The following is a 43,320-nucleotide window of genomic DNA, read 5'->3' on the forward strand; positions in this document are numbered from 1 at the left end:
TCATTTTGAAAATCGTCAGCGGACTCAATGACCTCCGTTGACTAATTAAGAACTACATCAAAATCAATTTTATATGTTTGCGATATTTTGTCTTTTAAACTCTGCTGACCAAAAGACAATTCTTGTTTCTTAAGCTGACGGTTATGCGCATCACTACGAATTTCTTCGAGCTTTCCTTCTACCTCTTTAATTTGAGGACGCATCAAAGAAATCCGATTGTAAACATCTTCTTTTTGACTATCGTATGCCGTCAAGGCTTCCTTCAAGCTTTGCTTTTTCGATTCAAGCTCTTGTATTTTAAAACGAATCTGCTCGCTTGACTGAATATGTTCTTTTTTCTTTGCCTGTCGCTCAGACGCTTCTGACTCAAGACGATGCAATTCTTCAACACCCCCATTGAGTGTCTCTTCAAAAATTCTTAAGTTTTCTTCTTGTCCGGCTTCTTGCTCGCGAGAAGAATCAAGCTCGGTTTGAAGTTGCGCAATCTCAACAATCACAGCTTCTCTCTGCTCTGATTTTCCAGCAATCTCATCTTGACGCTGACTGATGCGTGCTTTGAGATGACCGATCTCATCAGCGATCAAATTAAGCTGCTCAATCAAATGATCTTCTCGAGACTTTAAATCATTTAAAGATTCTTTTGTCTCGATCAGTTCCTGACTAATAATATTAAGTTCCTCTAAAAGCTTGCTTGACTCATCTAGAATATTATTTTTGTCTGCTTCAAGTCGAGAAAGCTCTCGCTCATGCTGGTGAACATCCATATTAATATGATTAATTTCTTCTTGCTGCTCAGCAATTTGCCCTGCCATATGATTCTTTTCTTCAATATGACATGCAATCTGAGATGCAAGCTCTTCAATTTTGATGGTAATCTGCTCTGGCTCAAGCTCAATAAACTTTGTTTCGCAAGAAATCTCATACAATCCGTTTCCTTGAGCCGATTGAAAATGCTCAGCCAACGCCCTTTGCTTTGACTCATCACACCTTTGAACACCTTTGATTCTTCCGATAATTCCTTTGACTTCCTCAAGCGGTGGTTGTGATGTTAAAAGCGTTCCTTGGGCGACAGGATCCGACGTGTTTTCATACTGAGTGCGCATATCTTCGATAAATTCTCGTTTTGACAACAAAGATAATTTCGAATTCTCTAAATCATTAATTGTTTTTTCAAGAACAAAAAAACTTTGCTTGATTTGATCAAGCGCATTTTTCTTTGACTCTTGATTTCCTTTAAGGTCGTCAATCCTCTCAGAACAACGGTCAATGTCTTCCGAAACACTTCGAAGTTTATTATCAATCGCTTCCTTCTCTAAATGAACTTTATTGTTTTCAAGATCCAAACGACGCTTGCGCGCCAAAGACCCTTGAAAATTCTTCATGATCTCTGTTGATTCATTTTTCAAATGAACTTGATCTGTTGATTTCTCAAGAATAGCTTCTTCTTCCTGCTTGATTCCATTTTTATTTTCACGAATACTCTCCTCTAATTGAGCAAGATCATCTTTTCTCGTCGTGACTGTCTCTAAATTTCGGATAATTGTTTCTTTGAGATTCTTAAAAGATGCTTTGAGAGAATTGATCTTTTCTTCTTGGGTTCGACATCTTTCTTTGAGCTGATTCTTTTGTTCTTCAATCTTTTGCTCATTTAAATCAATCGCAACAATGCGCTCTTCATTAAAACCGATTTGCCTATTTTCCATTTCAATCTGATTTTCAACTTTAATACTTTCTCGATGAAGTTCATTAGCTTTTTCATCTAATTCAGAAATCAAATTGTTTTCTTGAGACAACAAACCATTTAAAGATTCTAACTGATCGTGAAGCGCTTGTTCTTCGACTTGAAAATCATTTAAGGAATTCTGAAGCTCATCTTGTCTTTGTCCGAAAGTAGACAACTGATGTTCCGCAAAAATAAACTCCAGCGCTTTAAGCCTTTCGAATGATTCTTTATAGCGCTGCGCCTTTTTTGCCTGACGCTCGATCGATGCAATTTGGCGTTTAACCTCAATCGTAATATCGTTGCTACGCAACAAATTGCCTTCGGTATCTTTTAATTTATTTAAAGCTTCACGTTTTTTGGATTTATATTTTGTAATGCCTGCGGCTTCATCAAAAATAAGACGTCGATCTTCTGGTCGAGCGCTAACAATCAAATCTACTTTTCCCTGCTGCACCAAAGAATAAGCCTCTGCTCCCACGCCAGTTCCCATAAAAAGCTCCAAAACATCCTTTAAGCGAACAGGTGTTTTGTTCAAAAGATATTCGCTCTCGCCAGAGCGAAACAATCTTCTTGAAACAGTAACTTCATCATATTCTATAGGGAAAACTTTGGTCTCGTTGGAAAAAGTAAGACTGACTTCGGCAAAATTTAAAGGCGCTCTTTTATTGGTTCCATTGAAAATAACATCTTCTCTAGAAGAGCCTCTTAATTCTTTTATGCTCTGCTCACCTAAAACCCATCGAATAGCGTCAAACACATTGCTTTTTCCGCAACCATTAGGACCAACAACGGCAGTAATGCCCGGCTCGAAATTTAAGATAGTCCTATCTGCAAAAGATTTAAATCCAAAAATTTCAATTCGCTTCAAATACATATTGATACCCTTTCCTTAAAGTAAGGTCTACAAAGAAGAATACAAAAACTATTACGCAGATGTCTTTCCTGTCATAATATCGTCAACAATCCCTGCTGTTGCATTTAGCGTTGTAAATTTTGGTAATGTGTCCTCTGGGATTACAATTTTATATTTCTTTTCAATCCCTGCCAGAATTTCTAACGCCATCATAGAGTCCATCCCAAGGTCCTTAACAAAATTCGCGTCCCCGTCAATTTCCGATGGATCTGACTCTAAAATTTCGGCAACAAGCGCACGTAGATCTTCAATAAGATCAGTTTTGCTTATATTTGCCATACTCCCCCTCCTTGATTCTGAGTTTCCAACCACTGATCAATTTTCTCTTTTTTAAATCTCCATTGCCCGACTGTTTTAATTGCAGGGATCTTCCCTTTTTTTAACCAATCATAAACAGTGCGCTTTTTAACGCGCAAATAATCAGCAACTTCCTCTATAGTCATTAATGAATTAATGGCCACTTCGTTTTCTTCCTATTTATTGCTTATTGAATCGTATTAAGCTTATTGATAACATTAACTATCTTTGAGAACTACTTTATTACATTAAAGTTTGTATGTCAAGTTATTTTACATATTTTTTTCTATATAATCTGTTGTTTATCATAAAAATCAACAAACTACGATTAGAGTCCTATATTAGCCATCAGATTACATATAATTACATCAACTTACATATCTTACATTTACCCAGAAAATACAAGAAATCAAGAGTTTTTTATAACATCGTCTGCATTCCTCAAAAAAATGAAAAGATTGTTGAAGACAAAGCAAATATTTCATTGCTTTGTGAATATTAGCAAACATTACTATCTCTAAATAATCAAAAAATAACCAAATGTATATATATTTTTATCATAAAATACAATTTGATTTAACAAAAAGAAAAATCAAAAAAAATATTGCCTAGCACGGCAACTGTGTGGTAGTATGGAAAAGTTTCATAGAGACTAAATTAGATATTATTTTATTCAATCAATCGGAGGAGTTATAATGGATTATTTATTGACTGAAGAACAAGTGATGCTTCGGGATCTTTGCCGCGAAATCACTGTTGAAAAAATTATCCCAGTCGCTGGAGAGCTTGATAAAACAGAAAAATTTCCTTGGGACATTGTCAAAGTCATGGCCGATTCTGATATTTTTGGCGTATACATCGACGAAAAATACGGCGGCATGGGTGGCGGACTCATGGAGCTATGCATCGCCATTGAAGAATTTTCAAGAGGATGTGCTGGTATCGCCCTTGCCTTTTCAGCCACAGCGCTTGGAACAGACCCTATCCTTTTATTTGGAAGCGAAGAACAAAAAGAAAAATATCTTCCAGACATCGCCTCAGGTAAAAAATTAGCTGCTTTTGGTATCACAGAACCAGCTGCTGGTTCTGATGCCAGTGCCATGCAAACAACCGCTAAAAAAGTCGGCGATCATTATGTCCTAAACGGAACCAAGCATTTTATTACCAATGGTGGTGATGCAGAAATTTACACTATTGTTGCGATGACCAACAAATCAAAAGGTGCCCGCGGCGCTAGTGTTTTTATCGTCGAGAAAGATACTCCTGGATTTACCTTTGGAAAAAAAGAAGACAAAATGGGTATTCGCGCATCTTCTACACGAGAACTTATTTTTACAGATTGTAAAATTCCTAAAGAAAACTTAATTGGCAAAGAAGGCCAAGGATTTATTATTGCCATGCGCACTTTTGATATGTCTCGACCAGGCATTGGCGCTCAAGCTTTAGGAATCGCCCAAGGATCTTTGGATGTTGCCGTCAAATACGCCAAAGAAAGAAAGCAATTTGGAAAACCGATTTCAAGTTTTCAAGGCATTCAATTCATGCTTGCGGATATGGCAACGCAAGTTGAAGCAGCGCGCGCTTTAGTCTATGCCTCTGCACGACAAATTGATGCTGGAGTGAAAAATTTAGCAAAAGATTCGGCCATGGCAAAAATGTTTGCCTCTGATACAGCCATGAGAGTGTCAACAGATGCAGTCCAGATTCTTGGAGGCTACGGATACATGCATGAATATCCTGCAGAAAAATTTATGCGCGATGCCAAAATCACTCAAATCTACGAAGGCACCAATCAAATCCAAAGAAATATTATTGCACTCAACTTAATTAAGGAAACTTCAAAATAACATGAATATTATTGTTTCCATTAAACAAGTCCCCGATACAACGCAAGTTCGTATCGACCCAGAAACAAATACGCTCATTCGTGAAGGCGTTGAATCTATTATCAACCCTTTTGATACCTATGCTATTGAAGAAGGTGTGCGCCTCAAGGAAAAATATGGCGGAAAAACCATTGTCATTACCATGGGACCACCTCAAGCCGAAGCTGTTTTGAGAGAAGCTATCTCAATGGGTTGCGACGAAGGCTATCTGATTAGCGATCGCGCATTCGCAGGATCGGATACACTTGCAACAGGATACACGCTTGCTATGGCAATTAAGAAAATTAAAGATTTTGATATTATTCTCTGCGGAAAGCAGGCCTCGGACGGAGATACAGCGCAAGTCGGTCCTGGCATTGCAACACAGTTGGACATCCCTCAAGTCACGTATGTTAAAAAGATTGAAGAAATTAAGGATAACGTTGCTCGTGTTGAACGCATGACCGAAGAAGGTTTTGATATTGTTAGAACAACGCTTCCTTGTCTTTTGACCGTTGTCAAAGAAATCAATGAACCTCGAATCCCTTCCCTAAAAGGGCGAATGAAAGCAAAAAAAGCAATCATCTCAACATGGAAAGCCATCGACCTAGACCTTGATGAAGTGCGCCTTGGGCTAATGGGTTCTCCAACATGGGTTTCAAAAATATTTACTCCACCTCCTCGTCCTAGAGGAGAAATCTTTGAGGGTGAACCAGAAGACACAACAACAAAACTCACTGATTTGCTAAAGGATAGGTTAGTTTAAAATGAGTATACAAGTGATTACAGATAAATGTACCGGATGCACCCTTTGCGTCAAGGTTTGTGCGTTTGGAGCGATCACAATGGTCAACAAGAAAGCTGTTATAGATCTAGACAAATGCACACTCTGCGGCGCCTGTGTTGATTCTTGCAAATTTGACGCGATTGAACTTAAACGCGATTCTAGCAAAACACCAAACTTGGAAGACTATAAAGGAATTTGGGTTTTTGGTGAACAAAAAAAAGGTGTCATCCAATCTGTTGTTTACGAACTTTTGGGGAAAGCTCAAGATCTTGCTAAAAAATTAGATACAGAAGTTTGTTGTGTTGTCCTTGGACACAATATCAAAGACAATCTTCAGCAGCTGATTCATCGCGGCGCAGACAAAGTTTATTTTGTCGATGCCCCTGAACTAGAAAATTTCTTAGATGAACCATACACAAAAGTTTTGGTTAATTTGATTCGTAAACACAGGCCAGAAATATTTTTGTGTGGCGCAACATTTATTGGCCGATCCTTAATCTCGCGTGTTGCCGTAAAACTGCACACCGGCCTCACCGCGGATTGTACAGGACTTGATATCGATGAAAAAGAAAAATTCTTGATGCAAACACGACCCGCATTTGGCGGAAATATCATGGCCACTATTTTAAGCAAAAACCATCGCCCTCAAATGGCAACTGTTCGGCATAAAGTTTTTAAAGAAGCGGATATCGATACTTCTCGAAAAGGAGAAATCATTGAAGAAACCGTTTCCAAGACACTCCTAAGCTCTCGAACAAAACTCTTAGACATTGTTGAAGAAGTGACATCCACGATCAATATTGCAGAAGCAGATATTATTGTTTCTGGTGGGCGAGGGATGAAAGGGCCAGAGAATTTTGAAATCTTAGAAAACCTTGCCAAGGTCTTAGGCGGGGCTGTCGGTGCCTCTCGGGCGGCTGTTGACAGCGATTGGATTCCATATTCCCATCAAGTCGGCCAAACAGGAAAAACAGTCTGCCCAAAAATCTATATCGCCTGTGGCATCTCTGGACAGATTCAACATCTGGTTGGAATGCAATCCTCTCGCATCATCATTGCGATCAACCAAGACCCTAGCGCACCCATCTTTACCGTTGCAAATTATGGTATTGTGGGTGATGTATTTAAAGTTATTCCTCTTTTAACCAAGAAATTTAAGGCTGTGCTGAACCAATAACTAACGAAATCTCAGAAATGCCAGAAGGTCGCAAGACATTATTTTGTGACCTTTTTTTCATTTTTTTTAAACCTCCTTTCATCCCAATTTCTCACTGCCCTAAAACCATTTCTCGACGCTGATGAAGTTTTTTTACGCATATTTTTTCCTTCTTCAAGAAAGCGTTTGCTCACCTTCCTCCTAAACGACCTTGTTTTTCAATGTTCTCATGCTATCTTTTTAAAAGAAATAAAAACTGTTCTTTTAAAATTTGAAATGAAAACTTTTCGAACGTCCTATTAGAAAAAACATATAAAAATATTGTCTAGTGGGATAAAGACAAGCCCTGAGGGATCAGGCGACGCAAAGCCAGAAGAATAGATTTATGGGCCCTATTCTCACCTTTTCGAGAATAGGGCCCAACGTGTTTATAAAGATATTAAAAACCTTAAGGAGGGGCACAATGAACAAGAAATTATTAATTATTTCGATTTTAGTCACAGCTTTTGTATCCATGGATTTTAGCACGGCACTTAGTAAGCCTTTTGATACATTCAAGGCAGAAAAAAATGTTACACCCTTTAGCCGTAATATCCGCACCCAGCAAGAGCTTCCTGATGATACTAAAGACATTTCGCTAAAGAAAATACCGAATGAGTTTTTTGAAGATAGCTTAGTTCAAAAAGACTCAAGAAGCATTCCTTTTGAAGCGATCAATCCAAATATTAACGGCTCTGCCGCCACCACAACCGCATGGGCCGATCTTGACAATGATGGTGATTTTGATCTCGTTTGTGGAAGCAGCCAATACGCTCTTTTCTCGATTTACGAAAATATGAACAATAATATTTTTATTCGCAAAGAAAATCCTTTAACACCTAATACGCCTTTTGCGGTAAAGGCGTTTAATATTTTAGACATTAACAATGATAATTTACTCGATTTAGTTTTAGTATCATTAAACAACGACCCTGTTAAGCTTTATATCAATAACGGTAACCTTTCTTTTTCTAATATCAATATTGTTGGTGAACCTTTTACGTCCAACACTCGTTTTACCAATGGAGATATCGATGGCGATGGTGATTTGGACATAGTAATCGCTGGGGAGGTGGGAACAGGATCCAGTCAAGAAACAGGCGGCATTATTTTAAGAAATGATGGAATCATTGATGGTCAACTTATAATACACGTGCTTCGACCACTCGTGTATGAAAAAAATGGTAGCGTCTCTCATGTGTTTGTCAAGAGATTTGTGCCTGAATCGGCGCCTAAGCTGGTTGATCTGAACAATAATGGCATGCTCGATATTTTCTACACAATACCTGGCCGAAAACCATGCTTATATCGCAATGATGGTAATGGTATTTTTACGGATGTTTCTCCTGACAATTTCTTATCAAGATCTCATAGCTTTGTATTTGATATCAACAACAACGGTCAACAAGATGTGATTTTATATACCTTCGGAGAAAGTAATACAAGAATCTTTGGAAACAATGGCAATTTTACCTTTACTGACATAGGTGATGGTGGAGCTATTACCAAAATTCCTGGCTCAAGTGCTTGGGGAGATTTCAATAATGATGGGTATATTGACATTGTCAGTGGCCCGTCTCCCAATGTTTATTATGGCGATCAAAACTGCGGATTTACTTTGGCGGGAAACATTAATGGAGTAGAAGCTACAGGATTTAACGCTGGCGACTATAATGGCGACCATAGTCTTGATGTAGTATCCAGAAGCCAATCTGCTAATAAAATGCGTATTCTCAAAAATATCACTACCCTGCCCAACCAGGCACCGGAGCCTCCTCAGAATGTTCAAACGATCTTGAATCCCAACGGAACAATTATTGAACTTATCTGGGATCAAGGAACAGATGACCACACCCCTGCGAATGGACTAACTTACAATCTATTTGTGGGCAGCGCTCCAAATGAGGTGGATATTATTTCACCCATGGCAGATCTTAACACAGGATATCGAAGAATCTCTCGACCAGGTTCTCAGGGTCAGAGTCTTTCGTTTGTTTTAGAAGACCTTCAGCCAGGAGAGTATTTCTGGGGAGTGCAATCTATTGATACCGCTTTTATCGGGTCGCCATTTCAAACAGGCACTTTTGTTATTGAAGATCCAAGCCAGTATGTTGTTGAAGGCAAAGTCAGCTCTGATAATGTTGGACTAGCGGGTATTGCGATCAAAGATGTGGACAATCCATCCATTACCTACGCGATCAGCCAATCCAATGGAACCTATAGCTTTCTAGCTGATAAAGATACTTCTTTTAAAACACAAGCAGTGGATCCACAAGGGTTGTTCCTTGACTTTACGACGGTCACAGGTGAAGTTTTTTATCAATATGAGGAAATTAATCAGAATTATTACAATCAAGACTTTAATAGCCAAACCTCGGTTTACACCATTAGTGGAAAAGTAACCTTAAATGGCGAAGGATTAGCGGATGTCAATATTAAGGAAGGCGCGTATGTGTTGTTCACAACAACCAGCGATGGCAATTATTCGATTACCAAGCCTCAGAGTTGGAGCGGCACGTTGTATCCAGAAAAAGAAGAATATGTCTTTGCTCCTTTAAGCCGACCATATTATAATTTGCAAGAACACCATATCAATCAAGACTATATGGCATCAGAAGTCATTGGCGAGACCTGTACCGTATCGGGCAAAGCATTCTTCGCGCCACCGGCTAAAAACGATAACACATTCAGACCTTTTATAGGTGCTGAACTTGTTAATGTGGACCCTGATTCTTATGAAATTATCGAACATCTAGGAGTATTTACTGATGAACAAGGACATTTCGAATTTTATAAACCCAGAGGCTGGAGCGGTAACATAGCTTTGTATCGGCCGGCGAACGGAGAAATTCTGGTTTCATTCTTTGCCCTGATCGGAGAAGAAGGTCCATTTAAAATAGAAAACCTCCAACAAGACACTCTGGTGTATAATTGGACCCTGCCTCAAATGGGAGGGCCTTTACCTGTAGGAGATGTCTGGTGGATCGGATATCCGACTATGGTGCCTTATATTAAAGGAAAAGTTTTAGATAGTAACGGCACTCCGGTTGAAGGCGCACGTGTTTACAATACAACAGCTCCGATGTACGAAAGCTATACTAATAACCAAGGTGAATACACCATCATCTATCCTTTTTTTGGCTTATTAGACATTACCCATACTGTGTCCTTGTCTAGAGTAGCGTTTGAACCAGAAACCATATATTATTCGATTCTGGATCGGGATTTTCTTGATCAAGATTTCATCATGCAATCAAAAAAGAAAGGCAGTTCTCAGAATGAGAAAAAATAGATAAGGAATAAAAAGCATAAAGAGCCCCCGCCTTTTGGCGGGGGCTCTTTTTTTTATCTTTTTTTAAGCCTCCCTTCATCCCAATTTTTTCCAACCTAAGACAATTACTCGACGCTGATGAAGATTCTTACGCGCCTTCTTTCTTTCTTCAAGAAAGCGCTTGCCTAAGACCTTGAAAATAACCTTTTTTGATTAAATCGCATGCTATACTTTCATTAGATAAGTAAATCGCTCTTTTATAGTCAGAAAAATTAAGATTCTCGAAAAGGCAAACTCGGGGCAACCCGGGTACGCAAAGCCACAGCTCCGCAGACATAACGCGGAGAGCTGAGCTATCGAAAGAATAAAAGCTTTTTATCGGGCCCTATTCTCACCTTTTCGAGAATAGGGCCCAACTTGTTTAACACGCAACAAAACAGGAGAAAAAAATGAGAAATAAATTTTTAGCCAGGCTGTTAACGCTAGTCATCTTTCTAAACTTTTCAATTCCAGGCCAAGTCCTTTCGGCTGCGATCGATGGCTCAAAAGCATTTACTCGTAATATCAAGACCGAATCAGCGACTGCTAATACTAAGAAACCAACAACCCCTAACCGCATCCCGGAGTCTTTCTTTAAGGAAGAAGACCCGGAACCAAAGGATGATTCTGGAAAATCAGGCGGCGACTGGGTGCAAAAACAAAAGATTTTAGCAAGCGATGGACTGACCTATGATCGCTTTTACCACCTTGCATCATCAGAAGACACTTTGATTATTGGGGCCTCATACGCTAACGTTAACGGAACAAGTAAAGCCGGAGCTACGTATGTTTTTACAAGAAACTTAAATGGCGAGTGGGTTGAGAATCAAAAATTAGTGGCAAGCGATGCTAACGCCAATAATAATTTTGGCCAATATGTTTCAATCGATAACGAAACTGCCTTAATTTCAAGTCCTTTTGCGAGTTTAAACGGAATAAATCAAGCTGGCGCTGCGTATGTCTTTACAAGAAACTTAAATGGCGAGTGGGCTGAGAATCAAAAATTAGTGGCAAGCGATGCTTCGAACGAAAGTCTTTTTGGTTTTTCGTCTTATATATCAGAAGAACTAGTTATTGTAGGATCACCTTACGCTAATATCAATGGTATCGAAAAGGCTGGGGCCGCATATGTTTTTATGAAAAATTCTGATGGTTTGTGGGAAGAGACTCAAAAAATCATTCCAAGCGACCCTATATATTCAAATAATTTTGGTTGGAAAATATCTGCCGACCAAAACATCTTAGCAATATCAACATCTTCAATGTATGGGGATGCGCCAGGATCTGTTTATATTTTTGTTAAAGATGATGATGGTGTTTGGCAAGAATGGCAGAAATTAACTGCCAGCGATGCTACTAACGGAGATCAATTTAATCGCATCAGCTTATCAGGCAACACCTTGCTCGTTGGTGCTCCTTACGCAGATTTAAGCAACTTCGTAGATGCTGGGGCTGTTTATGTATTTAATAAAAACGCAGAGAATTTTTGGCAAGAGGAACAAAAAATAACAGCAAGCGATATGGCAAACGACTTGGTCTTTGGGTTTGATACAGCTATTTCGGGAAGCAAAGCAATCATTGGGTCGCCCGCGCACTCTGGATGGACTGGTGCTGTCTATTTTTTAGAGAAAAACTCAGATGGGTCATGGATTGAGGCTGAGCAAATTATCGCAAGTGATGGACAACCAAATGATAAGCTTGGGATGTCCGTTTCAATATCTCAAGATTTTGCTTTTGCTGGAGCTTTAAATGGAGATGGCGTTCAAATTAACACAGGCGCAGTGTATGTCTTCGAAAAAGAAGGCGGCGCGGTCGAACCCGTCAACGTTCTTGCCAGTTTTGCCGCGGATAATTATTTCGCGGTCTATCACCAGGATCCTGAGACTGGAGAGTTGGTGTATGACTTTAGAGACGACGACGGTATTCAATGGGAAAAAGTCTACTCTCGTGCTTTTACGGTAGCTCCAGATTCGTATATCTATATTGTTGGTTTTAGTGATAAAGCTTCTGGTCAGGCATTGATCGGTCAAATCAAATTTCTAGATACCAATCAAACAATTTATACAAATCCAGACTGGGAAGTTTATGGGGCAGATATTTCTCCATGGAATACCGGGAATCATTCGACAAAACCTAGCGCAAGTCTGTTACAGAGCGTATTAGATACTAACCCAGAATTTTCTCCCGTTAGCGATTGGATTAATTATGGAGTTTTTCCTTGGGGAACACGTCTAAATTGGGTTGCATATACCTATACTTTCGAGGGACAAACGTATCATATAGAGAACGGACCTCTCGATCCAAATACGCCATCGCAGTGGATATGGCAAGATGGAATGTCAGCAACTCCTCAGTATAAAGCAGAGAATAAAGAATTTTATATCTTTCGATACAAAATTCGCCCTCATTACACTATATCGGGTATTGCAACCGATGTTAACGGTGAAGGCGTGGAGAATGTTCAAATTTTAGGTGAAAATAATGAAGAGCTAGCTATGACAGTTGAAAATGGATACTATGAATTCCATAAAGAACATGGATGGACAGACCTTGGCGTTCATGCAGAAAAATCAGGACATGTTTTTTATCCAGAACATCGTGAATACATGGATCTTAATCAAGATTGGATTAATCAGGACTACTCAGAAAATCCTAATGTCGAAACCTATACCATTTCAGGGACGGTGCTTTCTGGTTGCGGTGCAAATCCTACAAAAGGAATGATTATCCAGACGGTAAACAGTCATATTTTTCTGGCTGAAACAGACCTACATGGCGTCTATTCTTTCGAAATTGCAAGTAACCAACATTTATTAGTAGAAGCCATCGACCCTGATCCAGAAACATATTGGGACCTTCGCACAGATCCAACAGAGGAACCATTTTATGAATATTTCAATGTTACTGAAAACATTGTAGATCAAGATTTCAAAGGTCATAAGGTGCAAACTATCATTATGGGAGTAATAAGAATTAATGGTGCGCACGTCGTAGAATCTGGATATCAGCTACGCGAATATGACACCTATGAACTCTTAGGAGTTGCTGACGAAGAGGGGGTCTATGTCCTTAGTCTGCCAAATCGCTTTAGAGACTTTAAAGTAAAAGCTTGTGATGTTCAAGGAAATGATATTGGTTTTCTTACATACCAAAGTGGAGAGCCATTTTATCATTACATTAATCCTGGCGGAGATTTGTTCCCGTTAATGCAACAAGATTTTAATTTAGATACAAATACTCAATACACACTAAGTTACAATGCTCAAAATGGGGGCATAATTCAAGGTCAAAACCCTCAATTCGTAACTCAGGGTCAATACGGAACAGAGGTTATTGCCCAACCCAATACCAGTTATCATTTTATGCAATGGTCGGACGGGATAATGACGCCGAACAGAACTGATGGACCGATCTATGCCAACTTTGATGTGACAGCAGAGTTTGCCATTAATCAGTACACCTTAACCTACACCGCGGGGCCAGGCGGCAGCATCTCCGGTCCAACACCACAGACTATTGTCTGTGGGGGCAATAGTTCTCCTGTCACAGCTGTGGCTGATACAGGATATTCATTTGTACAGTGGTCAGATGGAGTAACTGCTGCAGAGAGAACAGATGGTCCTATTTATGGTGATCTTAGCGTTACTGCTGAGTTTGCTTTACAACAGTTTACCATCACCTATTTCGCTACACCCGGCGGCTCTGTAAGCCTGCAGAGCGAAACAGTCGCCTATGGTCAAGACAGCACCCCTGTCTTAGCCACGGCCAATCCAGGGCATGAATTTTATTACTGGAGAAGCTTGTGTGGGGAAATCTTTGAAGATCCGATCAATCCCCTTCAAATCACAAACGTTACGAAAAACTATGGTGTGGTGGCATACTTCTGGCCCTTGTTAAGCATATCAGGAACAGTGACCCATCAAGGACAGGGATTAGAAGGCGTTGCTGTCACTTTGAACGTCGCCGGAGAAGACGACCAAACCATACAAACCAATCCTGACGGGACATACGCGTTTTCAGATATTGCGATCTGGAGCGATGTGAGCGTCATAGCTCAAAAGGAAGGCTATTCCTTTAATCCTCAAAGCTACGCAGATCCCTCTCTTAAGAAAAACAAGGTCTGGAATTTTATAGCTGACCCAGAAACCTTAATCATTTCCGGTATGGTTTATTCCATGCCCAATGATATGGCAATAAGCGGAGTTGATATGATCAACGAGGAAGGTCTCAGCATAGCCACCACCGATGAGAATGGAATCTATAGTATCACGGTGGATTATGGCTTTAGTGATTCGCTAACACCGCTCAAGGCAGGATACACGTTTACTCCAATAAGCCGAAGCTATACGAATATTGAGAATGATCAAATAAATCAGAACTATGAGGCAACCCCAAAAACGCTTAATATTTCTGGTATAGTTTATTCCATGCCCAACGATATAGCTGTAGTCGGAGTTGATATGATCAATGAGGAAGGTCTCAGCATAGCCACCACCGATGAAAATGGGCAATATACTATCAGTGTTGTTTATGGATTTAGCGGTAATGTCGTCGCGCAAAAGACAGGATACAAATTTAAGCCAGCGACATATACGTATCAAGACCTAACAGAAAATCAACAAGGAAAGAATTATCTGGCATCTGCGCAAAAATCTGGCAGCGATCTATCCGCGCCAGCGATAAAGAAGCGATAAACAGAATAAAAAAACATAAAGAGCCCCCGCCTTTTGGCGGGGGCTCTTATCTTAGAATTTAAATATCAGTTTTCCTTCTATCGATCAAACAACGTCTTTTTAGAAAAACCCAAGGTCCACCTCGAAGGTGACACGGGTTCGCTAGAAACGGTATATCTTTCATATAAAAAAGGGCCGCAAAAATATTTTTGCGGCCCTTTTCTTTATTAACTTTTTTTCTTATCATAAACCTGCATACTTTGACAACACAGCATAGGCTCTACAAATGAATCATCTACATAACTTAGATGCTTTTCTTTTTCATCATTCTCTTTTAAATCATCTTCTCTTAGCCCCAACAATCCCATAAAATCCGTCACAGGTGTAATGTTAATGATAATCGGCACAAATCCTTCGATGCTACTAGAGGTGATATTTTGCAGATCCAAAGGAATATCAAAATCAATCTCATCTCCTTTGGTGGTCACGTTCATATTTTCAGCGTTAAAGTCAATACCGCCTTTAAGATTGGATGATGCAACTCCAAACTTAGTATAATAATTCTCGCTGTCTAAATCTTCGGCTTGTACCTGCCGATAATAAGTTACATACGTTCCATTTGCAGAAGACCTAGAATTGCCATCTTTGATTATTATTCGATCTCCTTGCCTAACTATTGTTATATGCATCCTTGAAATATATTTATTGTTCAGCTGAGGAAATCTATCTTGAAGGTACTCTCTTCCAAGGATGACACTTTCATCATCTCGCAACGCTTTATACCCTCCTTTTTCATCTGTAATATAAAAATTAATTCTTGGATTGGCAATTTCTTTAAGAGGATCCGATTCCTCCAAATCAACATTTTTTGAAATTTTTAATTTTTCTACGCCAGATAAATCGATCGTGATAGGCTTCGAGTATTCAATCTCAATAGATTTTCTTTGAGTCAATTTAATATTTAATTGTAAATCAGCCTGTTGATAGCTTTTTATAGATGGCAAAACAGTTCTTTCAAATGCTTGATGATAAGTTTCAAACATCCCGTGTGAAGAAAAATATTTTTTATCTACATCTCCAAAATAATTCTGTGCGATATCGAAAACTCTATATGATCCACTTTTTGCTTGGTATACGGCCCAACCGTGCCCTGGACCTCTAACATAATAAACTTTACCGCGCAAATAGCCTTCTTTAATCATTTTTTCAAGAACAGAGGCAACTAAAATTCCCATATGGCGACAAACCCCACCTTTTTCGAGAGTCTCGCCAATAAGGACTTCTTCTCCTGCCTTATCGCTAAAAGCATACTCATCATATCGAATCGCAGCATCAACAGCGTCATAAACACTTTCGAGATAATCAAGCTTGTATAAAAGAGTATCTTGATCAGCCTTAGACTTATCAAGGTGGCTTATTGCATTCTTGTAAATTTGATTTAAAATCTCATCGTTTTCCCAATCGACTTTGATGACTTCCCTCGTGTCTCTTCCTGATCTTCCTGTGCTCTCACCTCCAGCTATCAGATGCCCAAGAGGACCCATTTGTTTTCCAATCTCGAATGTTGACGATGCGGTATCGGCGGGGTCGATGCCACCTTTTATATCCGACGATGAGGTTGTGGCGTTGGAATCGATACCGCCCCTAGGGTTGAAAGGATCCTCATTTGAAATTTTACCGATTTGAGAAAATCTGTTGATCGCTTTAAAAATATTCCCATTCTCACCTTTTTGAAAAATACCTTCCTTCACTGATTCATTCAACCCCTTGCGAAGGTTAAACTTAATTTCGGGCATTTCTTCAAATAATAAGTCTGCGAGCCATTCCAAATAATGATAAGCACTGTCTATTTCAAAATCATTAATATCAATTGACGAGGGAATTCTGCAAGTTAAGACTGATTCATCAAACCCTTCGCTTCCTTCCTTGACCTGATACTCAACAAATTCTGGAAAATATTCCGCAACTTCTTTTAACTTCCTAATAGAACTAAAAAAATTCTCTGAAAATTTATTAAGCTTACCATCGTGATCTAGCCATTGATTCTGAAAAGAAATCTCATCTAATAATTCCTCTATTTCATCAAAAGTCTCTTTAATTTTAAATATTCTTACCGTGATATTCTCAAGTCCTGACAGCCCTGCCAAGTCTGATCTATGATTTCCATCTAGAACAAAATAATTCCCATCCTCAAGATCCAAAACATCTATAATATTATTTTCTGTAAAATCCTTTACGGAAGAATCGCTATCTCTTAAATAATTCATCATGCCAATTAATTTGATTAATGATGTGGCGTGTCTTCGTTTTAATTTTGAAACAGGAATTTCCTTCGTTCCTTTTTCTTCCCACCATTTTTCTTCGTCTTTCAAATCATTAATTTTATTTTTATAATAATTAATATCATTGTGAACACCTGTTTTAAGAGTCAACAAAAATACCTCGGTAGGGACAGGCATAAACAATATTTTCTCGACTAGCTTAAAAAATGCAAGTAAATCTTTGTCTATCCTAACTTTTGTTTTTGTTTGATGATCGGCGTCAAATGCATCCAAAATGACATAGCTTCTTTCTTCGGATATCGAAAAAATATCCGACGATGCGATTTCATCGATTTTTTCGGGGTCAACAGTTTTAGAATCACCGCTCCATTCTCTGATTCCTGTGCTCTCCATAAGATTTCCATAGGCAAACAAGACATTGATCGGGGTTGTTATCGTGCTCAATGAATCTGATGTATTTCGTGAAATGGGGGCTAAAACTTTGATGCCCAATTCTTGAGCCTCACGAGTCATTTCTTCAATCGGCGGTAAACCTTTTGCATTTTTTTCAGCTCCTAGGACAATTTGGATATCGGTCATTCCTAAAGATGAATCTGTTAAATACTGTAGAACAGCTTTGTATTGTTCATATAAAGGGCCTTTTTTTCCAAAAAAATCATTCTCTTTAGGAAATAAATGCACGTGACCGATAACCGTTTTATTGTTTTTCCTGGCTCTGATATCAAGACTCGTACAGACAGCATGCCCTAGCGAAAGAAGGGCTCCCTTTTCTTCTGGTGCTAACTCAAACAAAACAAAAGAGCCCCATCCCACCCGAATCACAAAGCCTAATTGTGGATCCTGTATAATCTGTGTGGCTACTGGAGAAATAGAAATTCTTCCATCCTCATTAAGCTCGTAAACTGAAACCCCTGGCGGAGCAGGTTGATCAATAGCGAAATTACTTGTGCTGACCCTATGAAATATTTTTCCTATCATTTCTTCTTTTATTTCGAAGGGCTGAGAACTTACAGCTTGCACTCCGTCGCCTATTGTTGGTATATGGCTACTGATCCCCAAAGATCTATCTTTAAAGGCAGAAGCTTTTGGCGCAATGTCGACAACGAGAAGACCGGAATAAAATGATTCAATATCCTGAAAAATTTCTGCAATCCCGTTACTAAAACCAACAATGGCGAGAAAAAATGCAAAAGAGTTGAGGTGGTCATAGATCTCATCCCCAATTTGATTAAAGGTTTTAGGGAGAAGTACTTTTTGTTTTTTAAGCAAATTTTCTCGTTCGTTTCGAAGTGATACAAAAACCCAATAAAGATACGCATCGCCAAGGTTATCAGCGTATTCTTTGGTTTCCTCAAAAGGGCGAATAATATCACTCAAATTTCTTTTTAAACCTGAAGTTCTTTCTCTTAAGCGAGCAATAAAAGGTTCGAAGTTTTCTTCTCTAAACCCTCCCTCCTTTTCCATCTCATCCACAATTTGCGTGAGATAACTTATCTTTTCATTAAACGGTTTGAGGAAACTTTCTTTATTGAAATATTTTTTGAATTTCTCAAAGCTTGAGAGGACATCAAGGACGCTGCGCAGGTTAATTTGCTTTGCAAAGCCCTTTTTCGCGAATACAGCCTGATTTCGCCCTCTAAGATTAAGGCCGAGAGTTTTTTTCAAGAAATGATAGTTCACAGGCATGTAAAGTGCACCAGAAAACCTAACCAATTCTCCCAAGCGATAGTTTTTTTCGTTTATCGCGATATCCATTCTGCCGGAATCTACAAATTGCATCATTCCGCCTTTTGCAAGGTTATTATCATGAATTGTTTTAATAAATCTGGCAGCTCCAGGATCTAAGCTGATGCGCCCCGTAAACCCTTGTTGCTGTAATGATAAAAGATATCCGCGATCTGAAAGCTCACTGGCTGGAATTTCGTGATATTCTTCCTGCCATTTAATTTTGTTAAAAATTTTTCGGTCGAAATTCTTTAAAGATTTGATATCTTCATTTTTAATAAAATTTTTTATATCTTCGATAGTGTATGAATGTCCCAAGGAATCCAAAACAATCTCGTTTGGCTTCATGTCAACGTATCCACGCAAGAACAACTTCTTAAAACCATCAAAGGTGACTTCAATAATTTCTTTAGGCAACGAATTGAGAATGAGATTGCCTCGGATAAGAAGGGCCTTTGGCAGATCTTTTGGTGGATTCAAGGCATCTGCTTGGACAAACTTAAAAATTTCCGGGTAACGACCAAGACGCGTTGATGATCGCAGAAACATGATTATTCTTTCTGAGTAGTCCATTACGTAATAACGTAGGCGCCCTAAATAATGGGTTCCTTTTTCTCGATCAAGATTCTCAAGCGCACGAAAGAAAATCCAAGCAGAGTATCCGTCCCCAGCACCCCATTCATGGACTACAATTTCCAGCGGCAATGTGTGTTGTCGATCCATTTCTCGTATCTGTTCATAAAATTGCTCAGCACTTGCTTGGGCAGTGGCTTGGTCTAGGTTTCCTTCAGTGCGGTCTTTACTCCCCATTCCAAAGGCCTCTTCACCAAAGACACCATAATATAATTTGTTAAGGATATTCATAACGCTGTTGGTTTTATTTAGCGGAAAATAGCCATTTTGAAACCATGCAGATTCATCGATTTTTTGATTTTCAACAACCACCTCTCCATCGTCCATTGATTCTATTGGTTCAGAATTCTCATCGGTGTAGGCGCGGAGGACACGATGCGGTCTTGTTTCTATTGATACGATCCTAGATTCTGTTTCTATGATAGTAGTTTTTGCGTTTTCAACATTTTCGAGACCCATATTAGCGATACCGTCCTCATCGTAACCATCGCTAATTACCTGATCGAAAGAAGCTTGCGCAAGTTTTCTGTAAATTCTTGATTTAGGCCACAGAGATAGCCCCTTTTGAGAGAGAATCTCGGAATTATCTACGTTCATGACAATATCAGCTGTGTTGCCGATGGCTAGGCTTAAGAGGTTATTCTTTAGGGTAATATTATCTATGATAAGCGCCATGGATTCCTTTTTTTGTTCGAAATATTCATCAAAACTTTGATTTGCAGGTTTCGATTGTAAAATATTCTTTATAGCAATCAACTGATTGATAAGCAAATCATAGTCTGCCGAGGATAATTTTGATCTTCCATCAACAGCAACAAAGAAGCTTTCCCGTGGAGCACCTTTAGGAAAATATAAGAATTTTTTTATGTCGGATTTCAACAAGATGGCTGCTTCAATTTCCTCGAGTACCTTGGTGTAATTATTTTCTGGTACTGGAATAACCGACGATGAGATTTCGGTGGAGTTGCTCTCGCCAGGATTGCGCTCTTGTTTCTTAATATCCGACGATGCGGTTGTGGTTGGGTCGATACCATCCAAATTCGATGAAACCACAGTCTTTGCCTGGCTTATCGGAGTATCTGGCAAAGAAGAAAAATCAATATAATACATTTTATATGGATCAGGATCAGAAAGATGATATCCTCTTTTATTACAATAACGATTTAAGACTTCCAGCATTTGTGAAGAATAATTTGGAACATCCACAGCCGCTTGCGTATCAGGAGAAATATAGAAATCATTAAAAGAAAAATATAATCTCTCAATCTTTTGCAATTTAACCTGATTAATAATTTTATCAAGCATTACAAATACATTATCATCATTTTCATATTTTTTATCTAATACAAAACTTTCTAAATTAAATCCATTGTTTTGTTTTACTTTCTTTAAAAAAGGCTTTTGATATCCTGCATACCCGACAAGATCGCCGGATTCAACAAACAACAAGAAATCAGTCTTGTCATTTAAAACATGATCCCAAAAACCAAAGTTCAGACGTCTTTGATCAAAATTGAAGTCACTATTTCGTTTAGAATGAAGGTGTTTCATCTTTGAAGAGAAATGAGACTTCACCAAACTATTTGAAAAATCTTGAAAATACAATCCATCCTTATATTTATTTGGATAAAACGTAATCTCAAGGCGATTATTGACTCTCGGATCCTTAGAATAAGAAAGGTTAACATTTAGATTTAAATACCGAGCTAAATCTTTAGACACTTTTTGATCAGAAACGAACACCTTGTTTATAACAATTCTCTCCTCTCCTATTTTCTCCATAAAATCAGAAATAGACTCCATCATCTTTCTTAAAACCTGATAACTATATTCTTGCGAATCAATTTCAATATTACGAATATTAAGATAATTGTTCGTGTCACTTTCTTCAATAATACCTCTATTTATTCTCTTTTTTAATGATTTGCGAGAAAGACCAGCATGATTAATAAAATTATCCGTTTCAAGCAATACTGTACCTACAGGATCGTCATTGTCATCTACAACAAAAAACTCAATCTGATCAAACTTTTCAGCGTCTTGCATTCTTATTTCTTTTCCCGTTTTTTTGTTATAAATAAAAACTTTCAGATCACCAATATCCGACGATGCGGTTTGGGCGGGGTCGGAATGCTCGGCAGTTTCAATAGGTGTTTCAATCAAAAATTCCTGTTCCCCTGGGGTCACGACAGGGCCCTTCGAATCGTTTTGCACAACATCTGAAGCACCGCCTTCTTCTAGCCAATATCCGTCGCTGCCACCATCCGTTGGCAAAAATCCTTTTTTAAGCTGATGCTTTAAGGCTCCTTTACCAAAACCGTCTAAAGATACACCATCCCCACCAGCCGGATCTTTCGGCAAGTCCTTCTTGATAAACCGTCCATCTTGCTCAAACAGCTTCCCGATAACATGAGCTAAAAGAATATCGCTGGGAAGCCTTAAGTCTTCCCAGGCTTCAATAATCTCTTCTCTCTTTCCTTCTAAGACCTTATAAGCTTTTAGAACCTCTCGAATGTCCTCTATAGTCTTTTCTCTTGTAAACACTAAGTTCTCAGATTCATTAATCAAATCTTTAATCTCTGGGACATCCATTTTCAACTGTTCAAGAATTTCTTTGTACCAGGATTGTGCATCAATATTGCTAAGAGAATGGAATCGAACTAGGATTTCTAAAATATCTTTAAGATCAAGCATCAGAAACTCTAATGCTCCTAAAGGCTCATCTCTTTCCATCCAATTTTCAACATGTTCTACAATTTCTTGTTTAATGGTATCTTTATATGCTCTGTTTCCTTCAGGCTGAACACCAAGAAGATATTGCTTAAAAGCATCCACGCTATCTTTTGTCGTGCTGAAAAACTGATCTAGCTGAGCCTCTGCATATCCCCAGGCACTGCTATATTGATTTTCCGCTGTAATATTTTCAAGATCCAAAGCCTTCAATATCTGTTGACTAGCTTTTTTGTATGCAGTCGTCCCAGAAAATTCTTTTGCCTTTACGCGCAATTCATGTATTCTTTGGATAAAGAATTCTGGCCCAACAATCGCCTGATAACCACCCAAGACATCTTCTAAAACTTCATTAAAAATATCTAGGGCTACTGAGGCGTTTTTCTCTGTAATGACATCACGATTTAGGGAATCTTCGAACATGGCCATAAGAATCTCAGCTTGAGCATCAAAGACAGCTTGGCGAATTTCAAGGGCATATTGTTTACCTTCTTTTGTTTTTCTAAAACTTTGGATTTGTTCATAGAGTTTTTTAAGCTGAGGCCACTTATCTACCGTCCACTTTATGCTAAAAGCTTCATAGCATTCAGCCTTTGTTAGAATCTGCTCAATTTGCGTAATAAATTCTTTAATAATAGGGCTAAGTTTTTTATCTAAAGATGCTTTTCTTGATTCTGGCTTATATTGACTCAACAAACCATTTCCTAAGATCGCATATGCCGTCTTTATGCGGCTAGAATCCAGATGACCATAAGGATTATTAATATCTTCATCACTTATTTGTGCAACTTGAAAAAGGTCAATGCGATCATCTTTTTGAGAATCGTTCTCATTGTATAATTTTCCTCCCCCAGGCACTAAATGTCCAAAAGTTGCAACGTCAGAAGGAACATAATCTGTATAGCTCGGAAAATGCGTGCTTATCTCAAGAAGGGCTAATGCCAAAAGCTTAGGTTCTTGTTTAAAATCGTCTGTGTTGTTGTCTGTAAACAAGCCGTCAACTTGCAAAGATTCCTGAAGCACAATATTCTTAAGATTCCCTTTGCTATCTTTTGCTGTCAAGCCCAATGGTTTTATTAATCCTAAGCGAATAAGATTCTTAGTCATTAAATCTCCAAACAACGAACTAATAGACGGGTTAAGATGCAGTTCAAGGCATTTCTTTTCGTTTTGCCAAGAATGATTCTGAAAACGCAATGCAATGCTTGGCGCTAGATTTCGAAGAGCTTGGCCTTTATCGTCATCAGGGTTAATGTCCAAATGAATCTTGCCTCCTGATGTAGCAAAATTCTTAAAGAATTCTTTTTTAAGAGCATAGCGCTTGAATTTATCCTGATATTTCTTAAGATCAAAAGATTCACTGCTTTCCCGCAACTCATTAATATATTCAAGATTAATAGCAGACTCTTCAAAAAATGTTAACCCGAGCTCTTTGTGTTCTCCTAGCGTCATAAAAAGTTTTAAATTAGCTTCTTGGAGAACTTTGGTGTAATCTGCATAATGGCTCTCGATATTATCTCCTAATTTTCTTAATTGATTAAGATAATCGTTAAAGCTCAAATTTTCTTCAAACAGGGATTGAAGAACATCAAAAGATATATAGACGTAGCTTCCTGCACCTTGATTGAGCTTAGTAAGCTCAGGCGTTAAGTTAGAAATAGTTGCAACAAAGTTATCTTTGGTGACCTTGCCCTTTTCAATACCTTGCGCAATCAAAAACTGAAGAGTTTTAAGAGCTCTAAGGGAGAAAAACCCGCCTACGTTATGGGCGAGCCTAACGCATTCTGCTACAACAACAGCAAAGTCATCTTTGGTGGTAATCATACCCTTTACCATTCCTATCGTTAGAAAGAGTTCAAGAGCTTTATAAGATTTAGGAATACCGTTGTTCGCAGAATTAGCGCATTCTTCTAAAACAGCAAAGAAATCATCTTTAGTAGTAATCATACCGCTTGTAATGCCTAATGCAAACAAGGATTCAAAAGCTTCAAGGGACTCATCCACAACATATCCAGCGCCTTGGGCGAATTTAGCGCATCCTGCTGTAGCAGCAACAAAATCATTTTTGGTGGTAATCATGTCATTCTTACTGCCTAACGCGAGCAAAGATTGAAGAGCTTCAAGAGATTTAGGAATGGCAAATGTTGCACTTTGATAGATCCTAACAAGATGAGGGATTAGCTGAACTAACGCTTTCTTTGTCTCTTCACTTGGATTAAAATTCTCACCTTCAATATCTTCTCCAGCAACGTAAGATAACAACGAATAAAGAACTTTCTTAAGCTCATCCTTTTCCGAAAATGAAGGAACTGTTGGTAACTTTACAAAAGCTAAGTCGTCTCTCGAATTTATCTTCGAATACATCTTAATCTTTTTTTCATATTGGGCGAGAATAGCTTTCTCATATTCCCCCTTAATCTCCTCCCATGACATTTCAGCCCCCATCGAGAGATCGCCTTGTTTTTCCTCTATGTCCGACGATGCAGTTTCAGCATTAAAGGCACTGTCATCAGCAGCTTCAGACTTTTCATTAAGAGATGATGACCCTGTTGGCTTGATCTCTTCTCCAAAAGTAATTGATTTGTCTAACTTTTCGTTAATTAGCCTTTCAAGTTTTTCTAAGGTATAGCCTTTTTGTTGTAACGCCTTTGGAATGTCAATTTTTGTAATTGGTTTTGGTTTTCTTATTCTTCTCAGATCATCATTAGCTATTTCTAGTTGAAATTCTCGAAATTTTTCATTAGAAAGAAGAACAAGCGCTTTTTTTTCGACTTCTCTTTTTTCTTTGGAGGTTTTTGCTGCATAATAAGCATTTACTAGATACCAAAAGGCCTGCCCATCTTTTTTTTCATTGGTTCCTTCGATCACTTTTTCTGCAAAATTGATAAAATCTAGATAAGAAGTTTTTTCATGATTAACATTTTCACGGGTGATAACTTGGATAATTCTTATTCCAAGGTTCATGTTAGCAACTGCTTCAGTGTTGACGGGCTTATCGTCTATAAAAACAATTTCTGTTGCGTCAATTGGGTTACCTTCTTCTGCTGCTTTGGCTTGGAGTGGTTCAATAGTTGCTTTTAACGCCTCTGCTTTAATTTTCCCCTCCCCTGATGTAAAAATAACTTGGTCAATAATAAACTTGTCTTTGTCATGATCGCCGGGCTGTCTTTTGCTTTTTTTATTAATAATTCCTAGAGATTGCAATACATGCAAAGTTACTTTTTCCTTGAGTTTTGGTCGTGCTGTAAAAGCTCTAATTTTTAAACTATTTGTTGCGTCTCCTTTAAGTTCTTTTAAATCCTCTCTTCTAAGACCATCAGACATTTCAAGGAATCCAGAATCAGCCATATTTTTTTCGTCTTTATCGCCTTGTGTGTATACAACCCTTTGAGCTTTTTTAATGCTTTTTTCTGCAAGCTCTTGTATTTCATCATCATTCGGTATTTTTTTACTGGAGTTTTTTCCTATTTTTAGAATTTCTGAAAGGAAAATATTTAGGGCTAATATTTTAATGCTAATCTCTTTTTGAATTTCTGAACCGATATATCCATTTGGCCAAAAAAAGCTATTGTCTAAATCAAACAATATTAATCTTAATGCTCCTTTAGCCGCCTTTTCTTTAAGATCTGCCATAATATCTACCATCATCATTTTTTCAATAGATGAAGAAGATGATATAGCGTTAGGTTCCTCAAAACTTGGTATTTCAGTTAAGCTCGTATTAACGTCGTTAAGAACAACTTCTATCTTGTAATCATTTTTTGGTAAGCCGTTTTCTTGAATATATTCAAGAGCGATTTCCTTTCCCACTGAGTTAAATGTTGAATCCAATACCCAGCTCACGCCCCCCGAAAAATACTTTCTTGGAATATTTTTATGGGCATATTGATCATATTCAACTTTGATAAAGTCACAAACACCTTTTTTAAAAGAATCAACATATTGATTGTAGATATCTTGCGAGACATCTTTAACGTCCACTCCCCTAATCTTGCTTTGATCAGAATAGACTTTGTTTATAATAGATTCTTTTAAGTTATGCTTAAACCAATAGGCTAGAATAAGAGAATTATATATCTGACGAAGCTTGGCAAAATTCTTGCCCGTATTAACTTCTTTTTCAAGAGCTGGGATGATGATTTCACGGATGATTTCTTTGGAGAAATCATTCTGAGTATTTGGTATTTGGGATATGGTATTTGGTTGTTGATTATCGCCATATACTAAATACTCTTCACTAAATACCTGTTGCTTTGCTTGCAAAGCAACATAGTCCGTCTCTAACATAACCTTTAATTTTGACTCCACCACAAAGGCCCTATCTTCTTGAACGTACACTTCTGCCTTCTCAGGCATGATCCAGACCTTGTTAAAGGTATCTACCGGGATATTAGCCCGGTCAAATTCACCTTGTGAATTTGACGAGGTCTCGCCATCTTTTAGATGGCGGATTGTTCCGTACTCCTCATAAACTTTTTTATACACTCTATCCCAAAATTGTCTTCCTATCTTTTCATCTGGATTCATCAGAGATGCTGTGATTTGCTTTAAGATATAGTCTTGAGCTAACATGTCTGTACCCATATCTGTAGATCCAAGAATATCAGGAATAATTCGATCTTGTTCATGGGGAGAAAGATTAACCCATAGGTTATCTTCAGGAATTGTAAGGGCTGCTAGAAAGTATTTGATAAGTTTTTCAGATTCATTCTTTAATGCAGTGCCTGTAAGTCCAGTGTCACCAGAATCGACGATAAAGTCGAATTTAAGAGAATTGTTAGGATAGACTCTTATTCCACGAAGAATGGTAGGTGTGAACACTGGACTTAAAGACACCATAGTTCCCGGCACAGGAAGTCCTAACACTCCTTGGGCCAAGGCTTGAGATGGGATAACAACAGTTGCAAAAAAGCAGGCTAAGACAATGAGGCTGATTGTCTTAAATAGTATTCTAAATTTATTCTGCTTTACTATGCTTGTCACGATACTTTATCTCCTGCAAGTTCATGTTGACTAATCTGTTTTTCTTTAATTTCATCATCTGCATCAAGGCCGAGTAATCCCATAAAATCCGTCACAGGGGTAATGTTAATAATAATCGGCACAAACCCTTCAATGCTGCTAGAGGTGATATTTTGCATGTCCAACGGAAGATTAAAATTAATCTCGCCTCCCTTTGTTGTGACGTTCATATTTTCAGCATTAAAGTCAATACCGCCTTTTATCGTTGACGATACTTTTCCTTTTTTACCCGCCTTCTTTTTTGATTCATTTTCTCTATTTACTTCACTAAGCTTGGCCTCAATAATATCTAAACTTTCTGGTGATGGCGTATACTGACCATCCGTTAAAGTTTTTTCAATCTTTCGAAAATGATAATTAACTTTTTCTCTTCTTCTTCTTTGTCTATTTAAGAAATCAACACCTGCCATTCCACTCTTAACGTGTGCATAATACTCAATATCATTTTTACTATATCGAGAAGCAACGCCAAAAAGGAAATCAAACAAAACCGCAGGGCTTTGTTGATACGGATAAATACTTTCTTCCTGAAACTCTGGGTTAAGATCAATAATCTCATTCATTAATCTTAATGTTAATTGTTGAAGTTCTTGCGGACTTGGATGCATATTAAAAAGTCCATAAATCAGCATCATAGAAAATTTCTGAAGATCCATCTCGCTTAACCCTTCTGGCAAAATCCATTTTTGCTCAAGTCCCATTTCAAGATTTTGAGACAAAAATCGATTATTTTCCAAATATTTTTTTAAATTTGGCGTTTGATATACTTCTGAAAAATTTTTAGGAGATAAATATTTATCAATAAGATCTAAAACTTGATTTGATAATGGTGATTGTACTGTCTCTTGAATGCTATTAATCGTGCTACTAGCAATTTTCAACTTCCCATCCATCGCCTCTGTTCTTATTGCCTCTTGATTTCGACCATTCCAGAAAAAAGTGTGATCAATTCCATAACCTACTACAGAAGTATCGCTGGCATCAACAAGGTTGATAAGCTTTGCGGATTTTGTTCCAGCTATCCAGACAGACAAGTTTTGTCCTTGGCTTACGGCAAGACCAACAGCTTCGCTTAATTTTTGAGCAACGTCGTCATTTTTCTTTATTTCAAACGTTTCCCCACCAGCTTGATAGCTAAAAATATCTTTAAAATCTTCTGATGCAACCGGAGAAACTTTTAAAATATTTTTCTTATCTAAACTTTTCTTAAAAATTTTCATATCTCTTAATACTTTTGCTCCGCCGCCAACTTTTGCAGCATTTTCATGAACTTGCATATAGCCTTCATCCTCTGATCTTTTCCAACCAAAACCTTTTTTATATAAAATATTTCTTCCTGAAACAAATCCTGTATTGTAATATAAATATATCCAAAATTCTTTTTGTTCTTCAGAAAGTGTTTTCCACTTTTCTGAACCCCATTTATTATCAACATCCTTTTTAAATTGTTCTTTTCCATGAGCTAACTCCGTAGCAATTCCTTTTAGTGCTTGGTTTTCTTTTATTACAATCATTCTAAGCTGCATGCCGCCTTCGTTCTTTTCAGGAGAAAGTAATTTTTCAATTTTAATTCTTATTCCCGCTTTCAATAGCAAAGGAAGATCGTAATAAAGTCTATCAATTCCTATATCTCGATAAGTATCGACATTTCGATTAGAGTTATATCCACCGTTATATCGGTTTTTAAGATGTACCTCTGCTCCTCCTTCTTGAGCATAAGCCGCCATAATAAATTCTGGGCTTAATCCAGTAAGTTCAGAGGCTAAATATAAATCATGAACATAATCTGAATTTAGAAATCCAATTAAGCCGATAGGTTTTATTCCTTGGAAAAAATTTGCAGCATTTTCTTTGTATTGAAAATACTTAGGAAGAGAATTATTTATAATTTTAAGATATAGTTTTTTAGCGTTATCAGCTGTTTGATCAACTTTTGCAGAATCTATTTGAGGTTCCTTTTTGAGATTAGCGAGGGTTCCGCTTAATATTGAATCCATCTCTTCTTTGAAAGAAGGATATTTTTCATATAAAGATGAATAAAGTGGTTCGTATGCACGCGCTGCCCAGGGGTCTTGTTTTGCAGAATACAAGATTGTTTCTACGGCAAAATCTTCGTTTTTATACTGATCTGCATAAGCGAGTGCTGCATGAGGACTTTTTTCCCGAACGCTTGCCACTGTTTCTTCTACTCCTGAAATGTGCTTGTATTTTCCTAAGGAAGAAAAAAAGATCCAGGGATCTTTTGAAAGAACATCATTTACTATTTTTGGCGCGGAAGGTGAATCTTTGTAAAAATTAAAGAATTTTGCAGCTTCAAATAAATAATCACTTGAAGAAGATATTAAAAGTCGTTCAGAAAAAACAAATCCTTTGTAATCGTTATAATGATAAAAAGCATTTAAAGGCTTGTTTGGAAAAATAATCTCTAAGATTTCTTCAGCAAATGAAAAATTTCTATACTTTGGAATCATTGACGTCATTAATCCTGGGGATACCTTTGCAAAAACAAATAATAAATCTTTTCGAAAAGGAGTATTGATTAAGCTGTCAATAGCTCTAGCGGCACTTATCGGATCTTCTTCTATTTTTAAGGAAAGCAATTTTTTAGCAAATGGTTTATTGATGAATTCATTCATTCTTGCAAAACAAACTACAGGATCTAAGTTTTGATACGCTTCAATTGTCTTTGCCGTGTTTTCAGGAGAACTATCGTCACCTTTAGATAAATCGATAGATGCGGAGCTAGGTGCATCTTTTGCTGTAGTCGTCATTTCTAGTGGATCAAAGGCTCCATTTTCATACGCTATCGCCTCTTGGCTCCCGAAAAAGCTAAACGCTGCTGTTATAAGTATGATGGTTATTGCTTTCTTAAATCTTTTAAGAATCGCGCTCCCTGCTTCTTGCCCTTCAAGCGTATCAGACTTAATAAATTCAACACTTTCTCCAATTTTAAGTTTTCCAGTAAATCCCCCCGAAAAATACTTTCTTGGAATATTTTTATGGGCATATTGATCATATTCGACCTTGATAAAGTCACAGACACCTTTCTTAAAAGAATCAACATATTGATTGTAAATATCTTGCGAGACATCTTTAATGTCCACTCCCCTAATCTTGCTTTGATCCGAATAGACTTTATTGACAATTGATTCTTTTAAGTTATGTTTAAACCAGTACGCTAAAATGAGAGAATTATAGATTTGTCTCAAGGAAGCAAAGTTCTTTCCTGTGTTAACTTCTTTTTCTAAAGCAGGGACAATGATTTCACGGACAATGTCTGAAGCTAATTTATTCCGTGAAGAGTGAAGCGTATCTTGTGAAGCGTTTGGCGTTTCACGATTCACGCTTAACGTTTCACTTGCGTGAGTTAGCGCGAGGTAGTCCTCTTCCAACATAACCTTCAACCTTGATTCCACTACAAAAGCTCTATCTTCTTGAACATACACTTCAGCCTTTTCAGGCATGATCCAGACCTTGTTAAAGGTATCTACCGGGATATTGGTGGTTCCATATTCTTCATAGGCTTTCTTATAGATTTCTTGCCAGAACTGCTTACCTAGTTCATCTTCTGGATACATTAAAGAAGCAGTAACTTGCTTTAAGATATAGTCTTGAGCCAACATATCTGTGCCCATATCTGTTTGGGCAAGGCTATCTGGAATGATTCGATCTTGTTCATGGGGAGACAAGTTTACCCAGAGATTATCTTCTGGAATAGTCAGTGCTGCTAGGAAGTATTTGATTAATTTCTCTGATTCGGCTTTTAAATGAGCGCCTGACTTACGAAAGCCTTCGGCTTTCGTCAAGTCAGCCTGCGCGAATTTACTCCGTGAGCCTTGCGACCCAGCAAGGCGAGTCGGAGCTTCCTCGCTTTCAATTATTTCATCTCCAGCGTCAACAATAAAATCGAACTTCAGCGGCTCATTGGGATAGACTCTTATTCCACGAAGAATGGTAGGTGTGAACACTGGACTTAAAGACACCATAGTTCCCACCGCAGGAAGTCCTAATACTCCTTGGGCCATGGCTTGAGATGGGATAATGCTAGTGACCGTAAAAAAAAACATTACGGCTAAAGCAGTGATTTTTAAAGAAATATGACTTTTATTTTTATACTGAAACATCGTCCCCTTCTCCGTATATATGTATATACAATTCCTATCCTAACTATAAAAGTATAAACTATATATATGTGTTTTAAAGGGGGTTTGGGGTGTTTCGGGAAAGCGCTTTCAAATGAAACCCAAGCTTACAGAATAAAATGATGTAAGCTTGCAGGTTGAATTTGTCCCGTTTTTCACAAAGTGAAAAATCGGGACTTCATTAAACGAATCTTATCGGGGTATCCTTATCAAGAAGTGCGTCAAGGCACATGTCACAAGACACATGTCACAAAAACCATGTTCAACCTCGCACCCTAACGGGCACAGGTAGGTTGAATTGGTTGCTAAACCAAAAGTCCACCTCGAAGGTGGTACGGGTTTTTTGAAATCTATGAAAAAGGGCCGACCCACAAACGCGGGGCGGCCCTTTTCTTCATTATATTATCTTAATCTTATTTAAAAGAAGCTTTTTTAGGAACAATCACAATACCGGAAGCTGTCACAGCAAATCGCTGACGATCAAGATCAAGATTATAACCGATTTCAGTTTTGCTTGGAATCACAACTTCTTTATCAATAATCGCATTTTTTATCTTTGCGTCTTTGCCAACAATAACACCACCCATCAAAATGGAATCATTTATTTTTGCTCCATTTTCAACACAAATATTTGGCGACAATACAGATCTTGTAATTTCTGCACCCTTAATAACGCATCCACCGGATATAAAAGAATCAATAATAAGACCAGGCTTTGCTCCTTTTTCTCCGGATTTAGAAAGTATTTTGATCGGAGGATATTGCTCATGATACGTTCGAACAGGCCATTTTTTTCTAAATAAATCAAAATCTGGGCGATGCTTTAGAAGATCCAAATTAGCCTCATAATAAGAATCACGCGTTCCGATATCACGCCAATAACGCGGCTTTCCGTTTTCATCTGCAAAATTATAAGCATACACTTTTTTCTTTTCTTTAATCATTTGCGGAATAATATTTTTTCCAAAATCATGCTGAGAATCCCCCCTCTTAGCATCCTGATTAAGCTCCTCTAAGAGAACCTCTCGATCAAACAAATAAATTCCCATCGATGCATAAATATGTTTTGGGTCGTCTGGAATTGTTTTTGGATCTTCTGGCTTTTCTTGAAATCCACAAATACACCCATTGCGATCAACCTCAATGACACCAAAATGAATAGACAATGCTTTTGGCATTTTTACACAACAAACAGTCGCATGCGCCTTTTTAGTATTATGATGATTTAAAAGGCGTCCATAATCCATTCGATAAATATGATCTCCTGATAAAATCAGAACTTTTTTAGGGTTATAATCTTTAATCGCATAAATATTTTGATAAATCGCATCCGCTGTGCCTTGATACCAATCAGACCCAACGCGCTGCTGAGGCGGAATCGCATCAATAAACTCGCCTAACTGGCTTGAAAAAATATCCCATCCTGTCAGCAAATGCTTCTGAAGTGAAAACGATTTGTACTGCGTCAAAACAAAAATGCGCCGTAAGCCTGAATTGATACAATTACTCAACGTAAAATCGATAATACGATAAATGCCCCCAAAGGGAACTGCTGGTTTTGCCCGATCCCTCGTTAGAGGGTCAAGCCTTTCCCCTTTTCCTCCAGCCAAAATAAAAGTAAGAATGTCTCTCATGAGAAAACCTTTCTATAACAAAATTAAAGTATAACTACATTATTACATTAACTTTTTACAATTACCACTTAAAACTCAATCAAAGCTTTACATTTATTGCTTTAAGCACTGATCCATTTTTTGTTGTGCTAAACTCGAAGTCGGGTCAGCTTTCAAAGCAATCGCATAAACATCTTTTGCAAAATCAATCTGATTTTCTTTCAACAGAAAATCACCTATGGTTAACAACTCGGCGATCTCCTCTGCTGAAAAATCCTTAGCCTTCTTTAAGATTTTGACGCTCTGTGAAAACCGACCAGTTTCAACATACATCTTAGACAACGTTAAGAAAACTTTGTTGCTTTTCGTCCCTTTTTTAACTAACCATTCACAATGCTTTATCGCTTCTTTGAGATTACCGAGATTTTCATATCCTAAAGCCAAATAATAACGAATATCAGAATCTCCAGGCAAAATCATCGCTGCAATACGAAAATCTTCAAATGCTTCCTTATATTTCTTCTGCTTTAAATAAATTTTGCCTCGAATAAAATAAGGCTCGCCATAACCGGGAGCAATTAAAAGCGCTTGCTGTACTTGATTCAGTGCCAGCTCATCAAAATCTAAAATTTCAAGAACGCGCGCCCTTTTAATCTGCTGATAAGGAGACACTCTAACTAGTCCTAACTCTTGAACATTTGTTTCTGAAAAAGATATACTATTTTTATCTAATCTTAAATTCTTAATAAAATCCTTATTCTCGTCGATGTCTTTCAAAAAAATAACCGCATCATAATCTAAATAAACTAAAATCCAATGATCGTCATCATAAATTTCTCTTAAAAGTTTCTTGGGAATTTCGTGAAATGCAGAATTCAAAAAAACTCCAGTTAAATGATATTTTTTAGCTACAGTATCAAAAAATACCTTATCCCCTTGATCCCATATTTTTTTGTATTCATTAAAAAACTTTGGCCCATAGAGCTCTGTTCGTCCGTCAATAAAAACCCTGATATCCGGAAAACAATTTCCAATCAAATAAGCGCCAGAATTAAAATCATTGAAGAAATTTCCTTTAATATTGTTTTTATTGAGAAAATTGACCGCCTGTGTTGGAAAGTTGCGACCACTAACTCCCCCAAAAGCGCTCTTCATTTCATAATTCTTAAAATCATAATAACGAGCTTCTGATGCTTGGTAACCGTAATGAAACATCCAAATAATCAAAACAATTTTAAGGATGATCAATCCAATGTATCGTAAATTTTCTCGATTCTTAAAAACACGAGAAAGCTGCTCAAAATAAATATTTTTAAAATTCGAAACCGACACCCAAAATGCAATAAAAGAAAAATAAACCATATTTCTTAAAGCACTTGTTGATAGCACCAAAAAAAATGCCCATAAAATTAAATGAAAGAAATTAACTCTCTTGTAATTAACAACAAAACTAACGAATGAAATCAGAATTAATAACTTATAGTAAATATACTCGAGCGAGAGCAAGGTTGACCATGATAGTGGGCGAGCAAGCTCTTGAATGCTGCCAAAAAATACTTTGGACTCTCCTGTCATCTGAAGCAAAACTTCAAAAGGATATGTCAGGCCCTTAACAAGCTGCGGGTTAGCAATCGAAACTAAGAATGTGACAAGAAAAATAACTTTTAGAAAATGATACTCTTGATCGTTTAGTCGGTTTGTGACATTCCAACTCCAAGGAAGTTTTGTACGTCTTTTTATAAATTCAGAACATATGTACATTAAAATAATACCTGGACCAAAAATAAAGAATCCATGCGTATTAACCCATAAAATTTGTATCGAGGCAAAGAAAAGAATGCTCCACTTTCTTGAAAGATGAAATTGCAACAAATAAATATAAATCGTGAGAAACAAAAGACTAAAAATATCCGGACGGATGGTAAATCGGGATTGATAAGACAAACCCACAAGGAGCAATAAAAAAACCGTTGTTAGCTGCCTTTTTCGAATGTCCCCTAAGAAAAGCAAAAACATAAACGTAAAACCAATAACCAAAGACTGCATAGAAGAAACACCGTCAAAACCAAAAAGAGAAAACATCGAATAAGAAACAATTTGGAATAACCATTCGTGATTATTCCATGGCTGACCAAAAACAGTGCAAGAAAAAACATCAACACTTGGAATAAATCCATTTTGAATAATAAATTGTCCAGATTTTAAGTGCAGCCACAAGTCAAAGGAACGAATTTCAATATTTGTCAGAAAAACAACGAGGCAGAGCAAAGCGGCAATGCTCAAAAAACCCAGAATATAATTTATTTTCTTAAAAATCTTTTCTATCATATTTTTCCTAAATTGATTACTCCAAAACAAAATGATCTTTTTGCTTTTCCACAAGGCTCATGTTCTCATTAAGGAGAATTTCCTTTGTATCATTCTCTACTTTATAATAAATAGCAGCCGACAACAATTGTTTTGTATATAAATGCTGCGGGTTAGAAAAAATCTGCTCACAGCTTGCCGACTCAACCACCTTGCCTTTGAACATGACAACAACCCTTGAACAAAGTTTTTTAACAACTTTTAAATTATGCGAGATAAAAAGATACGTTAAGTTAAATTCTTTCTGTAATTCTCTTAATAACTCTAATATTTCTTCCTGAACCAAGATATCCAAAGAAGATACTGCCTCATCCAAGATAAGAAGCTCAGGGTTCGCACCAAGCGCCCTAGCAATCGCAATACGCTGACGCTCCCCGCCGCTAAACTCATGAGGAAAACGCTCCAAAATATCCGCTGGAAGCTTAACAGCCAAAAGAAGATCTTTGATTCTCTGCTCTTTTTCTTGCGCGTTACGAGATTGATCAAAAATCATAGCTTCCAAAATAATACGGCGCACTGTAAAGCGGGGATCAAGGCTCGTAAACGGGTCTTGAAAAACCATCTGAACTTTTTTTCGAAATTGATGCATTTGCTTTGAAGAAAACTTGGAAATATCTTGGGTCTCAAACAAAACCTTGCCTTCATTAAAATCTATTAATTTTGTGGCAATGCGCCCTAGGGTTGTCTTGCCGCATCCAGATTCTCCGACTAGCCCCACGCTCTCTCCTCTTCTCAAACCAAGGCTAAACCCATCAACAGCCTTGACGCATCTTTTTGGATCAGACAAAAATCCTTTTTGAAGAGGAAAATATTTCTTTATATTTTGTAGTTCTAGCAACATTATTTTTAAGCCAATTCCATTAATTTTTTTGTAAAATCTTGCTGGGGGCAATCAAAAACATCAGAGACACAACCCGACTCAATAATGCACCCTTGATCTAAAACAAAAACGCGCTCTGCCAAAAAACGTACAACCCCTAAATCATGTGTAATCAAAAGCATGGAAATGTTTAGTTCATTTTTTATTTTCTTAAAAAGAGACAGAATTCTTGCCTGTATTGTTACATCCAAATTGCTTGTTGGTTCGTCGGCAATAATCAATTCTGGGTTTCCAGCAATTGCTTGCGCAATCATCGCACGCTGGCGAAGACCTCCGCTTAATTGATGAGGGTAGTACGAAGCCACTCGCTTCGGGTCAGGAACTTCAACAAGATCCAAAAGCTCAAAAACTTTTTCTCGGATTTGTCTTTGATTTAAACGCGTATGAAATTGCAGCACCTCTGCAATTTGATTTCCAATACGAAACACTGGATTAAACGCGCTTAATGGTTCTTGAAAAACCATGGCAATCTTTTTTCCGCGCATTTTTTGCATCTGCTTTTCTCTACATTCCAACAAATCTTTGCCATCAAAGAAAATCTTTCCTGACGTAATCTGCATCGCAGGCGACAAAAGCTGTAGAATGGCAAGCCCAATCGTTGTTTTTCCACCTCCAGAACCTCCGACCAAGGCAACAGTTTCGAGAGCATTGACATCTAGGCTAAGATTGCTGACAAGCGATCTTTTTTCGTCTTGTCCCTTAATATCAATTGATAAATTTTCTATTCTTAAAAGTTCACTCATCTTGTCATCTAGCCTTCCATCTTAAACGTTGGATCCAGCGCATCTCTTAGAGCATCACCAATAATATTAAAACAAATCACTGTTAAGAAAATAAAAAATCCCGGCAATAAAATCCAAGGAGCAAATCTGATTTGGATAATCCCCATAGCCTCGGACAAAAGATTGCCCCAGCTTGCATAAGGATCCTGAATGCCTAACCCTAAGAGACTTAGCGCACTCTCCCCGATAATATATCCTGGAATCGAAAGCATAATCGCTACAATCGAATACGACACCGTGTGAGGCAAAATATGATTTAGAATAATCTTGATATCCGACAGACCTGCTACCTTTGCGGCTAAAACATATTCTCTTTGCTTAAGAGAAATCGCCATCCCACGAATAACACGCGCCAAAGAAGCCCACCCAATAAAAGAAAAAATCACCACAATTAAAATGTAAACCTGTAAAGAATTAAGATTCGGCGGAAAAGCTGCTCGCAAAGCCAGCATTAAATAAAACCCAGGAATCATCATAACCATTTCACACATCCGCATGATCAAATTATCAATTTTTCCGCCATAATATCCAGAAATGCCGCCAATCAAAAGGCCAAAGAAAAATGAAATCGCAACACCGATAATACCGATCGACAGCGAGATCCGTCCGCCCCACAACAATCTCGAAAAAAGATCTCTCCCCCTAGAATCTGCGCCCCAAAGATGAAGCCGTCCAGGACTCTTGACGCCGAAAAAATGATAGCGCGACGGGATCATTCCTAAAATCTTATATTGATCTCCTTTGACGAGAAACTGAATTGGAAAACTTTGAGAAACATCTTCGCTGTAAACCCGTTTATGAAATTGATCAAAAGACAATGTCATCTGATTAACATACGGCCAAGTTAGTCTCCCTTGATTGCTAACAACATGAATTTTCATCGGTGGACAGTACGAATAATTTCGATCTTCATTATCATATGAATAAGGTGACAAAAATCCAGCAAAAGCAGCTGAAAAATACAACAAGATTAAAATGCCAACGCAAACCATGGCCAAGCGATTTCGTCGAAACATCGCCATCGCGGATTGAAACTGGCTTAAACTTTTTTTATCTTGCTTAATCATATACAACCTATTAATAAAGATTTAATCTAAAATACTCGTCTAGGAATCAGTATAACGAATCCTCGGGTCAACCCATGCGAGCATAATATCTGCCAAAAGATTTCCTAAAAATAGCAAAACTCCGCCCATCAACATACTAGCCATCACCAAATATAAATCTTTCGCTCGAACAGCCGTGAGCATCACGGACCCAATGCCAGGCCAGCTGCAAATAATTTCGATTAATGCCGCACCACTTAAAAGTCCTGACAAATGATATCCTAAGATTGTAATCAACGGATTAATCGCATTGCGCAGCGCGTGCTTATAGATAACACGACTTTCTGGCAGGCCTTTGGCTCGGGCCGCCAAAATATATTGCTGTCGCAAAACCTCCAAAAGATTGCCCCGCATAATTCTCTGCAAACTTGCAATCGCGCCAATCGAAATAACAACCGTCGGAATAACCAGATGACGGCCAACATCTAGGAGTTTTCCCAAAAGACTCATTTGATCAAAGTCTGCACTTTGCATTCCTCCCAAAGGAAGACCACCAAACTTTGAAGCAAAATACAGAAGAATAATCGCCAAGAAAAAACTCGGCACAGATAAACTAATAAAAGAAATGATCGATAAAAATTTATCAATAAACCGATTGCGATTAACAGCCATCACAATCCCCAAAGGAATCGCGATCAACCATGTGGCAAGCATCGCGCTGAGCGATAAAATGAAAGTATTAAAAAGTCGGCTTGAAATAATTTGAGAAACCGGAGCATTATAATAAAATGAATAGCCCAAATTAAAATGCAAAAGATTCTTAAGCCAATGCCAATACTGCTGAAACAACGACTTGTCGAGATAAAACAATTTCTCGTAATGAGCAATTGTCTGCGGCGATACTTGAGGGTCTAGCTTTAAGGTGTCAAAAAAATTGCCAGGAGTAATCTGAATCAAAAAGAATGTCAAAAGAGAAATGCCGAATAACAACGGAATCGAAATCAAAATTCTTTTTAAAATATATTTGAGCATTATCGATATTTTTTCTTTATATAAAGTTCTTCTAAATTATGAAAGACACCACCATAGACGGTTGGGTTTAGATTCTCAAACTTATTTCGCACCGCTGATATCCCTGCCCCTAAAACTGTATAAATCAAAGGAAGCTCTCTTGAAACAATCATCTGCCATTCATCGTACAAAGGCTTTCGGGCTTTATCGTCTAGCTCTTGGACCGCTAAATTAAAGATTTCATCCACCCGAGCTTCCCATTGCGTTTGAGGCTGCTCTTGTCCTGGATTCCAAAAATGAAGCTGGCCGTTGGAAACCCAGACATTTTTTCCAAAATGAGGTTCAATGCCGCCAGTCAATCCAATTAAAATCGCATCCCAATCATAAGCCCCAATTAATTTTGCGACTAAATTATTAAATTCCAAACCTAAAAAATTAACTTTTAAGCCAATCTTTTCTAAATCATGACGGATAATTGCTGCAATCTGAAGCCGTTCAGCAGAATTGGAGCTCGTAAATAAATTAAATTCCACCTTATTGCCGTCTTTGTCCTCGCGGATTCCATCTTTATTTCGATCAACAAATCCGGCATCAGCTAAAATTTGTTTTGCCTTTTCTAAATCATAATCATATTTTAAAACATTCGGATTATAAAATATGCCCGCGCTTGGATTCATGGCCGAATATTGAGGATATCCAAGATCATTCATAACAATTTGAACAATGCGTTTTTTATCAATGGCGTGCGCAACCGCTTTTCGAAATTCTAAATTTTGAAACCAGGACAATTTAATGGGATCAACAAAAGGCTTATTCGTTTTTGGATTAACTCTTGGATTCTGATTAAAAACAATAAAGTTGCTTCCAAAGGTCGCTCCCAGATCATAAACAGTAAAATTCTTTTCCTTTTCCAAGGGCTTTAAAAGCGGATAATCCGTTCCCCTAACGTCGCAAGAATCTGTTTCACCCTCTAAGAATTTTAAAAGGGCAACATCTTGATTTTGAACAATAAGATAAATGATTCTCTGAATAAATGGTAAGCGCTCACCCTCGCTAGATTTGCCCCAATAAAGAGGATTGGCTTTTAAAACAACGCGCTGACCCGGCTGATAAAGGCTTAACAGATACGGCCCTGTGCCAATAATTTGATCAACAGGCGTGTCAATGCCCCAGGTAAAACTAAACGTTTTGTCGTCTACAGCACTTTTAAGTGCGTGCTTAGGCATAATGCTTGTGCCCATTGAACGCAAAAATGGAGCAAAGCGCATCGGCAAAGTAAATTGAACAACATGATCAGAAATTCTTTTAACTTCAAATTTCTTACCATCAATCGTAAAAATATCACGCGACGATGTTGGAATCTCATCATTATAAATCAGTTCATTAAATGTAAAAACAACATCGTCGGCAGAAAAAGGAACCCCGTCAGACCACAGAACATCCTCCCGAAGATAAAAAGTCCAAACCAAACCATTGTCGCTGACCTGCCAACTCTTTGCCAAGCTTGGCAAAACCTCTAATGTTGCCCCGTCTGTTTTGGTGAGCCCTTCAAAAAGATAACCAATCACAGCCGATGTCGAGTTTTCTTTTGCGACAACCGGATTAAAACTTCGAGGGTCAGAAGTCGTCGTAAAAACAAGCTGCCCTCCGTATTTGTCAGAAACAGTGTCTTGCGCCAAAGCAACTTGAACTGAACATAAAAAAACTACTAATGATATTAGTAGTTTTTTTATTACTGTTGTTCTAATAAAAATATTCTTATTTCTGTGTTTCACTTGGTGGTACCGCATTTTCTGCGTTTGTATTAATCTCGATTCTTTGCACGTTTTCAGAAGCTTCATCAAAAAGCTTGTCTGGGTCAAACTCTTCTTGAACCTTGCCTGCGTTCATTAAAAGCGATTTATCTTTTTGCGCGGACAAGAAAGCAAGACTCAACGAAGTCACCAAGAAAATAATTGCTAAAACCGTTGTCGCTCTGATTAAAACGCTATTTGTTTGAGCCCCAAACATTGATTCAGCCGCTGCAAAACCATCCGTCAGGCCTCCTCCTCGCCCTGATTGCATCAAAACAACAACCGCCAGCAAAATGCACGTCAACACGTGAACAATAATAAGAAATGTAAACATATGACTCCCCTTTTATTTAATAACTAACAATTTTTAATAATACCTAAGAATGAATCTATTTTTAAAGCAGCGCCACCAACAAGCGCACCGTCAATATCTTTTTGCCCCATTAATTCCTTTGCGTTGTCCGGCTTAACACTCCCACCGTACTGAAGACGTACACTTTGCGCAACTTCCTCGTTGTGCATTTCTTTTAAAAGACCACGAATAAACGAGTGTATTTCTTGCGCTTGCTCTGGACTTGCCGTCTTGCCTGTTCCAATTGCCCACACAGGTTCGTAGGCAATAATAATCTTTTTCATTTCGTCAGCGCTAAACCCTTTGAGAGAATTCTCGACGTGATCTTTAACAACGTCAAAAGCTTTATTGGCTTCTCTTTGCTCAAGATTTTCTCCAACACAAACAATCGGAATCAATCCACCGGCGAGCGCGGCTTTAACTTTGTTGTTAACCGTTTCGTTTGTTTCGCCAAAATATTGTCGCCTTTCAGAGTGACCAATAATAACGTACTGGCACCCAGCATCCTTTAACAAAGGAACAGACACTTCCCCTGTAAAAGCACCAGAATCTTCCCAGTACAAATCTTGCGCCCCAAGCCCAACGTTAGAGCCGGCGACCACTTTTTTCACTTCTGAAAGCGCTGTAAAAACTGGACAAACAACAATGTCGACATTTGTAATCCCAGCAGCTTCTTTCTTGATTCCAGAGGCTAATTCAACAGCTTCTGAAATGGTTTTATTTAATTTCCAATTTCCTGCAATAATTATTTTTCTCATAATGATCTCCGATCCAGTATCTAGTATATAGTATGTTGTATTTTGTAACTAAACCAATTTCTTCAAAAGCGAAGAAATCATCTTGCCCAAGTAATTCATTTTTTCAAAAACATTTTTTAAATCTTCGAAACTAACATATTTTAACTTTTCAGCTACAATCAGTTGCGTTTCCAGCTCTGCCAAAGAACCAAGAGCAATAAACAAAAATTGTCGATACTCCTTGTTATGATACCTTTTAAAACCTTCTGCAATATTTGAAGGAACCGATACGCTCGCACGTCTAATCTGAGAAGTCAGTCCGTAAATTTCTTCTTTAGGAAAAGCTTTTGTTATCCGATAAGAATCTTCTACTATCTCAATGCCTTTTTTCCAAATCCGAAGATCCTTAAAACTTTTTATCTTCTCTTCCATCTTTACTGCTCGCTATTCCCTAATTACGACATCCCAAATACTAAATACCATATACTGCTTGCTATTTATCCTTCAAAGCTGTAATGCCTGGCAACTCTTTTCCTTCTAAAAATTCCAGCGACGCGCCGCCACCTGTTGAAATGTGTGTCATCGCATCTTCGACATTAAACTTGCTAACCGCAGCAGCCGAATCCCCTCCGCCAACAATACTTGTCACACCCTTTAGCGTTGCAATATATTCCGCAATCTCTTTTGTGCCTTGGGCATATTCATCAACTTCAAAAACACCAACTGGACCGTTCCAAACAATTGTCTTTGCCGTCGACAACACTTCTTCAAATTTCTTGATCGTTTCTGGACCGATATCAAGACTTTCCCAGCCATCAGGAATATCTGTCACAATCTTTCGTGTTTCTGGTTTATCAAACCCTTCAACAATCAAAAAATCACTTGTCAGCTCTATGCGGACACCTTTTTCTTTTGCCTTTTTCAAAAGCTCACCTGCAATCTCAACTTTATCTGCCTCAAGCTTTGAATTTCCAACATTTTTTCCTTGAGATTTCAAAAACGTATACGCCATTCCGCCGCCGATTAAAATCGCATCCGCTTTTTCAAGCAGATTCTCAACCAAAACAATTTTATCAGAAACCTTGGCCCCACCTAAAATAACAACAAAAGGTCTTTCGGGATTTGTCACCACCCCTCCAAGATACTTAATTTCTTTTTCCAGAAGGAATCCCGCGCCAGCCGACAAATACTCTGTAATCCCCGCAACAGAAGCATGCGCCCGATGCGCTGTTCCAAAAGCATCATTCACGTACACATCTGCCAAAGATGCAAGACTTTTTGCAAATTCCGGATCATTTTTCTTTTCTTGCTTATAAAAACGTAGATTTTCTAAAAGAATCACTCGCTCTTTAGATCCATCAATCTTTGCCTTAACCTCATCGCCAATGCAATCATCAAGCTTCAAAACTTTCTCGCCCAAAAGCTCTTCAAGGCGTGCCGCC

Annotated in this window: 21 protein-coding genes and 1 riboswitch; of the genes, 5 read left to right on the forward strand and 16 right to left on the reverse strand. The window is 38.0% G+C overall.

Annotated features, from left to right (window positions below):
* Window positions 1–41: 41 nt before the first annotated feature.
* From PHY73_06285 to PHY73_06295, 3 genes are read right to left on the reverse strand one after another with little or no spacing between them, the layout of a single operon-like run.
* Window positions 42–2,597 carry an AAA family ATPase gene (locus tag PHY73_06285; GenBank protein MDD3375309.1) on the reverse strand — a complete coding sequence of 852 codons (2,556 nt, stop codon included), beginning with the start codon at window positions 2,595–2,597 and terminating at the stop codon, window positions 42–44.
* A 51-nt stretch (window positions 2,598–2,648) separates the two neighbouring features.
* Window positions 2,649–2,915, reverse strand: a complete 267-nt coding sequence (locus PHY73_06290; protein ID MDD3375310.1) for an acyl carrier protein — start codon at window positions 2,913–2,915, stop codon at window positions 2,649–2,651.
* The gene (locus PHY73_06295) at window positions 2,903–3,097 is read right to left on the reverse strand and encodes a helix-turn-helix domain-containing protein (GenBank protein ID MDD3375311.1); all 195 of its coding nucleotides are present in this window, start codon (window positions 3,095–3,097) and stop codon (window positions 2,903–2,905) included. Before PHY73_06295 ends, PHY73_06290 begins: the two co-directional genes overlap by 13 nt.
* A gap of 531 nt (window positions 3,098–3,628) precedes the next feature.
* On the opposite strand from PHY73_06295, the gene PHY73_06300 reads away from it, so the two are divergent.
* From PHY73_06300 to PHY73_06320, 5 genes are all read left to right on the forward strand, one after another.
* Window positions 3,629–4,780, forward strand: a complete 1,152-nt coding sequence (locus PHY73_06300) for an acyl-CoA dehydrogenase (protein MDD3375312.1) — start codon at window positions 3,629–3,631, stop codon at window positions 4,778–4,780.
* A gap of 1 nt (window position 4,781) precedes the next feature.
* Window positions 4,782–5,564 (forward strand): electron transfer flavoprotein subunit beta/FixA family protein, encoded by a 783-nt coding sequence (locus tag PHY73_06305; protein ID MDD3375313.1) that lies wholly within the window; start codon window positions 4,782–4,784, stop codon window positions 5,562–5,564.
* Between the two features lies 1 nt (window position 5,565).
* Window positions 5,566–6,762 (forward strand): electron transfer flavoprotein subunit alpha, encoded by a 1,197-nt coding sequence (locus tag PHY73_06310; GenBank protein ID MDD3375314.1) that lies wholly within the window; start codon window positions 5,566–5,568, stop codon window positions 6,760–6,762.
* Window positions 6,763–7,204: 442 nt separating this feature from the next.
* On the forward strand, window positions 7,205–10,072 hold the full coding sequence (locus PHY73_06315; GenBank protein ID MDD3375315.1) for an FG-GAP-like repeat-containing protein: 2,868 nt from the start codon (window positions 7,205–7,207) through the stop codon (window positions 10,070–10,072).
* Window positions 10,073–10,329: 257 nt separating this feature from the next.
* A riboswitch (cyclic di-GMP riboswitch) is annotated at window positions 10,330–10,412 on the forward strand.
* A gap of 88 nt (window positions 10,413–10,500) precedes the next feature.
* On the forward strand, window positions 10,501–14,784 hold the full coding sequence (locus tag PHY73_06320; protein MDD3375316.1) for a hypothetical protein: 4,284 nt from the start codon (window positions 10,501–10,503) through the stop codon (window positions 14,782–14,784).
* 206 nt (window positions 14,785–14,990) lie between these two features.
* Here the strand turns inward: PHY73_06320 and PHY73_06325 are convergent, their stop codons facing one another.
* The 13 genes from PHY73_06325 to PHY73_06385 all read right to left on the reverse strand — a co-directional run.
* Window positions 14,991–27,116, reverse strand: a complete 12,126-nt coding sequence (locus tag PHY73_06325; protein MDD3375317.1) for an FHA domain-containing protein — start codon at window positions 27,114–27,116, stop codon at window positions 14,991–14,993.
* Complete coding sequence (locus PHY73_06330) at window positions 27,113–31,279, reverse strand: hypothetical protein (protein MDD3375318.1); 4,167 nt, start codon at window positions 31,277–31,279, stop codon at window positions 27,113–27,115. Before PHY73_06330 ends, PHY73_06325 begins: the two co-directional genes overlap by 4 nt.
* A 431-nt stretch (window positions 31,280–31,710) precedes the next feature.
* Window positions 31,711–32,931 (reverse strand): glucose-1-phosphate adenylyltransferase, encoded by a 1,221-nt coding sequence (glgC, locus tag PHY73_06335; GenBank protein ID MDD3375319.1) that lies wholly within the window; start codon window positions 32,929–32,931, stop codon window positions 31,711–31,713.
* Window positions 32,932–33,024: 93 nt separating this feature from the next.
* The gene (locus PHY73_06340) at window positions 33,025–35,238 is read right to left on the reverse strand and encodes a hypothetical protein (GenBank protein ID MDD3375320.1); all 2,214 of its coding nucleotides are present in this window, start codon (window positions 35,236–35,238) and stop codon (window positions 33,025–33,027) included.
* Window positions 35,239–35,254: 16 nt separating this feature from the next.
* Entirely contained in the window at window positions 35,255–36,118 is an 864-nt protein-coding gene (locus PHY73_06345; GenBank protein ID MDD3375321.1) for an ATP-binding cassette domain-containing protein, read from the reverse strand.
* Between the two features lie 5 nt (window positions 36,119–36,123).
* Window positions 36,124–36,900 carry an ABC transporter ATP-binding protein gene (locus PHY73_06350; GenBank protein MDD3375322.1) on the reverse strand — a complete coding sequence of 259 codons (777 nt, stop codon included), beginning with the start codon at window positions 36,898–36,900 and terminating at the stop codon, window positions 36,124–36,126.
* A gap of 8 nt (window positions 36,901–36,908) precedes the next feature.
* The gene (locus PHY73_06355) at window positions 36,909–38,006 is read right to left on the reverse strand and encodes an ABC transporter permease (GenBank protein MDD3375323.1); all 1,098 of its coding nucleotides are present in this window, start codon (window positions 38,004–38,006) and stop codon (window positions 36,909–36,911) included.
* 39 nt (window positions 38,007–38,045) lie between these two features.
* Entirely contained in the window at window positions 38,046–39,017 is a 972-nt protein-coding gene (locus tag PHY73_06360) for an ABC transporter permease (protein MDD3375324.1), read from the reverse strand.
* A complete protein-coding gene (locus PHY73_06365; protein MDD3375325.1) occupies window positions 39,017–40,771 on the reverse strand; it encodes an ABC transporter substrate-binding protein in 1,755 nt (584 codons plus the stop codon). Before PHY73_06365 ends, PHY73_06360 begins: the two co-directional genes overlap by 1 nt.
* Window positions 40,755–41,123 (reverse strand): preprotein translocase subunit SecG, encoded by a 369-nt coding sequence (gene secG, locus PHY73_06370; GenBank protein MDD3375326.1) that lies wholly within the window; start codon window positions 41,121–41,123, stop codon window positions 40,755–40,757. Before secG ends, PHY73_06365 begins: the two co-directional genes overlap by 17 nt.
* Window positions 41,124–41,146: 23 nt before the next feature.
* Window positions 41,147–41,899: a triose-phosphate isomerase gene (tpiA, locus tag PHY73_06375; protein ID MDD3375327.1), complete on the reverse strand. Its 753-nt coding sequence runs from the start codon at window positions 41,897–41,899 to the stop codon at window positions 41,147–41,149.
* A gap of 48 nt (window positions 41,900–41,947) precedes the next feature.
* The gene (locus PHY73_06380; protein ID MDD3375328.1) at window positions 41,948–42,310 is read right to left on the reverse strand and encodes a four helix bundle protein; all 363 of its coding nucleotides are present in this window, start codon (window positions 42,308–42,310) and stop codon (window positions 41,948–41,950) included.
* Window positions 42,311–42,371: 61 nt separating this feature from the next.
* Window positions 42,372–43,320, reverse strand: a 949-nt coding sequence (locus PHY73_06385) for a phosphoglycerate kinase (protein MDD3375329.1), incomplete at its 5' end; no start/stop codon positions are given.

Source organism: Candidatus Omnitrophota bacterium, assembly GCA_028693815.1.
GTDB lineage: Bacteria > Omnitrophota > Gorgyraeia > Zapsychrales > Aceulaceae > Aceula.

Coding starts and splice junctions, on each gene's coding strand:
- PHY73_06285 (MDD3375309.1), bottom strand. CDS start 2,597: ATGTATTTGAAGCGAATTGAAATTTTTGGATTTAAATCTTTTGCAGAT.
- PHY73_06290 (MDD3375310.1), bottom strand. CDS start 2,915: ATGGCAAATATAAGCAAAACTGATCTTATTGAAGATCTACGTGCGCTT.
- PHY73_06300 (MDD3375312.1), top strand. CDS start 3,629: ATGGATTATTTATTGACTGAAGAACAAGTGATGCTTCGGGATCTTTGC.
- PHY73_06305 (MDD3375313.1), top strand. CDS start 4,782: ATGAATATTATTGTTTCCATTAAACAAGTCCCCGATACAACGCAAGTT.
- PHY73_06310 (MDD3375314.1), top strand. CDS start 5,566: ATGAGTATACAAGTGATTACAGATAAATGTACCGGATGCACCCTTTGC.
- PHY73_06315 (MDD3375315.1), top strand. CDS start 7,205: ATGAACAAGAAATTATTAATTATTTCGATTTTAGTCACAGCTTTTGTA.
- PHY73_06320 (MDD3375316.1), top strand. CDS start 10,501: ATGAGAAATAAATTTTTAGCCAGGCTGTTAACGCTAGTCATCTTTCTA.
- PHY73_06330 (MDD3375318.1), bottom strand. CDS start 31,279: ATGTTTCAGTATAAAAATAAAAGTCATATTTCTTTAAAAATCACTGCT.
- glgC (MDD3375319.1), bottom strand. CDS start 32,931: ATGAGAGACATTCTTACTTTTATTTTGGCTGGAGGAAAAGGGGAAAGG.
- PHY73_06340 (MDD3375320.1), bottom strand. CDS start 35,238: ATGATAGAAAAGATTTTTAAGAAAATAAATTATATTCTGGGTTTTTTG.
- PHY73_06345 (MDD3375321.1), bottom strand. CDS start 36,118: ATGTTGCTAGAACTACAAAATATAAAGAAATATTTTCCTCTTCAAAAA.
- PHY73_06350 (MDD3375322.1), bottom strand. CDS start 36,900: ATGAGTGAACTTTTAAGAATAGAAAATTTATCAATTGATATTAAGGGA.
- PHY73_06355 (MDD3375323.1), bottom strand. CDS start 38,006: ATGATTAAGCAAGATAAAAAAAGTTTAAGCCAGTTTCAATCCGCGATG.
- PHY73_06360 (MDD3375324.1), bottom strand. CDS start 39,017: ATGCTCAAATATATTTTAAAAAGAATTTTGATTTCGATTCCGTTGTTA.
- secG (MDD3375326.1), bottom strand. CDS start 41,123: ATGTTTACATTTCTTATTATTGTTCACGTGTTGACGTGCATTTTGCTG.
- tpiA (MDD3375327.1), bottom strand. CDS start 41,899: ATGAGAAAAATAATTATTGCAGGAAATTGGAAATTAAATAAAACCATT.
- PHY73_06380 (MDD3375328.1), bottom strand. CDS start 42,310: ATGGAAGAGAAGATAAAAAGTTTTAAGGATCTTCGGATTTGGAAAAAA.